This is a genomic window from Streptomyces sp. NPDC041814 (assembly GCF_055590565.1).
The window spans coordinates 1-57,671 of record NZ_JBVJAM010000003.1 but is presented as its reverse complement, the minus strand read 5'-3'; the positions used below and the strand labels follow the sequence as shown (position 1 = coordinate 57,671).

Here is a 57,671-nt window from a genome sequence, read left to right as displayed (position 1 = left end):
GGGAGCGGACCGGGAGGACACCGGGGGTGCGTACAAGAGTGCTTCCAGCAGTCGTCACGTCATCACCATCGCCAGGAGAAGGGCCACCAGCAGGGAGTCGATCCGGTCGAGCAGGCCGCCGAAGCCCGGCAGCCAGCTGCCCGCGTCCTTCACCCCGGACTCGCGCTTCACCATCGACTCGACCAGGTCGCCGAGCACGCACCCGCCCACCACGGCCGCCCACAGAGCCGGGCCGAACGCGCCGAGCACCAGCAGCAGCGCCCCGGTGGCGGCGGCCGCGCCCAGCACTCCGGCCCACGTCTTGTTCGGGGAGAGCGGCGACAGCGGCCGGGCGAGCGGACCCCGCCGCCCCAGTGCCGTACCGCCGCACCAGGCGCCGACGTCACCGAGCGCCACCGCCAGGCCCACCGCGACCGCCGTGTCCCCGAGCGTGACCAGGCCGGTCAGCGCGACCGGGAGCCACAGCAGCCCGAAGGCGGTCCGGGCGGTGCGGGTGAAGCCCGTGCGGTCGTCGCCGCCCAGCACGGAGGGGAGGGCCGCCGCGACCAGCAGCAGGGCCGCCGCGCGCAGGTCCAGCGTGTGCGGGGCGAGCCAGGCCAGTGCCGGGAGGGCCGCCGACGCCGCCGCGAGGACGGCCAGGTCGCCCCGGCGCAGGCCCGCCATCCGGGCGTACTCGCCGGCCGCGACCACGCCGAGACCGGCGGCCAGCGCGTACGTGCCGCCGCGGCCCAGGAAGAACGCCCCCAGGAAGACCGGCGCGACCACGGCCCAGGTCCGCCAGCGCCTGCGGAGCTCGGCGCGCATCCGGACCCTCGCGGGCAGCACCGCGACGGCGACGCCGCCCGCGCCCAGCACGCCCGCGACCAGCGGCACCGCGCGGACGGCGGCCTCCTCGGCGATCAGTACGGCGCTCATGCCAGTTCCCGCCAGAGGCCGGCCAGCCGCAGAGCGGCGGTGAGCAGGGAGCCGACGGCGATCACGGCCAGGACCGGGACGGCCCAGCCGCTCGCGGCGGCGATCACCACGAGCAGGCAGCGCTCGGTCTTGCCCACCGGGCCCCCGTTGCGTCGGGGCGCCCCTGCGGCGGCACCGGCCAGCGACACCCAGGAGGGCAGCGTGGCCGCGAGGCCGGTCAGCGCGACCAGCCAGAGCGGGGCGAGCGCCAGGAAGCCGGCGAGCACGACGAGGTCGGCGACCCGGTCGCCCAGCTCGTTGAGGACGGCGCCGCGCCGGGTGGTGCGGCCGGTGTCCCGGGCGAGCGCCCCGTCCAGGTTGGCGAAGGCGAGCCGCGCCGCGAGCAGCCCGGCGACCGGCAGGGCGGCGACCGGGGCGGGCAGCCAGGCGAGGGCGGCGGCGGCACCGGCCGCGGCGGCCACCCCGGCGGCGGTGAGGGTGTCGGGCGACACCTCACGGCGGACCAGCGAGGCGCGGAGGCCGGAGAGCCGGTCCGCGTACCAGGGCTTGAGAGCGTAGAGGCCGTTCATGGCTGCAACTCTCGTGCGACGCACGTTCTTTCGACACGGCCCGGGTACTCAAGTACGCCTGAGTACGTGGGCGGACGGCGGGCCCCGCGCGGGGGCTCCGTCTCAGATAGTAGGAAGTCCGAGTAATTGTGGAGACAGACCGGCCCGGCTGTTCTAGTTTTGTAGGAGCCGAACGTCTCGCTAGATCAAGCGACTGGCGGTCGAGAGCGCGTGCCCTGTGCAGGCAACCCCTGCGGCGCCCGTTCCCCGCCCCTTCCGGCGCCTCGAAATCAATGATCTCGACATCACCCCACGCTGTTCGATCTCGAAATCCTCGCGATCTCAAGGAGTCGATCCACCATGGCCGAGACCACCATCCGCCGCCGCGTCCGTCACGCCCACCGCCCGACCGAGTCGGAGCGGCAGGCTGCCGCCGCCGCCCTGCAGCGCGCCCTCGACCGCAGGGACAACGGCGGCTCCACCGGCCACTGACCGGTATACCTAGCCCCGGCTGATCTCGAAGTGGTCGATGCGCTCGCCCGACTCGGCGAGGGCGGTGACCTTCATCCGGGGGTGCCGTCCGGCCTCCACCTCGACCGCGAGGAACGAGAAGCCGGTGTACCGCACCCGCGACCACTCCACGGTCTCGGCGGCCTTCACGCGCCCCTTGGCCACGTGGTACGTGTCCACGCTCTCCAGGTCCGCGACGTGCCCCTCGTAGCTGTCGGGCACCGGGAAGTCGTACAGCGCCTTGCCCGCGCCGCCCGCCGTGACGTAGACGATGCCGTCCCGGCGGGGATCGGTGCGCTCGCCGATCGGCACCGGGCGCTTCACGGCGTTCCTGAGGATCGCGTCGGTGCGCTCGTAGACGTGGTTGTGGCCGTTGATGACCAGATCCACCTGGTGCTTCTCGAAGAGCGGCACCCAGGCGTCCCGTACGCCGCCGTCCGAGGCGTGCGCGTTGGTCGTGGAGAAGGCGCAGTGGTGGAAGAAGACCACCAGGAAGTCGATGTCCCGGCGGGCCCGCAGTTCGCCGAGGCGCCGGTCCAGCCAGCGGGTCTGGCGGCCGTCGCTGATGCCGAAGTTGGCGGGGATCTCGTAGCTGACGTCGTTGGCGTCGAGCGCGATCACACCCGTGTTGCCGTGGACGAAGGAGTAGGCGCCGGGCTGGCCGACGGGGTCCGGTCCGTTGTCCGGCAGGGTCCAGCGCGCGTTCTGGCCGCCGTAGCCGTCCGGCGAGTACCAGGCCTCCATGTCGTGGTTGCCGGTCGTCACCATCCACGGCACGGTCTTGGAGACCGTCTCCGTCTGCGCCAGGAACTGGTCCCAGGTGCGCGCGTCATAGGTGTCGGTGGTCTGCCCGGAGCCCGACGGGTCCGCGTAGCAGATGTCGCCGGCGTGCAGGTGGAAGGCCGGGTTCTGGCCGAGGATCAGCTGGTCGTTGCCGAGCGCGTGGTAGCTGACGCCCTGGTCGCCGAAGGCGGTGAAGGTGAAGTTCTCGGCCCGCGCCGGCGCGGTGGTGAACGTGCCGAGCGTGCCCAGGTTGCGCGCGTCCGCCGGGTCGAAGCCCTCGTGGCCGACGCCGTAGTAGTACGTGGTGCCGGGCTTCAGCCGCTCCAGGGACGCGTGGACGTAGAACTGCTCGGCCGCCGCGATCTTGCCGTCGTTCAGCCGGGGCGTCGTCAGGTGGCGCATCTCCGCGTCGATCCGCCGGCTCAGCGCCCACGGCTTGAGCCCGATCCGGATGTACGGGCGGCGCACCGCGAACGGCACCTGCCAGGAGACCGCCATCTGCGTCTTCGGGTCCGCCCCGTACGCCAGGTGCCGGCCGAAGGGGGCGACCAGCGCGCCGTCGACCCGGGTGGAGCTGTGCGAGGTGAGCACGGTGGGGGCCGCGTACGCGGGGGAGGAGGCGAGGCCGATCCCGGCACCGGCCACGGCGGCGGTCGCCACGCCGGTGCGCAGCGCACCGCGGCGGGTGAGCCGGGCGCGGAGGTAGTCGTGCTGCTCGGCCATGGTCATGCGGTCGGCGAGCTTCTCGGGGATGCCGAAGCGGGGGAGGTCCATGGGCGACAACCTCCACCGCCCGGCTGACACCCTCCCATCGAATAGATGAACGGTACACGTACAGATGATCATGTGTCCGTATGGTGGACGGCACGTGTCATGGGGTGGGACGAGCAGTAGGGTGCCACCATGTCTCGCAGCATCAATCTCGCAGTGATCCCCGGTGACGGTATCGGCCAGGAGGTCGTGGCCCAGGGCCTCAAGGTCCTCAACGCTGTTCTCCCGCAGGATGTGAAGCTGGAGACCAAGGAGTACGACCTTGGCGCCCGGCGCTGGCACCGTACCGGCGAAACCCTCCCCGACGCGGAGCTCGAAGCCCTCAAGGGCCACGACGCCATCCTGCTCGGCGCGATCGGCGACCCGTCCGTGCCCTCCGGCGTGCTGGAGCGCGGGCTGCTGCTGAAGCTGCGCTTCGCCTTCGACCACTTCATCAACCTGCGGCCGTCGAAGCTCTTCCCGAACACCGAGACCCCGCTCGCCGGCCGTCCGGACATCGACTTCGTCGTCGTCCGCGAGGGCACCGAGGGCCCGTACACCGGCAACGGCGGCTCGCTGCGCACCGGTACGGAGCACGAGGTCGCCACCGAGGTCAGCCTCAACACCGCCTTCGGTGTCGAGCGGGTCGTCCGGGACGCGTTCGAGCGCGCCGCCGCCCGCCCCCGCAAGAAGCTGACGCTGGTCCACAAGAACAACGTCCTGGTCTACGCGGGCCACCTGTGGAAGAACACCTTCGACAAGGTCGCCGCGGAGTACCCGCAGGTCGCCACCGACTACCTGCACGTCGACGCCGCGACGATCTTCTTCGTCACGCAGCCGGAGCGCTTCGACGTCATCGTCACCGACAACCTCTTCGGCGACATCCTCACCGACCTCGCCGCGGCCGTCTCCGGCGGCATCGGCCTGGCCGCCTCCGGCAACATCAACCCGACGGGTGCCTTCCCGTCGATGTTCGAGCCGGTCCACGGCTCCGCCCCCGACATCGCGGGGCAGGGCAAGGCCGACCCGACCGCCACGATCCTCTCCGTCGCCCTCCTGCTGCGCCACCTCGGCTACGAGGCCGAGGCCGTGCGCATCGAGGACGCCGTCTCCGCCGACCTCGCGGAGCGCGACGGCAGCGCCCGTACGACCGACGAGATCGGCGACACGCTCGCGGTACGCGTAGCGGGCTGACCCGACGACTCCACCACGAAGCCGCCGGGTCGCAGACGCACCCGGCGGCTTCTCCTGTGCGGCCCCGGGTGTCACCATCGAACCCTGGACCGCATTCACGCCATTTCGTGCACGGCACCCTTCGAGCGATAATCGAACGGGGCCGTGGCTCGCAGCGAAGCTCGGACGTCCTAGCACTTGAAGGCGTGCACGCGGTCCTACACACACATCACGGTGAAGGACACGCACTCATGACGACCACGATCGAGCTCAAGCCCTCCTCGAACCCGCTGTCCGACGCGGAGCGCGAGGCGATCCTGGCCCAGCCCGGATTCGGCCGCTACTTCACCGACCACATGGTGACGATCAAGTGGACCGAAGGCCGCGGCTGGCACGACGCCCAGCTCGTGCCGTACGCGCCGCTGTCGATCGACCCGGCCAACATGACGCTCCACTACGGCCAGGAGATCTTCGAGGGCCTGAAGGCCTACCGCCAGCCCGACGGCTCCGTCGCCACCTTCCGCCCCGAGGCCAACGGCGAGCGCTTCCGCGCCTCCGCCCGCCGCCTCGCCATGCCCGAGCTGCCCGTCGAGACGTTCGTGGCGGCCTGTGACGCCCTGGTCCAGCAGGACGCGGCCTGGGTCCCGGCCCACGGCGGCGAGGAGTCCCTGTACCTGCGCCCGTTCATGATCGCGACCGAGGTCGGCCTCGGTGTGCGCCCGGCCAACGAGTACCTGTTCCTGGTCATCGCCTCGCCGGCCGGGGCCTACTTCCCGGGCGGTGTGAAGCCCGTCTCCATCTGGCTCTCCGAGGACCGCGTCCGCGCCGTCCCCGGCGGCATGGGCGACGCCAAGACCGGCGGCAACTACGCCGCTTCCCTCCTCGCCCAGGCCGAGGCCGCCGCCAAGGGCTGCGACCAGGTCGCCTACCTCGACGCCGTCGAGCACAAGTGGGTCGAGGAGCTGGGCGGCATGAACCTCTACTTCGTGTACGGGGACAGGATCGTCACCCCGTCCCTCACCGGCTCCCTGCTCGCCGGCATCACCCGGGACTCGCTCCTCAAGCTGGCCGGTGACCTCGGCTACACCTCCGAGGAGGCCCGCGTCTCGATCGACCAGTGGCGCGAGGACACCGCCGCCGGCACCCTCACCGAGGTCTTCGCCTGCGGCACCGCCGCCGTCATCACCCCCGTCGGCACGGTGAAGAGCGCGGGCGGCGAGTGGACCCAGGGCGACGGCACCCCCGGCCCGGTGACCCTCAAGCTGCGCGAGCGCCTGCTCGACATCCAGCGCGGCACCGCCGAGGACACCCACGGCTGGATGCACTCCCTGGCGTGAAACGGCCGTACGGAGGGCTCCCGGTGTCTCGCCGGGAGCCCTCCGTACGCCCGCATCCTGAGACGGGCGGTTCACGGCGGCGGTCCTGTGCCAGACTGCTTCCGTGTCCTCGTTCGTCATGATTATTGGCAGCAGGCGCGCCGGTCCGCAGTGACCGTCCCGTACCACCACGTACGGCACGGCCACCGTGCCCCAGACCCGCGCGCAGACCTCTCGCACCCGCGAGGGGTTTTTTGTTTTCCGCCTCCACCTCGGCCGGAGAACGCGGCGCACGGGATGATGGGGGCAAGTGGAGCCGGGCCGTGTCCGGCGGATCAGGGTCGGGTAGGGCGCGGCGTCTGGTGCGGGTGCATCGCAAGGCGCCGGAGCGTCCTCATCGCGGAGCGATCAGGGCGGTTCGGCAACGCGGCGAGGTGCCGTGCCAGGCGTCGCGACCCCGGCCATGATCCGCCGGACACGGCCCAGTCGTCCGGATCCACTCATCCGACAGGAGTCAGAGCAGCAATGACCACCAAGGCCAAGCCCACCGACGACAGCTTCCATGTCTTCGACACCACGCTGCGCGACGGTTCACAGCGTGAAGGCATCAACCTGACGGTCGCCGACAAACTGACCATCGCCCGGCACCTGGACGAGTTCGGCGTCGGCTTCATCGAGGGCGGCTGGCCCGGAGCCAACCCCCGCGACACCGAGTTCTTCGCGCGCGCCCGCCAGGAGATCGAGTTCAAGAACGCCGAGCTGGTCGCCTTCGGCGCGACCCGCAGGGCGGGCGGAACCGCCGCCGAGGACCCCCAGGTCAAGGCGCTGCTGGACTCCGGCGCACCGGTGATCACGCTGGTCGCCAAGTCACACGACCGCCACGTGGAGCTCGCGCTGCGCACCACGCTGGAGGAGAACCTGGAAATGGTGCGCGACACCGTCGCCCACCTCCGCGAGCAGGGCCGCCGGGTCTTCGTGGACTGCGAGCACTTCTTCGACGGATACCGCGCCAACCCCGAGTACGCCAAGGCCGTCGTCAAGGCCGCCGCCGAGGCCGGCGCCGATGTGGTCGTCCTCTGCGACACCAACGGCGGGATGCTCCCGGCCCAGATCCAGGCCGTCGTCTCCACGGTCCTCGCCGACACGGGCGCCCGGCTCGGCATCCACGCCCAGGACGACACGGGCTGCGCCGTCGCCAACACCCTCGCGGCCGTCGACGCGGGCGCCACGCACGTCCAGTGCACCGCGAACGGCTACGGCGAGCGCGTGGGCAACGCCAACCTCTTCCCGGTCGTCGCCGCGCTGGAGCTCAAGTACGGCAAGCGGGTCCTCCCCGACGGCGCCCTCGCCGACATGACCCGCGTCTCGCACGCCATCGCCGAGGTGGTCAACCTGACCCCCTCCACGCACCAGCCGTACGTGGGTGTCTCGGCCTTCGCCCACAAGGCCGGTCTGCACGCCTCCGCGATCAAGGTCGACCCGGACCTCTACCAGCACATCGACCCCGCCCTGGTCGGCAACACCATGCGGATGCTGGTCTCCGACATGGCCGGGCGGGCCTCCATCGAGATGAAGAGCGACGAGCTCGGCGTCGACCTCGGGGGCGACCGGGAGCTGGTGGCCCGGGTCGTCGCCCGGGTCAAGGAGCGCGAGCTCAAGGGCTACACGTACGAGGCGGCCGACGCCTCCTTCGAACTGCTGCTGCGCGCCGAGGTCGAGGGCCGGGTGCGGCGCTACTTCCGTACCGAGTCCTGGCGGGCCATCGTGGAGGACCGCCCCGACGGCACCCACGCCAACGAGGCGACCGTGAAGCTGTGGGCCAAGGGCGAGCGGATCGTCGCCACCGCCGAGGGCAACGGCCCGGTCAACGCCCTGGACCGGGCCCTGCGCGTGGCCCTGGAGCGGATCTACCCGCAGCTCGCCAAGCTGGAGCTGACGGACTACAAGGTCCGCATCCTGGAGGGCCGCACCGGCAGCGACTCCACCACCCGCGTCCTGATCACCACCGGCGACGGGACCGCCGAGTGGTCGACCGTCGGGGTCGCCGAGAACATCATCTCCGCGTCCTGGCAGGCGCTGGAGGACGCGTACACCTACGGGCTGCTGCGTGCGGGGCTCGAACCGACCGACTGAGAAAGCGCGGGACCGCCTCCCGCACACGCCCGCCCCCGTCCGCCCGCCTCAATCGGCAGGGCGGGCGGGGGCGTTCGCGTGTACGGCCCCGTACGGGGACTGAGTGAACGGGATTCACGTGCTCGCGTCAAGAGGTCTTTTTGTTCAGGAGTTGAACGCAAGCACCGTGTTCTTCTTGTTATCAGATGGGTACGGACCAATCTCGACGTGAAGTATTGACGGCGGTGTTTCTGCGGGGTTAACTCACGCCACCAACGCCGGTACCGGTTCCGGAACCGGTTGCGGTACCGGTTCCATCGCCGGCCGTTCCGGCCGTTCCCTCTGTCCCGTTGTGTCCTGGAGGCCCCCGATGCGCGTCACCATCGCTGATGTCGCCCGTGAGGCCGGCGTGAGCAAGACGACCGTCTCCCGGGTCATCAACACCAAGGGGGAGGTGGACGGTTCGACGGCCGCACGCGTTCGCGAAGTGATCGCGCAGCTCGGTTACGTGCCCAGCTCGGGCGCCGTCGGCCTGGCCCGCGGCAGCAGCCGTACGGTCGGCATGCTGGTGCCCTCGCTGACCTGGCCCTGGATGGGCGAACTGCTTCAGGGCGTGGTCGACACCGTCGAGGCCGCCGACTACGGGCTGCTGCTGTTCACCTGCAACCGCGGGGCCGAGTCCGTGGAGCGCTTCACCAGCCAGGTGTCGGCGCGGGCCTTCGACGGCCTGGTGGTGGTGGAACCGGAGAACACCCTCGACCACCTCACCGAACTGCACCGCGGCGGCCTGCCGATCGTGCTGATCGACGATCGCGGCCACCACCCCGAATTCCCCTCCGTCGTGACCACCAACCACGAAGGAGGCGCGTCGGCCGCCCGTCATCTGCGGGACGCCGGTCGCACCAGGCCCGTCGTGATCACCGGCCCCGCGCACTTCGGCTGCGTACGCGACCGGCTGGCCGGGTTCGTCTCGGTCCTCCCCACGGACCATGTCGTCCTGGGGGACTTCACCGAACGCTCCGGACGTCTCGCCATCGAGCAACTCCTCGCCTCCGGCACGGAGTTCGACTCGGTCTTCGCGCACAACGACATCACCGCGGCAGGCGTGGTGCGGGCGTTGCGCGCGGCGGGGAAGTCCGTGCCCGGTGACATCGCGGTCGTCGGCTTCGACGACATCCCGATGTCCGAGCACACCGAACCGCCCCTGACCACCGTGCGCCAGCCCACCCGGCAGATGGGTGAGACGGCCGCACGGATGCTCCTCTCCCACCTGGGCGGCACGCCCGCACCGGAGACCCCGGTCGTGCTCCCCACCGAATTGGTCGTGCGCCACTCGGCGCCCTAGCGGACAAGGGCACCCCCAGGCCCACGCACCGCACCCGCACCACCGCACGCGCAACGCCCGTACCAAGGCGCGCCCAGCGCTGCCCGTTTCCGGATCCCACAGACCCGCCAGTCCCTCCTGGAGTCGTTATGTCCGCACGCCGTCACACGCTGAGAGCCGCCGCGCTCGCCACCGCGGTGGTCGCACTCGCCGCCGGCTGCTCCTCGGCCAACTCGAACCACAACAAGAACGGCGGCAGTGCCGCTTCGGGCGTCCTGAACATCGGCAAGCCGGACGGGCCGCAGACGAACAACAGCAACCCGTTCCTCAACACCTCGGCCGGGGCCACCCTCGGCTACCGCTGGATGATCTACGAGCCGCTGGCGATGGTCAGCCAGATCCGGCCCGCCGACAAGCCCGACCCGTGGCTGGCGACCGACTGGAAGTGGGACCTGAACTTCCAGAAGGTCACCCTCACCATCGACGAGCGCGCCAAGTGGGCCGACGGCAAGCCGCTGACCGCCGACGACGTGGCCTACACCTTCAACCTCCTGAAGAAGCACCCGGCGCTCAACGCCGACGGCATCCAGTGGGGCGGCGTCGAGGTCAAGGACAAGAAGGTCGTCCTGACCTTCAACAGCTCGCAGTACGTCAACCAGAACAAGATCCTCCAGCAGTACATCGTCCCGAAGCACATCTGGGAGAAGGTCAAGAACCCGGAGACCTGGCCGAACCGGAACCCCGTCGGCTCCGGCCCGTACAAGCTGAAGACCTTCACGCCGCAGACCACCACGCTGACCGCGACGCCCACCTACTGGAAGGGCTCGACCAAGGTCAAGGAGCTGCGCTACAGCACGTACAACGACAACAACGCGGCGACCACCGCGCTGGCCAGCGGCAAGCTGGAGTGGTCGTTCGTCTTCATGCCGGACTTCAAGAAGCTGTTCATCGACAAGGACCCGAAGAACCACAAGCTGTGGTTCCCCTCGGGTCTCGGCATCCACGGCCTCTGGATCAACACCGCCCGCAAGCCGTTCGACAACCCGGCGCTCCGCAAGGCCATGGCGATGGTGGTCGACCGCAACGCCATCTACACGCAGGCCGAGGCGACCCTCTACCCGGAGATCACCAACCCCACCGGCATCCCGCTGCCGGCCGGCGAGTCCTTCATCTCCGACGCGTACAAGAAGGCCACCACCAAGCCGGACGTCGAGGGCGCCAAGCAGGTCCTGGAGAAGGCCGGCTTCACGCTCAGCGGCGGCGTCCTCAAGGACCCGGACGGCAAGCCGGTGAAGCTCACCCTCACCGACCCGGCCGGCTGGAACGACTACATCACGGGCCTGTCGATCATCAAGGACAACATCAAGAAGATCGGCATCGACGCCAAGGTCAAGACGCAGACCGCCGACTCCTGGAACGCGGACGTCGCCAACGGCAACTTCGACGCCACCCTGCACTGGACCAACAGCGGTGCCACGCCGTACGACATGTACCAGAACATCATGGACGGCGCCCTGCTCCAGCCCATCGGCAAGCCGTCGCAGTCCGGCAACTTCGGCCGCTTCAAGAGCACCGAGGCGACCGAGGCGCTGAAGGACTTCGCCCAGGCCACCACGGACACCGCCCGCAAGCAGGCGATGGACGCCCTTCAGAAGATCATGGTCGAGCAGGCGCCGATGATCCCGACCGCGGCGGCACCCGTCGGGGCGGAGTACTCCACGAAGAACTGGGTGGGCTGGCCCACCGAGGACAACCCGTACGCGGACCCGCAGCACACCCAGCGCACCTCGCTGGAAGTCGTGCTGAATCTCAAGCCCGCCAAGTAGTACAGCAGGGATCAGGTACCGGCCATGTCTGAACAGCCAGAGAACAACCACATCGTGCTCGAAGCACGCGGAGTCACCAAGCACTTCGCCGTGCGGCGCAACGCCCGCGACCTCCTCGGACGCACGCGCCGTACCGTCCACGCCGTGGACGACGCCTCGCTGCAACTGCGGCGCGGCACCGTCACGGCACTGGTGGGGGAGTCGGGCTCCGGGAAGTCCACCGTCGCCAGACTGCTCGCGCAGCTGTATCCGCTCACCTCGGGCGAGATCCACCTGAACGGGCAGCCGGTGAAGGCCGGACGTGGCCGGTCCTTCCGCAGTTACGTACGCCGGGTCCAGCTCATCTTCCAGGACCCGTTCGCCTCGCTGAACCCCGTGCACACCGTGCGCTACCACCTGACCCGGTCGCTGAAGATCCACGGCCGGGCGGGCAGCGGCGAGGCGGAACTGGAACAGAACCTGACCGCTCTGCTGAACCGCGTCCAGCTGACTCCTCCTCATCAGTACCTGGACAAGTTCCCGCACGAGCTGTCGGGCGGTCAGCGCCAGCGCGTGGCCATCGCCCGCGCGCTCGGCGCCGACCCCCAGGTCCTCCTGGCCGACGAGCCGGTCTCGATGCTGGACGTGTCCATCCGGCTCGGGGTGCTCAACCTGCTCAAGGACCTCAAGGACCGGCTCCACCTCGCGATCCTCTACATCACCCACGACATCGCGTCCGCCCGCTACTTCGCGGACACCACCCTGGTGATGTACGCCGGCCGCATCGTCGAGGGCGGCGACAGCGAGACCGTCACGCAGCGCCCCGCACACCCCTACACCCAGCTGCTCATCGCCTCCGCCCCGCACCCCGACCGGCAGGCCGCCGAGGACGAGCCGGAGGACCAGGGCACCGGTGAGCCGCCGTCGCTCATCGCCCCGCCCGCCGGCTGCCGCTTCCACCCCCGCTGTCCCAAGGCGATGGAGCGCTGCCGCACCGAGCTGCCGCCCCGGTTCGACCTGGCCGACGGCCAGTGGGCCGCCTGCTGGCTCTACGACGGCACCGGCACCGCCCGCACCGACGACCACGAGAAGGAGGCTGCGAAGTGAAGTTCCTGCTCCAACGGCTCGCCTTCTACCTGGTCACGGCCTGGGCCGCGATCACGATCAACTTCCTCATCCCGCGCCTGATGCCCGGCGACCCCGTCCAGGCGCTCATCGCCCGCTTCCAGGGCCAGCTGGACACCAGCGCCATCGCCTCGCTGAGGGCCCTCTTCGGGCTCGACAAGAAGCAGTCGCTCTGGGACCAGTACACCGACTACTGGGCGCACCTCTTCCACGGTGACCTGGGCCTGTCGTTCACCTTCTTCCCGACCCCGGTCAGCGAGGTCATCGCGCAGTCGCTGCCCTGGACGCTGGCGCTCGTCGGCATCACCACGCTGATCAGCTTCCTGCTCGGCACCGGCATCGGCGTCTTCACGGGCTGGCGGCGCGGCTCCTGGATGGACAACCTGCTGCCCGTCACCACCTTCATCTCGTCCATCCCGTACTTCTGGCTCGGGCTGATCGCGATCTCGCTGTTCGCCGTGAAGTGGCCGCTCTTCCCGGCCGACGGCGGCTACGACAACTCGCTGGTGCCCGCCTTCGACTGGCCGTTCATCTCCAGCGCGCTCTACCACGGGGTGCTGCCCGGCTTCACGATCGTCCTCAGCGCGGTCGCCGGCTGGATCCTCGGCATGCGGAACATGATGGTGACGGTGTCCAGCGAGGACTACGTCATGGTCGCCCAGGCCAAGGGCCTCTCCGAGCGCCGGGTGATGTTCGGTTACGCGGCACGCAACGCGATCCTGCCCAACATCTCCGGGTTCGCCCTCTCGCTCGGCTTCATCGTCGGCGGCACGCTCCTGGTGGAGATGGTGTTCTCCTACCCGGGCATCGGCTACCAGCTCTTCCAGGGCGTGGGCGCCAAGGACTACCCCCTCATGCAGGGCATCTTCCTCATCATCACGCTCTCCGTGCTGGCGGCGAACCTCCTCGCCGACGTCCTCTACATGCTCCTCGACCCCCGTACCCGAAGGGAGGCGTAGGGCTCATGGCCGTCACCGCCACCGAGGTCGCCGTACTCGACGCCGCCGAAACCCCGGCAGCGAGCAAGCGCAAGTTCCGGTTCCTGCGCGGCCGGAAGACCGTCATCGGCCTGGGCATCCTGCTCTTCTTCGTGCTGATCGCGATCATCGGCCCGTGGATCGCCCCGTACGACCCCAGCGCGATGAGCCAGGACCTGCTGGAGGCCCCCTCCGGCTCGCACTGGTTCGGCACCACGCAGACCGGTCAGGACGTGCTCTCCCAGATCCTGGTCGGCACCCGGGGCGTGCTCGTCGTCGGCTTCGTCGCGGGCATCCTCGCCACCGTCCTGTCCGTGCTGATCGGCGTCACCGCCGGCTTCCTCGGCGGGCTGGCCGACGAGGCGCTGTCGCTGCTGTCCAACGTCTTCCTGGTCATTCCCGGACTGCCGCTGATCATCATCATCGCCAGCTTCGTCACGGACGCCGGCGACCTGCTCATCGCCTTCGTCATCGCCCTCACCTCCTGGGCCTGGGGCGCCCGCGTCCTGCGCGCCCAGACCCTGTCGCTGCGCCGCCGCGACTACGTGGAGGCGGCCCGCGCCACCGGCGAGCCGACCTGGCGGATCATCCTCTTCGAGGTGATGCCGAACCTCACCGCCGTCATCGCGTCGGGCTTCGTCGGCACGGTCATCTTCGCGATCCTCTCCGAGATCACGCTCGCCTTCATCGGCGTCGCCGACATCTCGAACTGGAACTGGGGGACCGTCCTGTTCTGGGCGCAGTCCAGCCAGGCACTGGCCCAGGGCGCCTGGTGGTGGTTCGTCCCGGCCGGACTCTGCATCGCCCTGCTCGGCATGTCCCTCGCCCTGATCAACTTCGGCATCGACGAATTCGTCAACCCGCGCCTGCGCACCGAGACCGGCGGCTCCAAGAAGGTCAAGATGCGCGTCGGCTTCACCCCGGTGGCCCGCCCCGGCAGCACCACCCCGCGCCACAAGGAGACCCGCTCATGAGCGAGCCCGTCCTCACCATCAGCGGCCTCAACGTGGACTACGGGACCGGCACCGACGCCGTGCACGCCCTGCGCGACATCGACCTCACCCTGCACCGCGGCGAGGTCCTCGGCCTGGCCGGCGAGTCCGGCTCCGGCAAGTCCACCCTGGCCTACGCGGTCACCCGGCTCCTCTCCCCGCCCGGCGTCATCACCGGCGGCGACGTCCACTACCACGGGCGCGACGGCGAGGCGATGGACCTGCTCGCCATGTCGGCGGCCGAGCTGCGCGCCTTCCGCTGGCAGGAGCTGTCCATCGTGTTCCAGGGCGCGATGAACTCGCTGAACCCCGTCTACACGGTCCACGCCCAGCTCACCGACGTACTCCAGGCGCACCGCCCGGAGATGAAGAAGGCCGACCGCACCGCCCGGGCCCGCGAACTCCTCAGCCTCGTCGGGATCTCCCCCGACCGGCTCGGCGCCTACCCGCACCAGCTGTCCGGCGGCATGCGCCAGCGCGTGATGATCGCGATGGCGCTCGCCCTGGAACCCGAGATCGTCATCATGGACGAGCCGACGACCGCGCTCGACGTGGTCATGCAGCGGCAGATCCTGCGCCAGCTGGTCCGGCTCCGCGAGGAGCTCGGGTTCTCGGTCGTCTTCATCACCCACGACATCTCGCTGCTGATCGAGTTCTCCGACCGGATCGCGATCATGTACGGCGGCCGGATCGTGGAGCAGGCCGGCGCCACCGAGATCTACCGCGACCCCCACCACCCGTACAGCGCCGGGCTGCTGCACTCCTTCCCCGCGCTGCACGGACCCCGCCGCGAACTCAGCGGCATCCCCGGCTCGCCCCCGCACCTCTCGGCGATGCCCGCCGGCTGCGCCTTCCACCCCCGCTGCGCCAAGAAGACCGAGGGCTGCGACACCCATGTCCCGGTGCTCGCGGCGCCCGGCACGGACGGCTCCCGCTCGGTGGCCTGCTGGCTCCACCACGAGGCCCCGGCCGCCGCCCGCGCCTAGGCAGCCCCCGAGCTACGTACACCACAGGAGAAGCATGAACCTCGTCACCCCCCGGGCATACGCCCGCGAGATCGCCGCCCGGGCCGTACCCGGTCTGCCCGCAGGCTTCCGCTGGGGCGTCGCCACAGCCGCGTACCAGATCGAGGGCGCGGCCGCCGAGGACGGCAGGACGCCGTCCATCTGGGACACGTACTGCCGGGTGCCGGGCATGGTCGTCCGCGGTGAGAACGGTGACGTGGCGTGCGACCACTACCACCGCATGCCGGAGGACGTGCGGCTCATCGCGGACCTCGGCGTCGACACCTACCGCTTCTCGCTGGCCTGGCCGCGCGTCCAGCCGGGCGGCCGGGGCCCGGCCAATCCGAAGGGCCTCGACTTCTACAAGCGCCTGCTGGACGAGCTGGAGGCCAAGGGCGTCACCCCCTGGGTCACCCTCTACCACTGGGACCTGCCGCAGGAGCTGGAGGACGCGGGCGGCTGGCCGGCCCGCGACACCGCGTACCGCTTCGCCGAGTACGCCGCCCTCGCCTACGACGCGTTCGGCGACCGGGTCAAGCACTGGACCACGCTCAACGAGCCCTGGTGCTCCGCGATGCTCGGCTACGCCTACGGCGGCCAGGCCCCGGGCCGGCAGAACTTCGGCGAGGCCATCCACGCCGTGCACCACCTGCTCCTCGGCCACGGACTCGCCTCGCGGTACCTGCGCGAGCAGGCCGCCGCCCGGGGCAACGACCTCGAACTCGGCATCACCCTCAACCTGGGCACCGCCACCCCGGAGACCGACAGCCACGAGGACGCCGAGGCGTGCCGCCGCGCCGACGGCCTGGGCGCCCGGCTCTACCTGGACCCGCTGGTCAAGGGCGCCTACCCCGAGGACATCGTCGCCGACCTCGCCGCCCAGGGCATCGAACTGCCCGTCCAGGACGGCGACCTGGCCACGATCTCGACGCCGCTGGACGTGCTCGGGGTCAACTTCTACCGCGGTGCGCTGTTCTCCGGCGTCACGGAGGACGGCGCGACCACGGACGCGGAGGGGCTGCCCGTCACCCGTCAGGTGGAGCGCGACCTGCCGCGTACCGCCATGGACTGGGAGATCACCCCCACCGCCCTCACCGACCTGCTCGTCCGCCTGGAGAACGACTACGGTCTCCCGACGGTCATCACGGAGAACGGCGCCGCCTTCGACGACACCGTCTCCGAGGACGGCTCGGTCCACGACGCCGACCGCACCACCTATCTCGCCGACCACATCGCCGCCGTCGCCGCCGCCCGTGCCCAAGGCGCGGACGTGCGGGGCTACTTCGCCTGGTCGCTGATGGACAACTTCGAGTGGTCCTACGGCTACGACAAGCGGTTCGGCATCGTCCGCGTCGACTACGACACGCAGGTGCGGACGCTCAAGGACAGCGCCAAGTGGTACCGCGACACCATCCGGCTCACCCGCGACGCGTCGTAGCCGCGACTGCGAGTGGCCGCTCACCCTCACCGATACGAACGGGACACCCCACCATGCCCTCTCGTACGACCCTGGCAGCCACCACCGCCGCTCTGATCGCCCTCGCCGCCCCCATGGCCTTCGCCGCCCCGGCCCCCAAGCCGGCGGCGGCGCAGGCCGCGGCCTGGGACACCGACCGGGCCGCCGCCGCCCACGCCGCCGACCCGGGCTCCGTCACCGCGTCCGGGAGCGAGAACGCCGCCTCCGGACCGGGGGCGGCGGCCGACGGCGACGGCACCACCCGCTGGTCCAGCGATTTCGCCGACGACGCCTGGATCCGGGTCGACCTCGGCTCCGTCATCCGCGTCAGCAGCGTCACCCTGGACTGGGAGGCCGCCTACGGCAAGAAGTACGTCCTGGAGGTGTCGAAGAACGGCACGGACTGGACCACCTTCTACACCGAGGACGACGGCACCGGCGGCAGCGTCACCGCGCACACCTACCCGCAGGAGGTCACCGGCCGCTATGTCCGGATGCGCGGCATCCAGCGCGCCACCCCCTGGGGCTACTCGCTGTACTCCTTCAAGGTGTACGGAGGAGAGCCCGCCCCGGCCTCCACGACCCGCAGCAACCTGGCCCTCAACCACCCCGCGTACGGCGACTTCTACCAGCACGCCGGCAACTCCCCGGCCTTCGTCACCGACGGCGGCTGGCCCGCCGGCCTGAAGGCCGACCAGTCCCGCTGGTCCAGCGACTGGAACGCCAACCGCTGGGTGGGCGTCGACCTCGGGGCCACCTCGCGGATCGAGACCGTGGACCTGTACTGGGAGGCGGCCTACGCCGTCGACTACCGCATCCAGGTCTCCGACGACAACCGCACCTGGCGCACCGTCTACCAGCCGTCCGCCGCCGAGGTCGCCGCCCGCCGCGCCGACGTCAAGTCGCCCGGCGACGCCGTGGGACGGCACGACACCGTCCAGCTGCCCACCCCGGCGACCGGCCGCTACGTCCGGATGCTGGGCGTCGAGCGCCGCTCGTTCTACAACCCGGCGCCCGCGACCGCACAGTTCGGCTACTCGCTCTACGAGTTCCAGGTGTGGGGCACCGGCGGCAGCGCGAGCGCCGCCTACCCGGCCCTCCCCAAGGACCCGGGCGGCGCCTACACCACGACCTTCTTCGACGACTTCACCGGCTCAGGACTCGACCGCGACAAGTGGCGGGTCGTGCGCACCGGCACGGAGATGAACCCGGTCAACGGCGAATCCCAGGCATACGTCGACTCGGCGGACAACATCCGTACCGAGAACGGCTCCCTGGTCCTCCAGTCGAAGTACTGCAAGGGCTGCACCCGAACGCCCGCCGGCACCTTCGACTTCACCTCCGGCCGCATCGACACCAACACCAAGTTCGACTTCACCTACGGCAAGGTCAGCGCCCGCATGAAGCTGCCCGTCGGTGACGGCTTCTGGCCGGCCTTCTGGATGCTCGGCAGCGACGTCGACGACCCGGACGTCTCCTGGCCCGGCTCGGGCGAGACCGACATCATGGAGAACATCGGCTACGGGGACTGGACCAGCTCCGCCCTGCACGGCCCCGGCTACTCGGCCGACGGCAACATCGGCAAGCAGCAGACGTACCCCAACGGCGGACGCGCCGACGAATGGCACACCTACGGCGTCGAGTGGACGCCCGAGGGCATGACGTTCACCGTGGACGACCGCGTCGTGCAGACGACCTCCCGCTCCAAGCTGGAGTCCACGCGCGGCAAGTGGGTCTTCGACCACCATCAGTACGTGATCCTCAACCTGGCGCTCGGCGGCGCCTATCCCGCCGGGTGGAACAAGGTCACCAGCCCTTACTGGGGTCTTCCGCAGTCCAGCGTCGACCGGGTCGCGCAGGGCGGCGTCAAGGCGGAGATCGACTGGGTGCGGGTGGAGCAGAAGAAGTAGCGCCCCCGGACCCCCGAGCCACCCCCCACGCACCACCACCCCCCACAGGCACGTCCCCTTCCGGTACCACCCCGCGTCCCGTGCGCGGCCCAGCACCCCCGCTGCGCCGCGCACGGGCACCGTACGAAGGAGCCGCACAGATGCCACCCCGCACCCGACGCCGGGCCAGACCCGCGACCGCCGTGCTGGCCGCCGCCACCGTGGTGGCCGGTCTGCTCGCCGGCGCGGTCCCGTCCACGGCGGCACCGGCCGCCGACGAACCGGCACCGGTCGCCATCGACCGCTTCGAGGGGGAGGTGCCCTTCGCCGGTCAGCCGGCCGAGGGCATCTTCACCTGGGGCGGCGACGCCGACGACCCGCCCACCCTGGCACTGAAGGACCGGGCCGACGCCCCCGAGGGCGACAAGGTCCTCGAAGGCAGCTACGACATCAGCGGCTACGGCGGCCTCAGCCACGACTACGCCGCCGACGCGCAGCCGCACGACTGGTCCGCCCACAAGGGCATCCGCTTCTGGTGGTACGGCCAGAACACCGCGCCCCTGCCGCCCGGTTCGGGCAAGCGGATCAACTTCGAGATCAAGGACGGCGGCGCCAACGGCGAGGCGTCCGAGCTCTGGACCACCTCGTTCACCGACGACTGGGAGGGCTGGCACCTGGTCGAGATCCCGTTCGCCGACTTCACCTACCGGGGCGACTACCAGCCCGTCGGCGGCATCGACCAGGTGCTCGGCCTCAACGAGATGTGGGGCTGGGCCCTCACCCTGCCGACCGGCGCCCCCGGCACGTTCGCCATGGACGGCATGGAGCTGTACGGCAAGGCCGACGCGGCCCTGAAGGCGAGCGTCGTCACCGAGGCGGCCGTGGTCCCGGTGAAGCAGGGCGCGTCCGCGTCCCTCGGCTTCACGCTCACCACGACCGGGTCCGTCCCGCTGGAGGAGCCCGTCACCGTCGCGTACGAGACGAAGGGCGGCACGGCGAAGCCCGGCACCGACTTCACGCCGGTCAGCGGCACGTACACCTTCCCGGCGGGCACCGCGTCCGGCACCACCCACCAGGTGGCGATCGCGACGAAGAAGGTCTCCGGTGCCGCCACCGCGAAGACCGTCCCGCTGGAGCTGACCGTCACCGGCGCCCGGCCGCCGAAGGAGAACCCGCAGGCCGTCATCGACGCCCACGGGCTGCCCTACCAGAACGCGAAGCTGCCCGTGAAGCAGCGCGTCGCGGACCTGCTGTCCCGGATGTCGCCCGCCGAGAAGGCCGGCCAGATGACCCAGGCAGAGCGCAACGCGCTCTCCTCGCAGGGCGACATCGCCACGTACGACCTCGGCTCGCTGCTCTCCGGCGGCGGTTCGGTCCCCTCGCCCAACACCCCCGAGGCGTGGGCGAAGATGATCGACGGCTACCAGCTGCGCGCCCAGGCCACCCGGTTCCAGATCCCGCTGATCTACGGCGTGGACGCGGTGCACGGCCACAACAACCTGGTCGGCTCGACGGTCATGCCGCACAACGTCGGCCTCGGCGCCACCCGCGACCCGAAGCTGGCCGCGAAGACCGGTGCCGTCACCGCGAGCGAGGTCCGCGCGACCGGCGTGCCGTGGGACTTCGCGCCCTGCCTCTGCGTCTCGCGCGACGAACGCTGGGGCCGCTCGTACGAGTCGTACGGTGAGGACCCGGCCCTCGTGAAGTCCCTGGAGACCGTGATCCAGGGCATGCAGGGCGCCGCGTCCGGCAAGGACCTGGACCGCAACGACAAGGTGCTGGCCACCGCCAAGCACTACGTCGGCGACGGCGGCACGGAGTACGGCTCGTCCACCACCGGTTCGTACACGACCGACCAGGGCGTCACCAAGGTCACCCGGCAGGAGCTGGAGGCCGTCCACCTCGCGCCCTTCGAGGACGCGGTCGAGCGCGGGGTCGGCACGGTCATGCCGTCCTACTCCTCGCTCGACATCATCGGGGACGACCGGGGCCCGGTGAAGATGCACGGCGACGCCGAGATGATCAACGGCGTCCTCAAGGACCGCATGGGCTTCGAGGGCTTCGTCATCAGCGACTACAAGGCGATCGACCAGCTGCCCGGCGACTACGCGAGCGACGTGCGCACGTCCATCAACGCCGGGCTCGACATGATCATGGTCCCGACCGAGTACAAGGACTTCACGAAGACGCTCCAGGACGAGGTCACCGCGGGCCGCATCCCGCAGTCCCGGATCGATGACGCGGTCTCCCGCATCCTGACCCAGAAGTTCAGGCTGGGCCTCTTCGAGAAGCCGTACGCGGACACCGCCAACCTGGAGAAGATCGGCTCCGCCGAGCACCGGGCCGTGGCCCGCGAGGCCGCCGCCAAGTCGCAGGTGCTGCTGAAGAACGACGGCGATGTGCTGCCGCTGAAGTCCTCGCAGAAGGTGTACGTCGCCGGCTCCAACGCCGACGACATCGGCAACCAGGCGGGCGGCTGGACCATCAGCTGGCAGGGCTCCTCCGGTGCCATCACCCCGGGCACCACGATCCTGTCCGCCATGAAGAAGGACGCCGCGTCCGTCACGTACTCCAAGGACGCGTCCGCCGACACGGCCGGGTACGACGTGGGCGTGGTCGTCGTCGGTGAGACCCCGTACGCGGAGGGCGTCGGCGACGTCGGCAACGGGCACGACCTGAAGCTGTCCGACGCCGACCGGGCCGCGATCGACAAGGTCTGCGCCGCGATGAAGTGCGCCGTCCTGATCGTCTCGGGCCGCCCCCAGCTCATCGGGGACCAGCTCGACGGCATCGACGCGCTGGTGGCCTCGTGGCTGCCGGGCTCCGAGGGCGACGGCGTCGCCGACGTCCTCTTCGGCAAGCGGGCCTTCACCGGGCAGCTCCCGGTGACCTGGCCCAAGTCCGAGGCGCAGCTCCCGATCAACGTGGGCGACGCGTCGTACGACCCGCAGTTCCCGTACGGCTGGGGCCTCACCACGCTGAAGAAGCCCCCGGCCGGTGGCGAGGTCACGCTCGCCCTTCTCGGTGCGGCCGCCCGGGTCGCCGAGAAGAGCGGTCTCGGCCGGACCGAGGTGGGCCGGGAGATCGTCGCCCAGGCCCGGCTGCTGGTCCAGCAGAAGACCGGCGGCAAGCTGACCGAGAAGGTGTCCAAGCCGTTCGCGGACGCCGACCACCTGCTGCTCACCGGTGATCTGACCGGTGCGGTGGCGAAGCTCAGGACGGCCTACCGGGCCGCCTGAGGACGCGGAACGGGCGGGTGGCACCAGGAGGCCACCCGCCCGTTTCGTACGCCTGTGCGTTAGCTTGGGAGTATGCGGAACAGGCCGTTCTTCGTCTCGACGGCCCCGGCGGCGCTCCTGGCGGGGCTCTTGGCCGTGCTGTCCGCCCTCGCCCTCTTCCTGGCTCCGGCGGCGGCCCCGGCCGCACCGGCCGCGACCGGCGCCTCCACCGTGAACGACGTCGCCCAGGCCCTGCGCAAGGGGCCCGTCTACGTCGACCCGGCCGCGTCCGACCAGCTCTCCCGCAGCCAGGCCGCGGCCCTGAGCAAGAAGATCGAGGACGCGGACAAACCGGTCTTCGTGGCGGTGCTGCCGAACACCGCCGCCTTCCCCGAGGACACCGTGCTGCGCACCCTGCGCGCCGAGACCGGCATCACCGGCGTCTACGCGATCCGCCTCGGCGACGGCTTCAGCGCGGGCGCCGACCCCCGGGTCATGTCCCGGAACGCCGTCATCAACCTCACCGCGGCCGTGAAGACCCCCGGCGCGGACACCGACGCTGCGACCCAGCTGGGCGCCTTCGTGGACCGCGCCGTCGAACAGGCCCGGGGCAGCGCCCCCGCCTCCTGGAGCGGCGGCGAGCACTCCGCGTCGAACGGCGGCTCGGCCGCCGTCGGCCTGGCCGTGACCGGGGCCGTGGTCGTCCTCGGCGGGGCCGCCGCGTACACGGTCGTACGCCGCAACCGCAGGCGCAAGGAGGAAGAGGAGCGGGTCGCGCTCGACAAGCTGCGGGTGGTCGTGGACGAGGACATCACGGCGTACGGGGAGACCCTGGAACGGCTCGACTTCCACCCGGCGGAGCCCGGCGCCGACGACGCGATGCGCGACGACTACGCACGCGCCCTCGACTCCTACGAGAGCGCCAAGTCCCGCATGGCCGGGGCGAAACACCCCTCGGACGTGCGCGGGGTGACCCAGGCGCTGGAGGACGGGCGCTACTCCCTCGCGGTGCTCGACGCCCGCCGCTCCGGCCGCGCGCTCCCGGCCCGCCGTCCGCCCTGCTTCTTCGACCCGCGCCACGGTCCCTCGGTCGCGGACGTCCGCTGGTCCCCGGCGGGCGGCAGCGCCCGGGAGGTCCCGGTGTGCGCGGCGGACCGGGTCCGGCTGAGCGAGGGCGAGGACCCGATGAGCCGCACCGTCGAGGTGGGCGACGGAACCCGCCGCCCGTACTGGGAGGCGGGCCCGGCCTACGGCCCCTGGGCGGGCGGCTACTTCGGCGGCGGGCTGCTGCCGGGCCTCCTGATGGGCACGATGCTCGGCTCGATGCTGGCCACCCCGGCGTACGCGGCGGACTACGGGGGCGGCGACTACGGCGGCGGTGACACGGGCGGCGACTTCTCCGGCGGCGACTTCTCCGGTACGGACTTCGACTCGTCCGGCTTCGGCGGCGGCGGTTTCGGTGACGGGGGAGGCTTCGGGGACGGCGGCGGTTTCGGCGGCGGCGGGGACTTCGGGGGCGGGTTCTGAGCACGGGGAGCCCGGACCCCCCGTGACAGAATCGAGGGCGTGAACGATTCGACCGCGACGCCCATAGCCCGGCTGGTGAACCGCCGTTGGCGCGACCGGGAGGCGCCCGACGGTGACGTCATCGTCTTCGCGGACGGCTCCCTCCGCGTGATGGACCTCCTGCGGACGCGGCCGCCCGGACAGCCCGGTGATCCGCAGGCCGAGAGCTGGCACTGGCTGGAGATCCTGTGTGCCACCGAGTGGAGCACGGACGCCTGGGTGGAGGTCGAGTCCACCCGCGTGACCCACGTCCACGGGGGAAGCCGCGCCTCGGCCGGCGAGTCCGCCCAGCACGGCTCCCTCGGCTGGGTCGCGCTGACCCGGGACGACGAGGAGAGCACCCTCGAATGGCTCGCCGTCTCCCGCTGGTCCGACCCGTTCCACGAAGTCACCCTGGACGACACCGCGGTGACCGCGGTCAGCACCGCCGGCCGCATCTGGACCTTCCCCCGCGACGCGCCCCAGAACGTGCGGATCACCGTCGCCCCGGGCGTGCCCCGCTGAGGCAGGAGCCGGACACGCGACCGGGCCGCGGGGGGACGGCCCCGCGGCCCGGACGTGGTGGAACGGCTGCCCCGCAGGATCAGCCGCGACCCCCGTGGGCCCGCTCGAACGTGGCGAACGCCACCTCCTGGCGCCACTCGGTCGCCGCCTTCGGGCTGCCCGCGAGGTACCGCGCACAGCGCGCGCTCGGGCGGCCGTCACCGGGGCGGTCGGCCCGGCAGGCCGCCACCACGCGGTAGCCGGAGGGCGCGGTGCCGGTGGCCCACAGGCTGCGGCCGTCGCGGAAGGCGTACTCCAGCGAGGCGCGGGCCAGGTCCTTCAGCTCGGTGTACGAGAGGCGGTAGGTCTTCGCCGCGTACTGGTACTCGTGGCTGATGTCGATCCGGGAGACGCCCGGGTCGTCCGTGGAGAGCACGATCGGCACGCCGTTGCGGCGGTAGGCGTTGAACGGGTGCTCGTCGCCCGCGATGCCGAGGATCTGCTTGTTGCTGGAGAACGGCACCTCGACGGCCACGTGACGCCGGGCCATCGTCCGGGCCAGCGCCCGCCAGTCGTCCTCGTGGACCAGGTCGACGCCGTGGCCGATGCGCTCGGCCCCGGCGACCCGCACCGCCTCGTTGATGTGGAAGGTCAGGTCCTCCGGCTTGACCAGGCCCGGGGCCAGCTCACCGGCGTGCAGGGTGAGGTGGGCACCCGGGTACTGCCCGCGCAGGTACTTCAGCATCCGCATCTGGAGGCTGTAGTTCTCCAGCGAGCTGTCCCAGTCCTCCGGCTGCACCAGGTTGACCGCGACGAACCTCGGGTCGCGCTCGGCCAGCCGCATGCCCACCACCATCTGCGTGAACACGCGGGCCGGGGAGCTGCCCCGGGACACCTGCGAGATCCACCGGACGGGCAGCTTGCAGGCGGGGGCGGGGCGCGGGGCGTCGCAGTGGGCGGCCTCGCGGAACTGGATGTCGGTGTCGTCGGCTTCCTGGACCGCCTCGTCGATGACCTTGTCGAGCTTGCCGCCCGCGGCCAGCTTGCGGTGGAAGGCGGCGAGGTCGGCGTCGTAACCCACCTCGTCGGCCAGCTTCTTGGCGCTCTCGGACGCCGGGCTGACCATCGTCTCCAGGTAGAACTGGTTCTGCTTGACGACGGTGTCGGCGACGTTGGCGAGCATCTTGCCCCGGGCGTACCAGGTGGCCATGCCGAACTTGCCGAAGGTGTCGAAGAAGTGGTCGTGCCCCGACTCGTCGGCCGGGAAGTCCTGCATCGACCAGGCCCGGATGATCTGCTGCTTGAACGCGGGGTCGGTGCGCGCGTCGGAGGCCGGGCGGGCGCCCGGGGCGCACGGGGACGCCACCGCGGTCATCGTCGCGTCGATGCAGAGCCCCTGCTCGATCGCGAGCTGGAGCAGGTATTCGGTGGTCACCGCGCCGGACAGGTGGTTGTGCAGGTCACCGCCCTTGGGCAGTTCCTTGAAGAAGGCCCGCAGCTGCGCGGGCCGCCCCCGCAACGAGTCCAGGTAGTCGGCGGTACGTCGTTCGGCGGGCGTCACCGGCCGGGGCGCGGCGTACGCGGTGGTGCGTACGGCGCTGTCGCGCGCCGGAGCGGCGGCGGTCGCGGGGATCGCCGGGACCAGGCTCAGCAGCGCGAGAACGCCGCCGAACCCGGCCAGCACAGGGGACTTGGGACGGCGGACCGTCCGGTTGGTAGAGATCACCGAGGCATGATCGCGCTCGCCGACGTCATTTGCCCGCGAATCATGCCTTTGGGAGGGAACGTCCACCCGATCGAGTGGGGAGGCGCCTGGCGGACCGGCCCGGCCGTCCGGAAAGTTCTGGCGTGTGGGGGGCGTTCGCGCAGTTCACGGCGGCGGGTACCGGTCTAGACCACTAACGAAGCACGAAAACTGTTTACCGGAGGGTCGCTTCTGTGGCTGACTATGTCGTGTTCGCGACAAGTAGACGCGCGTAGACCCATGCGTGAAGCGTGCTGCCCGAGCGGCCGGTCGTGGCCGCTCCCCCCACCAGCAGGAGGCTCCTCATGATCACTCGCAAGAGACTCACCGCGGCCGGCGTCCTCGGTACGAGCGCGGCGCTGCTGCTCGGCCTGATGTCCGGCACCGCCTCGTCGGCGCCCCGCCACGACAACCCCGTCCCGCTCGGCAAGGGCTACATGGGCGTCGGCTACGTCCAGGACAGCAAGGACTTCAAGCCGGACACCCGGCAGCTGCACCTCGGCGCACAGCCGGACGCCGACCTCATGGCGACCCCCGAGGGCATCGACGTCTCCAGCTGGCAGGGTGGCATCAACTGGAGCTCCGTGCGCGGCGCGGGCATCGAGTTCGCCTGGATGAAGGCCACCGAGGGGCTGACGTACAAGGACCCGACGTTCAGCGCCAACTACCTGAACGCCTACAACGCGGGCGTCATCCGGGGCGCCTACCACTACGCCCGCCCGGACGTCTCCGGCGGCGCGGCCCAGGCCGACTTCTTCGCGAGCAACGGCGGCGCCTGGTCCCGCGACAACCTCACGCTCCCGGGCGTGCTGGACATCGAGGGCACCTGCTACGGCTACTCGCAGGCGTCCATGCAGCAGTGGATCCTCGACTTCTACAACCGGTACAAGGCCCGCACCGGCCGCGACGTCGTGATCTACACCAGCCCGAGCTGGTGGAACACCTGCACCGGCGGCTGGAGCGGCATGTCCGCCCGCAGCCCGCTGTGGGTCGCGCACTGGACCACCGGCACTCCCAGCATTCCGTCGGGCTTCCCCTACTACACCGTCTGGCAGTACAGCTCCACCGGCTCGGTGAGCGGCGTCTCCGGCAACGTGGACCGGGACCGCTTCGGCGGCGACCGCTCCCGCCTCCTCGCCCTGGCGAACAACACGCCGTGAACGTAAACGTATAGGTGTACGCGCCGGAGCGGCCGGGTCAGGCCGCTCCGGCCCCCGCCCGCCCCCACGACCGTTCACGAAGGAGCACCTCATGACCCCACCCCTGAGCAGGCGCGGCGCCCTGATCGCCGGGGCCGCGGCCCTCGCCGGCGGTCTGGGCCCGGCGGCCGGAGCGGCGGAGGCGGCCCTCCGGCTGCCGGAGAGCACGCGCCCCCGCTTCTCCGCCCTGTCACCCCTCCAGCGCGCCGGGCAGCGCGTCATCCACTCCTACCCGGGCCTCACGCCCCCCGCCTCCCTGATGACGGCCATCGAGCAGGGCCACACGGCGGGTGTCATCTTCTTCGGCGAGAACGTCCAGAGCCTGACGCAGATCGAGGGCGTCATCCGCTCGATGAACGCGGCCCGCGCCTCGTCACCCATCCAGGCGCCGCTGCTCCTGATGACCGACCAGGAGGGCGGCATGGTCCGCCGACTGCCGGGGGAGCCCGTCAAGTCCGCCAAGGACGTCGGCGCCTCCGCCGATCCGCACTACTGGGCCGACTTCACCGGCAGCGGCGCGGGCCTCAACCTCGCGGGCGTCGGCATGAACGTCAACCTGGCCCCGGTCCTGGACGTCTACCGCAAGGACGGCGACTTCACCGACCAGTACGAGCGCTCGTACAGCAAGTCGGCCGCCGCGGTCGCCAGTTGCGGAGCGGATTTCATCACCGCCCAGCAGCGTGAGGGCGTCGCCGCCACCGCCAAGCACTTCCCCGGCCTGGGCCCGGCGACGGCGAGCCAGAACACCGACCTGCGGTCCGTCACGATCTCCACCTCCGCCACCACTCTCCGCAGCGTGGACGAGGCCCCGTACCGGGACGCCATCGCGGCGGGCGTCAAGCTCGTCATGCTCTCCTGGGCGATCTACACGGGCCTGGACTCCGCCCGCCCGGCCGGTCTCTCCCCGACCGTCGTCGGCGAGCTCCGCAACCGCCTCGGGTTCAAGGGCGTCACCGTCACCGACGCGCTGGAGGCCGGTGCGCTCTCGTCCTACGGCAGTACGTCGCAGCGCGCCGTGAAGGCCGCCGCCGCCGGGATGGACCTGCTGCTCTGCTCGGCCCGCAGCGTCTCCCAGGGCGACGAGGCGGTGGCCGCCCTGGCCGACGCCCTGGGCGACTCCCTGGACCCGACCGCCTTCGACGCGGCGGCGGCCCGCGTGAACGCCCTGCGCGCCGGTCTGTGAGGCCCTAGATTACGCAGATGACCGACGCGCCCATATCGCCGTCCGCTCCCGGCAGTTCCGCCGACGTCGTCCGCACGTGGGACGCGCGCGCGGAGCACTACCTCCAGCTCTTCCGGTACGAGCTGGAGGCGAAGCCGTACGACCTGGAGGTCCTGCGCGCGTTCGCGGAGCGGGTCGGCGCGGGCGGCCGGGTGTACGACGCGGGCTGCGGACCCTGCGGCCACGTCACGGCCCTGCTCGCGGCCCACGGCCTCGACATGCTGGGCATCGACATCTCGCCCCGCTGCGTCGCGCTCGCGCGCCGGGAGCAGCCCGGCTGCCGGTTCGCCGTCATGGACCAGCGCGCCGTCACGGGCGGCCCGCTCGACGGACTCGTCGCGTACTACTCCCTGCACGACCAGCCCAAGCGCCTGCTGCCCGACACGATGGCGTCCTGGGCCGCCGCGATACGCCCCGGCGGCCGGCTGCTCGTCGTCGCGAAGGAGGGCGAGGGGGACGGCGTCATCGATGACCCCTTGGGCAGTGCACTCCAGGTCTACTGGGCGGAGTTCACCGCGTACGAGCTCCGCAGGGCGGCCCACGAGGCGGGCTTCGGCACCGACGACTGCACGGTCCGCGAGGCGTACGAGGAAGAGATCCCGGCCCGCCGCGTGTACCTCGCGGCGACGAGGCGCTGATCTCCGGGCCGCCGGAGCCCTGACACGGCGATTTTTGCCGCACCGGCAAGGATGTTTGCCGTAGTGGCGGACGGGGCCCACCATCTCCCGTAGATGGAGGAGGTTCGCATGAGCGACAACACGCAGATGTACGACGTCGTGGTGATCGGTGGCGGGGCCGCCGGGCTGAGTGGGGCGCTGGCCCTCGGGCGGGCGCGGCGGTCCGTGCTCGTGATCGACGCGGGGGACCCGCGCAACGCGCCCGCCGCGCACGTCCACAACTACCTGGGGCGCGAGGGCACCCCGCCCGGGGAGCTCCTGGCGGTCGGCCGGGACGAGGTCGCCGGGTACGGGGTCGAGGTCGTGACCGGCGAGGTCACCGTGGCCGAGCGGTTGCCGGAGGACGCCGGGTTCCGGGTCGTACGCGCGGACGGGACCGCCGTCACGGCGCGGCGGCTGCTGGTCACGACCGGGCTGACCGACGAGCTGCCGCCCGTCCCGGGCCTGGCCGAGCGGTGGGGCCACGAGGTGCTGCACTGCCCGTACTGCCACGGCTGGGAGGTGCGCGACGCGGCGATCGGCGTCATCGCGGTCAGCCCCATGGCCGTGCACCAGGCGCTGCTGTGGCGGCAGTGGAGCGAGGACGTCACGCTCTTCCTGCACGAGGGGCCCGAGCCCTCCGACGAAGAGTACGAGCAGCTCGCGGCGCGCGGCATCGCGGTCGTGGACGGCGAGGTGGCAGGCCTGGAGGTGACCGGCGACCGGCTGACCGGCGTCCGGCTCGCGGGCGGCCGGGTGGTCGAGCGGGCGGCCGTGGTCGTCCAGCCGAGGTTCACGGCGCGCTCCGGCGTACTGGAGAGTCTGGGGCTGCGCCCCGCACCGCTGGAGATGGGCGGACACCTCATCGGCTCGTACATCGAGGCGGACGCGACCGGCGCGACGGCGGCGGCCGGGGTCTGGGTCGCCGGGAACGTCACCGGTCTCATGGACCAGGTCATCGGCGCCGCCGCGGCCGGGCTCAAGGCGGGCGCGGCCATCAACGGGGACCTCGTCACCGACGACACCCGGCGCGCCGTGGAAGCCCGCAACGCCCCGTCCGACGCGGAGCTGTGGGACAACCGGTACCGCGAGAGCCGCCGCATCTGGAGCGGGAAGCCCAATACCGTGCTCGTCCGCGAGGTCGAGGACCTGGCGCCGGGCCGGGCGTTGGACCTGGGCTGCGGGGAGGGCGCGGACGCGGTCTGGCTGGCGGGCCGGGGCTGGCACGTCACCGCGACGGACATCTCGCGCGTGGCGCTCGAACGGGCCGCCGAGCACGCGGCGGAGGCCGGGGTCGCCGACCGGGTGGACTGGCAGTTCCACGACCTGGGCGCCACCTTCCCCGAAGGGACCTACGACCTGGTCTCGGCGCAGTTCCTGCACTCCATGGGCGACCTGCCCCGCGAACGCATCCTGCGCCGGGCGGCCCGCGCGGTCGCCCCGGGGGGCGTGCTGCTGATCGTGGGGCACGCGGGCTTCCCGGCCTGGGACCACCACCACGCGGACATGGAGCTGCCGACCCCGGACGAGGTGCTGGCCCAGCTGGAACTGCCGGAGGGGGAGTGGGAGGTGCTGCTCAGCGAGGAGCACGAGCGCGTCCAGAACGACCCGGACGGCAACCCCACCACCCGTACGGACAACGCCCTGAAGGTCAGGCGGCGTTGACCGCGCGTACAGGACCGGATCTGACCTAATGCGCTCGTACTGTCGGTCCTGACGGCGGAACAGGAACGACGGAAGGCAGAACCATGAACGCCAGCGAGACGCCCACCGCGAACACCGGCTCGGACGAGCGGGCGGACCTCCTGGAGGCGCTGGGCAAGCAGCGGCACTTCCTGCGGTTCACCACGCGCGACCTCACCGACGAGCAGGCGGGGGAGCGGACCACGAAGAGCGAGCTGTGTCTCGGCGGCCTGATCAAGCACGTGACCTCGGTCGAGCGGGGCTGGGCCGCGTTCATCGTGGAGGGGGCCGCCGCGATGCCGGACTTCACCGCGATGACCGAGGCCGACTTCGCCAAGCGGGCCGACGACTTCAGGATGCTGCCGGGGGAGACGCTGGCGGGCGTGCTCGACGCCTACGAGAAGGTGGCGGCGGCGACCGACGAGCTGGTCGCCTCGCTGCCGGACCTGGGCGCCGCGCACGCGCTGCCGAAGGCCCCCTGGTTCGACGGGGACGCGAAGTGGTCCGCCCGCAGGACGCTGATGCACATCATCGCGGAGACCGCGCAGCACGCGGGCCACGCGGACATCATCCGGGAATCCCTGGACGGCTCGAAGTCCATGGGCTGAGCGGGCCGGGGCGGCGGCACAATGGCGCGCATGGATGCCGAAGTCGCCGCGCTGATAGGGGCCGCCGTCGGCTCGCTCACCACCCTGGGGGCGGCCCTCGTCACCGGGCGGACGGCGGCCCGCTCCCAGTACGACCAGTGGCGCAGACAGCACCGCAGGGACGCCTATGTGGCGTACCTCGGGGCCCTGCACGACCGGGACATCGCCCTGGACGCCGTCTTCGAGGCGCTGCGGCCGGAGCGGCCTGACCTGGAGGCGGTGGACGAGCGGGTCGGCGTGTTCGTCGGCCTCGCCCGTGAGGTGCACCGGGCCGCCGAGGTCGTCCTTGTGGAGGGGCCCGACGCCATGGTCGCGGCGGTCGGCGGGGTGGGCCGGGCGTCCGGCGAGCGCGCCGAGCTCATGCGGCGGATGGTCGCGGACGCCCGCGCCGGAGACACCACGCGCAAGGCCGCGCACACCGCGCTGGCCGCCCGGCGCGACGAGGCCCTCCACCAGTCGGTGAAGGGCCTTCGCGCTGCCGCCGCGCGGGTGCTGGACGCGCCGCGCTGAGCGGATTACGCCTGCGGCGCGGCCTTGATCGCGGAGATGTCGAAGTTCAGCTTCACCTTGTCGCTGACCATGACGCCGCCGGTCTCCAGCGCCGCGTTCCAGGTCAGGCCCCAGTCGGAGCGCAGGATCTCGGCGCCGCCCTCGAAGCCGACGCGCTCGTTGCCGTAGACGTCCTTGGCGGAGCCGTTGAACTCCAGGTCGATGGCGAGCGGGCGGGTCACGTCCTTGATGGTCAGGTCGCCGGTGACGCGGTACTTGTCACCGCCCAGCTGCTCGGCGGAGGTCGAGCGGAACGTCATCAGGGGGAACTTCTCGGCGTCGAAGAAGTCGCCGCTCACCAGGTGGCCGTCGCGGTCCTTGATGCCGGTGTCCACGCTGGCGATCTTCACGTCGATCGAGGCGGTGGAGTTGGCCGGGTCGCCGCCGTCGAGCTTCAGGGAGCCCTCGTGCTCGGCGAAGGAGCCGCGCACGTTGGTGACCATGGCGTGGCGCACGGTGAAGCCGATGCTGCTGTGCGCCGGGTCGATCGTGTAGTCACCCGTCAGCGCGGCCAGTGCGGGGTCGACGTCGGCCGTGGTCGTGGCGGCGGCAGCGGCGTCGGCGGACTTGCGGTTGAACAGAGCCATGGCTCCTCCTCGAAGACCTGGCCGAGTGGGCTCGACCTGTTGTTTAACCTTCAACGACATTCACTGTAGACCCATCTTGTTCAAAGTTCAACATCTGCTGCGCGGACTGTTGCGGTGCTCGCCATCCGTTCACGCGGCCGTTACGTGAGGCCCCCTGGCGACGCGCGTAGAACTGCGGCACTATTCCCCTGCCCCTTTGTCATGCACAGGAGGAGAGTCCCCCATGGTCTTCCACGCGCCCCGTGTCTCCCGGATGACGCTGCGCCCCGTCCTGACCGCGCTCGCCCTGGTGCTCGGTGTCCTCTTCGCGCCCGGCTTCGGCCTGGTGAGCGGCACGACCGACGCGTACGCCGTCACCAAGCTCACCCACAGCCAGGCGACCGCCCGCTTCAGCTCGTCCGGGATCACCTGGTCGTCCTCCGGCGGGTGCTCCGACCGCTACAACTCCACCTGCACGTCGTTCGACCAGCTGAACCTGCCGACCGCCCAGGGCGCCCAGACCCTCAAGAGCGCCACCGGTTGCGCGCTGAACATCACCGGCGGCACGGAGACCGGGCACGCCAGCGGCACGTACTCGCACTGGAACGGCTACAAGCTGGACTTCGGCAAGACGACCTGTCTCACCAACTACGTGAAGAGCGCGTTCAGTTACATCGGCCTGCGTGGTGACGGCGCCCCCCAGTACAAGTCCGCGTCCGGCAACGTCTACGCCGACGAGGGCAACCACTGGGACGTGACCTACTACAACTGCGGCGGCTGCTGACCCGCTCGCGCCCCGTACAGGACTGCGCCCCCACCGTTCCCGGGTGGGGGCGCAGTCCTGTACGGGGCGACGGTCAGGACAGGTCCTCCAGCGCCCGGCGCGCCCGCGCGACGACACCGGGGTCGGTGACGAAATGGGTGTCCTGCTCGGCCGACGTGCCGCCCGCGCCCATCGGAACCCAGCTGCCGCCGGGCCGGCGCGGCGCGCGGGCCTTGGCGGAGAGGTGGACCGAGCCGACGCCCGCGGAGACCAGGGCCGGGATGTCGCCGAGGCGCACACCGCCCCCGGCCATCACGTCGACGCCCGGGGCGGCGGCGGCCATCGCGGCGATCACCGCCAGCCCCTCGGCCGCGGCCGGCGCCCCGCCCGAGGTGAGGACCCGGGTCAGTCCGAGCGAGGGCAGCAGCGCGGCGGTCGCCACCGGGTCGGCGGACTGGTCGACGGCGCGGTGCAGGGTCACCTCCACCGGACGCCCCGCGGACCGGGCGGCGTCGGCCAGCCGGGCGACCGCCGGGACGTCGAGGGTGCCGTCGGCGTTGAGCGCGCCGACGACCACTCCGGCGGCGCCGGAAGCGATGACCGACCGCACCTCGGCGGCCATGAGGGCCAACTCCTCCGCGTCGTGGACGAAGTCGCCGGGCCGGCACCTGACGAGGACCTGCACGGGCAGCCCCTCCGCGGCGACCGCCTCCACCAGCGCGGCGGACGGGGTCACGCCGCCCAGTTCGAGCGCGGTGCACAGCTCGACCCGGTCGGCGCCGTTCTCCCGGGCGGCGCGGGCGCCCGCCGGTGAGGTGACGGCGATCTCCAGCGCGGGACGGGCGCTCACTCGTCGTCCCCGGTGAGCGGCTGGTCCGAGGCGGGAATGATCCGGGCCGACAGGTCAGGGTCGGCCATGTCGCGGTCGAAGGGGAACATCGGGCGGCGGATGCGGTGGTGGCCCAGGCGCACCAGGTCCTGGTCCACGCCACCGGGGGTGAGCGCCATCTTCCAGCCGACCGACATGTCGAAGAGCTCGGGCTCCAGGTATCCGATCTTCACGATCACGATGTCGGCACCCCGCGGGTCGAGGCCGAGATCGGTGAAGTCGTGCTCGTGGTGGTACGGCTTGCGGAGCTCGGTGAGAATCGCGTACACACTGCCCACCCGGATCACGACTTCGGTCCGCGCGTCCCGGTCGCCGTGCCGGACGGAGTGCACCGTGCCGGTCAGGGTGACCGGGCCCGCGTGCCGGTCGTCCACGTCCGCGCCCGCGGTGACCGTGACGGTGGCGCCGACCCCGGCGGCGACGGCGGTCGCGACGGCGTCCGGTCCGGGCACCGAGGCGTAGATGACCGTCGGGCCGTCGTCCTGCCGGAACTCGGGGCGGGCCAGCAGCCGGGTCAGCCCCCAGGTCACGTCACCGGCACCGCCCGCGGTCGGGTTGTCCCCGGTGTCGCTGATGAAGTAGGGGCGCTGGTCGGATGCCAGGGCCTCGTCCAGGATGCCGTCGAAGGTGCCCGTCGGGGCGACGAACTCGAAGTCGTGGCGCGCCTTCCAGAACCCTTGGGCCAGACGCTCCGCTCCCGCCGCCACGGCCTCCCGGCCGGGTCCGGTGACCACCACCGCGGCGCGGTTGCGCGGCTCGTCGGCCCACGCGTAGCCGACCCAGATGGCGGCGTCGGTCACGCCGTCCATGGCCTCGACGTCGTCCACCGCCGCGTACACGCTCTTCGCCGGTTCGATCCGGGTGGAGGTCTGCTCGCCGGCCAGCAGCACCGGCACGGGCACCCATGCCTTGACGGGACGGGGCGCGCCGGAGGCCAGCAGGCCGACCAGGTTGCGGACGGCCCGCTCCTTGGTCTCCATGTGGTCCTCGTGCGGGGCCATCCGGTAGCACGTGATCAGGTCACTGCCGTGGACCAGCTCGCGCGAGACGTTGCCGTGCAGGTCCATCGAGGTCGAGATGATCACGTCCGGGCCGACGGTGGCGCGGATGCGGTCCAGCAGGACCGCCTCCGCGTCGTCGACGCCCTCCACGGTCATCGCGCCGTGGATGTCGTACCAGAGGCCGTCCGGGCGGGGCAGCGCGGCGAGCCGTTCGATCAGCTCGTCGGTCAGCTCCTGCCAGGCGGCGGCGGTGACGGTGCCGCCCGGCAGCGACTTGCCGACCAGGGCGCCGTGCCAGTCGGCCGCCTCGCGCAGCTCCTCACCGGGGGCCAGGAACGGGTAGCGGTCCAGCACCTCCGTACCGCGCGAGGGGTGGAAGGCGGCGGCCCGGGTGCGGGCGGGGGAGAAGGTGGAGGACTCGATGCCGAGCCCTGCGATGGCGATGACCGGGCGGGATGCTGCGGTGCGGGATTGCGACATGGCTCCTCGTAAGGGGTGGGGCGTCAGAGAGGGCGGGGGGCGAGCGGGTCGAACCGGCCTGTTCCGCCCACCTCGTGCAAGGCGTGGGCCAGGGCGTGCTGCAGGGCGAACTGCCCGGCGCCGACCAGCCCGGCGTCGGCGCCGAGCCGCGTCCGCTCGATGGTGAGGTGCTCGGTGACGAGCGGGTGGCAGCTCTCGTAGAGCCGGCTGCGCACGGCGGCGACGAACTGTTCCAGGGTCGAGAGGATGCCGCCGAGATAGACGGCGCCCGGGTTGAAGAAGTTGACGTTGGCGGCCAGCACCTGCCCCAGGTAGTCGCCCGCCCTGCGGACCGTGCGCGTGGCCAGCGGATCACCGTCCAGGGCCAGCCGGGCCACGTCCTCGGGACTGTTCACGTCCGCGCCGCGCTCGCGCAGGATCCGGACCAGCGCGGCACCGGACGCCACGGTCTCCAGGCAGCCGGTGTTGCCGCAGGAGCACGGGATGCCGGCCCCGGCGTCGATCCGGATGTGCGTGATGTCCCCGGCGGCGCCGGTGGCACCGCGGTAGAGGCGGCCCTCGGCGATCACACCGGCTCCGATCGCGGAGCCGATCTTCACCATGATCGTCTGCGAGGGCCCGTCGAGCCGGACGGTGTGCTCGCCGACCGCCATGCAGTTGGCGTCGTTGTCCACGACCGCGGGGACGCCGAAGCGCTCGCCCAGCCAGGCGGCGACCGGGAACCGGTGCCAGCCGGGCATCCGGGACGGCCGGACGACCGACCCCGAGGCGATGTCCACCGGCCCGGGCAGGGAGAGGCCGACCCCGCGCAGGCGGCCGGCGTTCCGCTGTCCGGCCAGGGCTTCCAGCGCCTCCGCCAGCCGGGGCAGGGCGGCCTCCGGACCGTCGGCGATCAGGAACGGGACGGTCGAGACATCGGCCAGGCCGCCACCCGGGAGCACCACGCCGATCCTGGCGTGCCGGCCACCGAGGTCGGCGGCGAGGGCGAAGTCGTCCCGGCTGCCGATCCTCAGCACCTTGCGGGGGCGTCCGCCGGTGGAGGACTGGGTGCCCTCCTCGGCGACCAGGCCGCGTTCGACCAGATGCCCCACCGTCAGCGAGATGGTGGAGGCGGCGGCCCCGAGGCGCTCGGCCAGCTCGGCCCGGGAGGTCGCCTGGCCCGATGCGATGAGTTCCAGGACGCGCACGGCGAGGGACGGGGTCCCCTTCGTGGCCTTGCGGTCCCACGCACTTATTCCAGTCATGTACAAAGTTACTTCCGCAACGGGTGTGTGGCGGCGACGATACGCCCGCACTTCGCACAGGGGAACAGTGACGTGAAGGAAGTCCCTCGCACCTTGAAGTCCCGCTTAGCGGGTCAAAATGCCCCAAACAGGCGGAAGAAATGGGGCAAGACGACTTTCGTCGAAAGTGCAGTAACTTACTTGTTATTCATTCTTGTTTGTTTCTTCGACAGTGGCGGCGTTAGCTGTCGTGAACGCAGCGCCGACCCCCCGAGCGGCTGCGGGCCCTTTCGATCCGAGGAGTGTCATGATCCTTACCCGCACGGTGCGCAACCGTCGCTGGGCCCTCGCCGCAGGTGCTGCCACCACGGCCGCAGTTCTTCTGTCGGGCTGCTCCGGAGGGGGCGCGAGCGCCTCCGGCTCCGGATCGTCGGACAGCATCAACTACGCGCTGCCCGCGAACTTCACGCCGAACTGGATCCTTCCGGTCGGCACCGCCGCCCACCTGAACACCAACAACTCCTCCATATCCCAGTCCCTCTGGGAGCCCCTGGTCGCGTACGACGGCTCCACCGGCAAGGTCGGCTGGAACAAGGACAACTCCCTGGCCACCGCCGCCGACTTCGCCGAGGACGGCAAGAGCGTCACGATCACCCTCGGCAACCGGCACTGGAGCGACGGCAAGCAGATCACCTCGCGCGACGTGCAGTTCTGGTTCAACCTGGTCAAGGCCAACAAGGAGGACTGGGCCAGCTACAGCCCGGGCAAGGCGCCGGACAACTGGACCGCGCTGAAGATCGTCGACGACACGCACTTCACGCTCACGTTCGACAAGGCGTACAACACGCAGTGGATGCTCGCCAACGAGCTGAGCATGATCCGCCCGATGCCGCAGCACGTCTGGGACAAGACCGGCGACGACGGCAAGGTGTCGGACCTCGACCTCACCCCCGCGGGCGCCAAGAAGGTCTGGACGTACCTCAACACGGCCGCGAAGAAGATCTCCGGTTACGCCACCGATCCGCTCTGGAAGACGGTCAGCGGCCCGTACACCATCAAGTCGTTCTCGACCGCCGGCAAGGTGCAGCTGCTCGCCAACGCCAAGTACGACGGCGGCGGCAAGGCCAACATCAAGACGGTGAACCTCCTCCCGTTCACCACGGCGGACGCCGAGGAGAACGCGCTCCGGGCCGGCACGGTCGACTACGGCTACATCAACGCCACGAACCTCAGCCAGGAAGCCTCCTTCAAGGCCAAGGGCTACACCCTCAAGCCATGGGCGGGCTGGGCGATCACGTACATGCCCTACAACTTCAACAACCCCACCATGGGGCCCGTCTTCAAGCAGCTCTACGCCCGCCAGGCGATCCAGATGTCGGTGGACCAGAAGACGCTGTCCGAGGTCATCTTCAACGGCACCGCCGTCCCGACCTACGGGCCCGTCCCGCAGGGCCAGACCTCTTCCTTCATCTCCGCCGAGCAGAAGAAGAACCCGTACCCCTTCTCCACCGCCAAGGCGAAGAAGCTGCTCACCGACCACGGCTGGACCGAGCGCGGCGGTGTCATGGTCTGCACGGAGCCGGGCAGCGGCGCCGACCAGTGCGGTGCCGGGGTGGACAAGGGCACCAAGTTCCAGATGCAGGTGCTGTCGCAGTCCGGTTCGACCGTGACCGACAACATGATGAGCGCGCTCCAGTCGTCCTTCGCCAAGTCCGGCATCGGCTTCAGCATCAAGACCGCCCCGGTCAACTCGGTGCTCTCGCAGGCCGGTGAGTGCACCGCCGACCAGCCCGGCTGCAAGTGGCAGCTGTCCTTCTTCGGCAGCGCCGGCAGCTGGTACTTCCCCGCCTACCCGAGTGGTGACTCGCTCTTCGCCACCGGCGGCGGCTCCAACTTCGGCAGCTACTCCAACCCGGACGTCGACAAGGTGATCAGCGAGACCACCACCGACTCCTCCGACGCCGCCATGCAGAAGTACAGCGCCGCCCTGACCAAGGACCTCCCGGTCATCTGGCTCCCGGAGCCCGACTACCAGGTCTCCGTCGTCAAGACGGGCCTCGGCGGCTTCGCGCAGGACTCGCTCGCCAACTTCCACCCCGCCATGTGGAAGTGGACCAAGTGACCCCGGTCGCCGACCACGCGCATCACTGAGCCGAAGCGACCGGAAATCACATGAGCACCTCCTCGTACCTCATCAGGCGGATACTCCAGGCCGTCGTGGTGATCGTCATCGTGACGATCGTGGTCTTCGGTCTGCTGCACGCCCTGCCCGGGGGTCCCGCTCGCGGGATCCTCGGCCCGCAGGCCACCGCGCAGCAGATCGCGTCCTTCAACCACGAACAGGGCCTCGACAAGCCGCTTCCCGTGCAGTACTTCTACTACCTGAACCAGCTGTTGCACGGTGACCTCGGGACCTCGTACACGCTCAACGAGCCGGTGTCCCAGCTCATCACCGAACGGCTGCCGAAGACCCTGCTGCTCACCGTCCTGTCGGCGATCGTCGGCCTGCTGCTGGCGATCCCGATGGGGATGTGGCAGGCCGTGCGGCGCAACAAGCCCGCCGACTACATCATCACCACGCTGAGCTTCATCGCCTACTCCACGCCCGTGTACTTCCTCGGACTGGTCCTGGTGCTGCTGTTCAGCCAGACGCTGCCGTGGTTCCCCTCCCAGGCACCGCAGGGCGACACGCTCGCCCAGGTGATCTCCGAACCGCAGGCGCTGGTGCTGCCGGTGGTCGCGGGCGCGGCCTCCATGATCGCGGTCTTCAGCCGCTACATGCGGGCCGCCACCCTGGAGAACCTCTCCGAGGACTACGTCAGGACCGCGCGGGCCGGCGGTTCCCGCTCGCGCGCCATCCTGTGGCGCCATGTGTTCCGCAACTCGCTGACGCCCGTGGTCGCCATGCTCGGGTACTACGTGCCGGTGCTCTTCGGCGGTGCGCTGGTGGTCGAGCAGCTCTTCAACTACCCGGGCATGGGGCTGCTCTTCTGGACCGCCGCGCAGTCCTCCGACTACCCCGTGCTCCTCGGCTGCGTGCTCGTCATCGCGGTCGCCACGGTGACCGGGACGCTCCTCGCCGACATCGTCCAGCGCATCATCGACCCCCGAGTGAAGGCAGGCCGGGCATGAGTGCCGTCATCCAGCCGGGCCAGGTGCCCGGCACGGCCGCCGCCGTCACGGCGTCCGGGTCCCGCCTCGCCGTCCGGCGCTTCTGCCGCAACCGGCTCGCCGTGGTCGGCCTCGGCGTCGTGGTCGTCTTCGTCCTGTTCTGCTTCGCCGGTCCGCTGGTGTACTCCACCGACCAGACCCACACGATGCTCCAGCAGGTCAACCTCGCCCCCAGCGGCTCCCACTGGCTGGGCACCGACGCGGTCGGCCACGACGTACTGGGCCGGCTCATGTACGGCGGCAAGGTGTCGCTGATCGTCGGTCTCGCCGCGGGCGTCCTGGCCACCGTCATCGGCACCCTCTGGGGAGCCGTCGCCGGCTACGCGGGCGGCTGGGTGGACGCGGTCATGATGCGGATCGTGGACGCCGGGATCGCCATCCCCGCGCTCTTCATCCTGCTCGTGGTCTCCGCCATCACCACCCCCGACCTGACCGGTCTGATCGTCATTCTGGGCTTCGTGTCCTGGCTGGTGCCGTCCCGCCTGATCAGGGCCGAGACCCTGAGCCTGAAGAACCGCGACTACGTGCTGACGCTCCGCGCGATCGGCGGCACGCACGGCCGGGCGATCATCCGGCACATCCTGCCGAACTCGGTCTCGACCATCATCGTCGCGGCCACCTTCCAGATCGCCGACGCCATCCTGCTCGTCGCCTACGTCTCCTACCTGGGCCTGGGCGTCCAGCCGCCGTCCACCGACTGGGGCGGCATGCTCTCGGCCGGTCTCACCGCGGCCTACTCCGGCTACTGGTGGCTCATCATCCCGCCCGGCCTGGCCATCATCCTGGTGGTGTGGGCGTTCAACGCGATCGGGGACGGGCTCCGCGACGCATTCGACGTGAGGGGACGCGGATGACCGCCACCCAGCGCCCCGCCGCACCGCAGGCCGGGCCGATCCTCGAACTCGACGGCCTCGGCGTCGTCTTCACCACCGAGACCGGTGACGTGCCGGCCGTCCGGGGCGTGTCCCTGAGCGTCGCCCCCGGCGAGACGCTCGCCCTCGTCGGCGAGTCGGGCTCGGGCAAGTCGACCATCGCGCTGGCCGCGATGGGCCTGCTGTCCGGCAACGCCCGCGCCACCGGCAGCGCGGTCATCGCGGGCACCCAGGTCGTCGGCGCCCGGGAGAGCGAACTCGCCGCCCTGCGCGGCCGGACCGCCTCCATGGTCTTCCAGGAGCCGGCCACCGCACTCGACCCGCTCACCCGGGTCGGCGCCCAGATCGCCGAGGTGATCCGCAACCACCGCGAGGTCTCCGCCAAGGAGGCCGCGGAGGAGGCCGTCGTCCTCCTGCGCAAGGTCGGCATCCCCGAGCCGGAGAAGCGGGCCGCCGCCTACCCCTTCCAGCTCTCCGGCGGGCAGCGCCAGCGCGTGGTCATCGCGATGGCCATCGCCAACGACCCCGCCCTGCTGATCGCCGACGAACCCACCACCGCGCTGGACGTCACGGTGCAGGCCGAGATCCTCGACCTGCTGCGCCGCCTCGCCGCCGAGACGGGCACCGGCGTCCTGCTGGTCACCCACAACATGGGTGTCGTCGCCGACTTCGCCGACCGGGTCGCCGTGATGTACCACGGGGAGATCGTGGAGACCGGTCCGGTCGAGGACGTGCTCCTGCGGCCGTCCCACGACTACACCCGCCGCCTCCTGGCCGCCGTCCCCCGGCTGTCGGTGGCGGAGGCGGACAAGGCCGCCCCGGCCCCGGCCGCCGCCGAGGCCCCGGACACCGAGCCGGTCGCCGAGCTCCGCGACGTCTCCGTGGTCTTCGGCCGCGGCAGGAACGCGGTGCGGGCGCTCGACGGCGTCTCCCTCGCCGTGCACCCCGGCCAGACGCTGGGCCTGGTCGGTGAGTCGGGTTCCGGCAAGTCCACCGCCTCCCGGGTCGCGCTGGGCCTGATCGCCCCGACCTCCGGCACGGTCTCGCTGTTCGGCAACGACCTGGCGCGCACCCGGTCCCGGGCCCGCCGGGCCCTGCGTGCCGGCATCGGTGTGGTCCTGCAGGACCCGGTCGCGTCGCTGGACGCCCGGATGACGGTCGGGGAGTGCGTCGCCGAGCCGCTCAGGGTCCACCGCGGGAAGCTCTCCGCCAAGGACCGCAGGAGCAAGGTGGCCGCCGTCCTGGACCGTGTCCGGCTGCCGCGCGAGGTCGCGGACCGGGCGCCCCGGGAGCTGTCCGGCGGGCAGCGACAGCGCGTGAGCCTGGCCCGCGCGCTGGTGCTGGAGCCCCGGCTGCTGGTCGCCGACGAACCCACCAGCGCCCTGGACGTGAGCGTCCAGCAAGCGGTGCTCGAAGTGATCTCGGAGCTCCAGGACGAACTGGGCTTCGCCTGTCTCTTCGTCTCCCACGACCTGGCCGTCGTCCAGCACTTCGCCCAGCGCGTCGTGGTGCTGCGGGGCGGCCGCATCCAGGAGCAGGGCCCCACCGGGGAGACCCTCCTGCACCCGGAGACCGACTACACCCGCGGCCTGCTGGCCGCCGTACCGGTGCCGGACCCGGTGATCCAGCGCGGTCGCAGGGCCGAGCGCCTGGCCGCTCTCACGGCCGGCCGGACGGAGGCCCAGGCATGAACGCGAACGACCGCAGGCTCTTCGCCGGGGTGGACATCGGCGGCACCACCACGCAGGTGGTGCTGTGCGACGACGACCTGACCGTCCTGGACCGCGCCGAGACGGCCACCCCGGCGGCCCACGGAGGCGCTGCCATGATCGGCGCCGCCCTCGAGGCGCTGGCCCCGCTGCTCCGGCGCACCCCCGGCCGGCTCACCGGCTGCGGGGTCGGCGCCGCCGGAGTCGTGGACTCCGGCACCGGTCACATCCTCGTGGCCAGCGACTCCTTCACCGGCTGGGCCGGATTCGGGGTGACGGACGCCCTCCAGGACGCGCTGGGCGTGCCCGCCTTCCTGGACAACGACGTCAACGCCTTCCTGTACGGAGAGACGTCGGGCGGCGCCGTCCGGGGGGAGCCGAACGTCCTCGGCATCACCCTCGGCACCGGCGTCGGCGGTGCGCTGTGGAGCGACGGCGCGCTGTTCACCGGCCCGCACGGTGCGGCCGGGGAGATCGGGCACATCCCCGGCTTCGGCGATCTGCTCTGCTCGTGCGGTGGTCGCGGCCATCTGGAGACCCTGGCCTCCGGCCGGTCCATCGGCGCCCGCTACGCGGAGCGCACCGGCCGCGCGCTGACCGCCCGCGAGGTCGCCGAGGCGGCGCGGGCCGGTGACGCGGACGCCCTCGCGGTGTACGAGGCCGCCGGTGCCGGAATCGCGCGGGCGATCGTGATGACCGCCGGGGTCGTCGACATCACGACGGTGGTCGTGGGCGGCGGGGTCAGCCGCGCCTGGCCGCTGCTGAGCCCCCTCGTCCTCGCGTCGCTGACGGCCGAACCGCCGGTGAGCGGCCACCCGGTCCGACTGGTGCGGTCGGGCCTGGGCTCCGACGCCGTACCGGTCGGCGCCGCGGCGCGCGCCCGCCGGGAGCGCGCGGTAGGCGCCCCCGTCTGAAGCCGGTCCGCCGCCCGGGTGCGACCCGCGCGCCCGCACAGGAAGGACCCCCGTCCCGCCCGGACGGGGGTCCTCCCGGTCTGTGGGGGTGAGGTCAGGAACCGACGCTCACCGTGAACCGCCTCGGGTTGCCGTCGTTCGCGGCGCCCGAGACGTCCGGCTGGCCGTCCGGACGCACGTCGTCGTACGGGAAGGCGTAACCGATCGGGCTGTTGGCGTGGACGATCCGGGACCAGTGGTTGGTCACCGCGCCCTGGTAGTAGTCGGCCACCGAGGTGCCGTTGGGCTGGTCGGGGTGGCTGAGCATGATCGAGCGGTTGAAGCCCGCGGCGAGCCGGGCCAGCAGGGCCTTCTTGTCGTCGTTGTCCGCCGGGTTGTTGGTGAACGGCCCGTGGTTGCAGGTGAAGATGTCCTTCGAGACCGGCTTGCTGAAGGTGTGCCCGCCGTCGAACGTCAGCGTGTCGCCGCTGACCCGGCCCGTGCGCACGCCGCGCCCGCCCTGGAGGTCGATGCGCAGGTCCGTCGAGCGGTACTTCTCCCAGACCTGGTCGATCTGCGCCGTGAACAGGTCGCGGAACGGCATCTGGTCGGGCCGGTCGAAGTAGGGCGCCATCAGGTTCTGCGGGGAGATGACCCGCAGCACGCTGCCGTTCGCGCCGCGGGTCACCAGCTTGTCCCAGGGCTGGCCGTCGGCGGCCGCCTGGGCGATGAGGCCGTCGGCGATCCGCTGCACGGCGCCGTCGGGGAGCGGGGCGACGGTGTGCGTGGAGTCGCCCTCCAGGGTCAGGCCGATCGGGAGCGCGGTCACCAGGTCGACGTAGCTGATGTTGGCGTACAGCTGCTGCGGGTTGAACGTGAACTCGCAGAACGACCAGGTCCGCCCGTAGTTCGGGTCGGTGGAGGTGGCGAAGGCGGGCTCGACCAGGGCCGGGCCCGGGTTGAGGTAGAACGTCAGGGTGTCGTCCCGGACGAAGTAGACCCGGGCGCCGTACATCTGAGGCAGGGTCAGCACGACCGGAGCGCCGCCCGCCCCGTTCAGCGGGATCGCGCAGTCGACCGGCAGCGGGGTCTGCGGCGCCGAGGGGGAGTCGGGGTGGTAGACGCTGCCGTCGGCGCGCAGCAGGACCCAGCGGTCGGTGCCCTGCTCGTGGCCGGTGACATAGGCGTTGACGCGGCCGGGCAGGGATTTGTTGACCAGGGCCAGTTCGCAGGTGGCGGCGGAGGCCGACGCGCTCGGGCTCAGCGCGCTGCCCCAGAGGGGGTAGGTCAGTGCGGTGGCCGTGGCGGCGGCTCCGCCCGTCAGGAACTTCCGGCGCGAAATCATGAGGCGACTCCGGGGGGTGCGTGGGGGCGCGGACGGGTGGACCGTGCGGGGGTGTGGAGCGGGGGGCGTCCGCGATGCGCACCACTTTCTCGACGCGCGGCATGGGCGTCAAGACTTGTGACTGAGAGCGCTCTCAAAAAGAAGAACTCTTCACAACTCGACGCTGGTGGGCGGCACTTGCCTGGATGCCGCTCGATGCCCGCACACCGCGTGATCAGGAACTGAACACGGTGCCCCGGATGCCCCGGTCCGGCCCCCCGCGGTCCTACTTGGACTTACGGAAGGCGGTTGTTGGACTGGCGAAGCCGTCGGAGCCGTACGTCGTTGACGGTGCGCGGAGCGGACGACTACGCAGTGCACATGTCACCAAGCCGTATGCCGGTGGGCGTCGCAGCCGCCGCCTCAGCAGCCGTCCTGGCCCTGGTGGGGACCGCCCTCCCCGCCGTGGCCGCCGCCCCCTCACCCGCTGCCGCCGTGCCCGCGGGCAGCCCCGTCATCTCCTCCGCGCAGCTCGCGGTCGCCGTCGCCGCGGACTTCCCGCGCGTCCTCACGTACACCGACCGCGGATCCGGGAAGCAGCTCACCGGCTCCACCCGCCCGGTCACCGCCGTCACCCTGAACGGCACCGCGCACTCCGTGAAGCTCAAGGGCGCCCCGGAGGTCACCGGCTCGGCCGCCCGCTACACGCTGGCCTTCACCGACCTGCCCGGGGTGGAGATCGACGCGACGCTCTCCGTGTCCGGCCGCGCCACCACCTTCAAGGTCACCGCCGTCCGCGACACCGACGCGTTCCGGGTGGGCACCATCGACATACCCGGGCACGACCTGGTCTCCGTCGCCAGTACGGACAGCGGGGCGGCCACGGCCTTCACCAAGCTGGACACCGACTCCACGCGGACCGCCGACGTCTTCGGATCAGTCACCGCCGACACCCCGGCCGAGTCCGCGCCCACCGGTGCCACGTACGCCATCGTCAACACCAGCTCGCTTGCCGCCGCCGTGGAGTCCAACTCCTCGTACGACAAGCCCTCCGGCGCCACCGGCGGCGACGACGCCCGGTTCTGGCACCAGGCCCGCAAGGAGGACGACGGCTCGACGAGGGTCGCCGTCCGGTCCGGTCAGTGGACCTACCGGGGCGAGGGCGCGCCGAAGCCGGAGAGCGGGGACGCCCTGCCCTGGGCCAAGGTCGTCGTCACACCCGACGCCAACGGCGACCGGACGGTGGACTGGCAGGACGGGGCCGTCGCGTTCCGCTCGATCGGCGTGGTCGCGCGGGGCAGCGAGGACACCGCGGACCGGGTCATCACCCACATCCCGTTCAACTTCGCCAGCCAGGCCACGCACCCCTTCCTGCGCACCCTGGACGACGTCAAGCGGATCTCCTTGGCGACGGACGGCCTCGGCCAGCTCGCCCTGCTCAAGGGGTACGCCTCCGAGGGCCACGACTCCGCCCACCCCGACTACGGCGGCGACTACAACAAGCGCGCGGGCGGGCTGAAGGACCTCAACGCCCTGCTGAAGGACGGCAAGAAGTGGGGCGCCACCTTCGGCGTCCACGTCAACGCCACGGAGGCGTACCCGGAGGCGAAGGCGTTCGACGAGCAGCTGGTCGACAAGACCAAGCCGGGCTGGAACTGGCTGGGCCAGAGCTACTACATCGACCAGCGCCGCGACATCAACAGCGGCGACCTGGCGAAGCGCTTCCAGCAGTTGCGCGACGAGACCGACAACAACCTCTCGATGCTGTACATCGACGTGTACTACACCCACGGCTGGATCGCCGACAAGACCGTACAGGCCCTCCGGAAGCAGGGCTGGAACGTCTCCAGCGAGTGGGCCGACAAGTTCGAGCGGGCCTCGCTCTGGTCGCACTGGGCCAACGACCTGGACTACGGCGGCGCCACCAACAAGGGCATCAACTCGAAGATCATCCGGTTCATCCGCAACGGCGAGAAGGACGTCTGGAACAACGACCCGGTCCTCGGCCAGAGCGCCATCGCCGAATTCGAGGGCTGGACCGGCGAGACCGACTGGAACGCCTTCTACGACAACGTCTGGCAGCGCGACCTGCCCGCCAAGTACCTCCAGCAGCAGAAGATCACCCGCTGGGACGGCAACGACATCACCTTCACCGGCGGGATCTCCGGCACGGTCGAGGACGGCAGGCGGACCTACTACGACCACGGCCGCAAGGTCCTCAGCGGCACCGACTACCTGCTTCCGTGGGACGGCGGCAAGAAGCTGTACCACTACAGCCAGAAGGGCGGTACGAGCAGCTGGGCCGTGCCCTCCCCGGGCACGTACACCGTCTACGAGCTCACCGACAACGGCCGCGTGAAGACCGGGACCGTCCGGCCCGTCGACGGGAGGATCACGCTGAAGGCCGAGGCCGGACAGCCGTACGTCCTCTACCCGCACCAGGCCCCGGAGGCCGCCGACCCGAAGTGGGGCGAGGACACCCTCGTCGCCGACCCCGGCTTCAACGACGACCGGCTCGGCGACTGGACGAAGACCGGAACCGCCGTCCGCGATACCGACGCACAGGGGCGCAACAGCGCGAAGCTCTCCGGCAGCGGGACCGCCGCGCTCTCCCAGCGCATCGGCGGCCTGAAGCCCGGCGCCCGCTACACCGCGTCCGCGCTCATCGAGGTCGAGCCCGGAAGGACCCGGCACACCACGCTCTCGGCGGGCGGCGAGTCCGTCGCCGTGGACCGCTCCACCGCCAGGGACTACGTCGCCGCGTCCGACTGGCACGGCACGTACTTCCAGCGCGCCAAGGTCAACTTCACGGCCCCCGCGAACGGCCGCACCACCCTGCGCGTCGAGGCCGCGGACGGCAGCACGGCCACCGTCCGCGCCGACGACGTCCGCCTCGTGGTCAACGCCCCCGCCACGAAGAAGGGCACCGTCGTCCACGAGGACTTCGAGGACGTCGACCAGGGCTGGGGCCCCTTCCTCAAGGGCGACGCGGGCGGCTCCACCGACCCCCGCACCGTCATCTCGCAGCTCCACGCCCCGTACACCCAGGCGGGCTGGAACGGGAAGCTCATCGACGACGTGATCGGCGGCAAGGAGTCCCTGAAGGCCCACGAGGAGAACACCGGCCTCGTCTACCGCACGGCCCCCTGGACCGTCCCGATGACCGCGGGCCACCGCTACAAGGTCGAGTACGACTACCAGTCCAGCCACGCCGGGGCCTACGAGTGGGTCGACGGGTACGACCGGATCACCGCCGAGGGCAAGCCCGCCTCCGTCGAGACCCGGACCACCGCCATCGGCGCCCAGCACACCACCGGCCACTTCACGGAGACCGTCACGGCGGGCTGCGGCGACACCTGGACCGGGCTGCGCAAGCGCGGCGACGCCCCGGAGGGCGCCGACTTCGTGCTCGACGCCTTCACCGTGACCGACCTCGGCGAGGCGCCCGCCGGTGAGCAGGCCGCCTGCGGCACGCTGACCGTCGCGGCCGGTGCCGAGACGCTTGAGCCGGGCACCGCCAACCCCGTCGAGGCGAGCTTCACCAACTACGAGTCCACCGCCGCGACCGGCGTGAAGGTGGACCTCGCCCTCCCCGAGGGCTGGCGGGCCGAGCCCGCCGGAGCCGTCGCCTTCGACTCCGTCGCCCCCGGCGCGAAGGCCACCGCACACTGGCGGGTCACCCCGCCGGTGGACGCCCCCTACCGCACGTACACCCTGACCTCCCAGGCCACGTACACGACCGGCGACGGACAGCGGAAGCTCGGCGCGCAGACCTCCGTACGCACCCTGCCCCCGCCGCCCACCCGGGACAGCTGGGCCAGCGACCTCGACTGGACGGCCACCACCAACGGCTGGGGCCCGGTCGAGCGCGACCTGTCCAACGGCGAGACCGGCGCCGGGGACGGCACCGCGCTCACCATCGGCGGCACGGTCTACGAGAAGGGGCTCGGCAGCCACGCCCCGGCGGCCATCCGCTACTACCTGGGCGGGCAGTGCACCTCCTTCACCGCCGAGGTCGGCGTGGACGACGTCCAGAAGACCGCGGGCAGCGTCCAGTTCTCCGTGAAGGCCGACGGCACGGAGAAGGTGAAGTCCCCGGTGCTCCGGGCCTCCGACGCAGCCTGGTCGCTCACCGCGGACGTCACCGGCGCCAAGTACGTCGAGCTCATCGCCGGTGACGGCGGCGACGGCAACGGCAACGACCACGCGGACTGGGGCGGCGCCCGCTTCCACTGCGGCGGCTGAACGGACCGGGCCCCGCCTCCCTTTGTGTCCGCACTCTGGGAAGCGGGGCCCGTCCGCGCGTACGCTCGTGAACCATGGGGGAGTTGAGAGCGGACTGGCGACTTCGGTTACGCCGGGAGGGCCCGCGCGGCGAGGTGTGCGGGGCCGGGGTGCTGATCACCCAGGACCGGATGCTGACCTGCGCCCACGTCGTCGGGGAGCCCGGCGCCCGGATGTGGGTCGAATTCGCCGAGAACCCCGCCATCCCGCCCGTCGCCGCCCGGGTCGCCCCCGACGGCTGGCTCCCCGACCGTGAGGACGTGGCCGTCCTCGCCCTGGAAGGCCCCCGCCCCCAGGCCGAACCCGCGCCCCTGTCCCGACGCCTGGAACGCGGTGCCGAGGTGTGGCTCGGCGGCTACGCGGCGCCCTTCGACGCCGACGGCATGTGGCTCGCGGGACGGATCAGCGGCCTCCACGGCGACTGGGTCCAGCTCGACGCCCGCACCAACGCGGAGGTGGTGCGCCCCGGCTTCAGCGGCGCCGCCGTCCACACCGGCCGCGAGGGCGAGCGCCCCGAGAGCGTCGTCGGCCTCGTCGTCAGCTGGCGCGGCGATCTGGAGATGGAGCTGCCCACCGAGAACGACCTCGCCTTCTCGTACATGATCCCTGTCGACCGCATCGCTCAACTCGTACCCCTGGTGAATGTGTTGAGCGGCCCGGACGGCTGGGACCACGCCTTCGCCGCGCGGCTGCGGCGCTGGTTCGCGGGGGCCGACCAGCCCGCCGTGCGCTTCAGCGTCATCCCGGAGGGCGGCGGCCGCGACCGCACCCTGCGCCACCAGCTGCACCGCGCCCACCTCGTCCACCACGGCGGCCGCGGCAGCCCCGAAGAGCTCGTGGACACCCTGGTCGCCCAGCTGCGCCCCCCTCTCCACCAGCGCAACCGCTACCGCGACTGGCTCCTCGAAGGCGGCGACGAACCCGAACGCTCCCTCGCCGGACGCCCCGCCGCGGGCCCGGTCCTCGCGGTGGTCGGCCTGGACGAGGACCCGGACCCGGCGGGGCTCGTGCGCGTCCTCGCCCGGGTGCGCGCCCTCGGCTTCCGGCTGCTCGTCGTCGTACGCGGCACGGACGGCCCGGCCCCCGGCGCGGTCGAACGGGCCCTGCTCGTACCGGCGCTGGACGAACGCGCCGAGGAGCTGCTGAGGAGGGCGGAACAGATGGAGCGGACCTGGTCCCGCCTGGACGGCCTGACCGACTCCGCCTCGGCTCCCCCGCGCCCCGCCACCGACCCGGCGGCCCGTCGGCACCGGCTGGGGGAGCTGCGCGGACTGCGCGAGCCGCATGCCCGGCTGGTCGGGCTGAAGCAGCTGTTACGCGACTTACGCGCCGACGTCGCGGGGGCGCCGGGCCGCATGCCCGGGCAGCGCCCCGGACCCGTGGGCCGCCCATGAGGATCCCCTGCCCGCACCGCCGCTTCACCGGCGGCCCCTGCACCGGCGCCGTCCTGCCCACCGGCTACTGCGACACCTGCGGCCGCGACGAGTCCGCCCCCGGCCTGCCGCCGCTGCCCGGCGCGCCCGAGGACCACGGCCCCGCCGGGCTCCTCGAACTCCCGCTGCTCGACCCGGGCAGCCCGGCGGAACGGCTGGCCGCCGCCGAGCACCCCGTGCGCATCGTGATGACGTGCTCCGTCAAGTCCTGCGACACCGCGTTCGTCCCGCCGCACACCGCCGCGCCGCCCCCGGACGAGGGGTACTGCCCGGTGTGCGGGGCGCCCTACTCGTACCGCCCCGAGCTCACCAAGGACGGCCCGCCGCTCCAGGACCAGTACCGCATCCGGGGCCCCATCGCCCACGGCGGACAGGGCTGGGTCTATCTGGCCGAGGACACCCACCTGGAGGACTTCGTCGCCGTCAAGGGCCTCCTCAACCGCTACGCCGAGCGCGGCGCCGCCCAGGCCGGTGAGGAGCGCCGCAGCCTGGTCGCCATCCGGCACGAACGGATCGTCCAGATCCGCGACTTCGTCTCCACGACCAACGCCGACGGCACCGTCTCCGGCGGCTACATCGTCATGGAGGACGTCGGCGACCGCACCCTGTCCGCGCTGGTCGAGTCCGTCCGGCAGGGCGCCTTCGTCCTCGACATCGAACACGTCGTCACCTACGGCTGCCAGATCCTGGAGGCCCTGTCCCACCTGCACGGGATGGGCTTCCTCTACGGGGACATGAAACCGTCGAACGTGATCCACCACCTCGACGGCATCAAGGTCATCGACCTCGGCGGGGTCCGCAAGGCGGGCAGCGTCGACCCGCCGCCCGTGATCACGCCGTACTTCGCGGCCCCGGAGACGGACGGCACCAAGCCGCTCACCGTGGCCCACGACGTGCACACCGTCGGCGTCACGCTCGGAGAACTGGCCCGCTGGGCGGTCTGCGACGACGTCCCCGGGCTCGGCATCAGCTCCTTCCGGCTCGTCCTGGCCCGGGCCACCGCCGAGGACCCCGAGGAACGCTTCGGCACCGCCGAGGACATGGCCGGGCAGCTGCGCGGGGTGCTGCGCGAGATCCGGGCCCTGCGCGGCAAGCGCGACCAGCCCGAACCCTCCGCGCACTTCACGCCCTCCACCGAACTGCTCGGCGCCCGCCTGGGCTCGGTCCCGGAGTACGCGCACTGGCTGCGCCGCCCGCTGCACAGCCGCCGCGAAACGCCTCCGGCGCCCACGCTCGACCCGGGCACGCCGACCCCGACCGAGATCGCCCGCCGCCTGCCGGTGCCCCGGCCCTACCCCGGCGACCCGCAGGCCGCCCGCTTCGGCGTCAGCAGCTACGACCCGGGCCAGCCGCTCGCGCAGCCCGCCGAGGGGGAGCGGTCCGTCGAGATCTGCCTGCACAACGCCCGGCTGCTGCTCGGCCAGGAAGACCCGGAGGCGCTGGCGGCGGCCCACGAGCAGGTCGAGGCGGCGGCCGCGATCCCCGGGCCCGGCCCGGTGCGGCAGTGGCGCCTCAGCTGGCACCGCGGCCTGGTCGCCCTGCGCGGCGCGGACGTGCGCGAGGGGGAGCGGCAGGCGCTGCTGAGGGCCGCCCACGGCCACTTCTCGGCCGTGCACCGCGCCCTGCCCGGCGAATACGCGGCGAAGCTGGCCCTCGCCTACTGCGCGGAGCAGGCGGGGCCCGGGGCGGGCCCGTCCGCCTACGAACTGTTCCGCGCGGTCCACGCCCGCAACCCCTCGCATGTCGGCGCCGCCCTCGGCCTCGCCCGGCTCGCCCTGGCCCGGGGTGACCGGACCGCCGCCGTCCGGGTCCTGGACCTGGTCCCCGACGAGTCCCGCGACCACACCGTGGCCCGCGTCGCCGCCCTGCGCATCCGGGCCGCCCGGCTGGACGCGGGCGAGCACCCGCTGCCCGGTCTCGGGGAGATCGGAGCGGCGCTGGCCGCGCTGGCCGCCCCGGTCGTCGCGGGCGACGAGGCGGCGTGGCTGCTGCGCACGGAACTGTACGAGTGGAAACTCGACGCGGTCCGCGCCGCGGCCGGCCTCCCGCCCCCGCCCCGGGCCTGGCTCCGCAGGGGCCTCCCGCCCCCACCGGTCCCCGGCGAACGGGAGGTCCGCGCGGAACTGGAACAGTGCTACCGCTGGCTGGCCCGCCAACGCCAGAAACCGGCGGAGTACGAACGGCTGATCGACCTGTCCCATGCGGTGCGCCCGCAGACGCGGTTCTGAGGGGGCACGCGGTGCGCCCCGCCCGCCACGACCCGCTCCCCGCCGTATCCCCTGGAGATCCGTTCATGGCCGCTCCCGACCCGACGCCGACCGGGCTCCGGTTCGCCGTGTCCGTCGACGTCCGGCGCGATCAGCAGCCGCACCACGACACGCGGATCGACGCCCACGTGCGCGTCAAGGCCACCGGTGCCGGGCCCCGGGACCAGCGGCCCGCCACCGAGCTCGCCGTCCTCCTCGCGCTGGACGTCGGCCCCGCCCGCCGACAGGACGCGGCCGCCGCGCTCGCCGCGGCCCTGCGCGCGCTGCCCGACGGGGTGTCGTTCGCCGTGCTCGGCGGCGGCGGGGACCACGGGCCCGGGCGGTGCTACCCGCTGCGCGGGACGTGGGCGCTCGCGGACACCGACGAGAAGCGGCGCGCCGCGTTCAGCGTGGGCCGCGTCGCGCCGACCCCCGACGACCGGCCGCCGCCGGGGTACGGGGCCTGGCTCACCGCGGCCCGGACGCTCTTCGCGCAACGGCCCCTGCCCGTACGGCACCTGATCCTCGTCACCGACGGCGGCGGCCACGACCCGGCGGGCGAGGCGGCCCTCGGAGCCGGGATCGCCGCGTGCGAGGGGGCGTTCAGCGCGGACGTGCTCGCGCTCGGCGTGGACTGGGACCCGGCGCCGCTGCTCGCCCTCACCGAGGGCCTGCACGGCACGGCCGACACGGCGCCCGACCGCTTCGCCCCGGCCGTCACCGGGGCGCTCCGGCGGGTGCGCCGGGTCCGCAGCCCCGAACTGCCCGTCGCCGTCACCGGCCGCCCCGCGGTGACCGGGATCGCGCTCAGCGAGCGGCAGCCCCGGCAGCACGCCCTCGTCCCGCTGACCGCGCCGGAGCACCCGCACCGGTACGACTTCGCCACCCACCAGTGGGAGCCCGGCGCCCGGGACTACCTGCTGACCGTGCGGGCGGACGCGAGCGCCGACCCGCTCGGCGTGCTGCTCCAGCTCGCCACGGTGTCCGTCGGCGAGGCCACCGCCCCGCTGGTGGTCCGCTGGCTGCCGCCCGGCGTCGCCGTGGGCGCGGGCGGCGGCGGGGGCGGCACGCTCGACGCGATGAACGCCGCGACCCGGATGCGGACCGCGCTCGAACGGGGCTACGCGGCGCTGGACCCGATGAGCCGCGAGGAGGCCGAGCGGCAGTTCGGCCTCGCGGTCCGGCTCGCCCACGAGATCGGCGCCGACTGGGTCCTCACCAAGGTCCGCACCGTGGCCGACATCGTGGACGGGGTGCGGGGCCTGGTCCGCGTCGGCCCCACCGTCGACCGGGGGACCGTGCGCGAGGGGCGGCTGCACGTCGCCTCCGGCCCTCTGCTGGACCTGCCCGCGCACGCCGTGGGCCCGCCCGGCAAGTGCCCCGGCTGCCGCCACCCCGCCGGGCCGGGCGCCCGGTACTGCATCGCCTGCGGGAGGCGCCTGTGATGCCCCGGCCCGCCCACTGGACGCGCGCCTTCCGGGCCCGCCGGACGACCGGCTCCCGCACCAGACGGCTGCTCGAACTGCACCTCGGCGTCATCGTGCTGGCCGCGCTCGTCTCGATGACCGCCTTGCTCGTCTCGTACCGCGAGGTCCAGAACGCGGCGGGCGAGATGCGCACCCACGCCGCCCCCGCCGTCCAGGGGGTCTCCGCCACCCAGCTCGCCCTGCTCCGCGCCCACCAGGAGGCCGAGCTCTCCGTGTGCTTCGGGATCGACGAGGTCGTCGGGGCCGGAGCCCGCTACGAGGCCCAGCTCTCCGCCGCCGGGCAGGGCCTGTCCCGGCTCTCCGACGTCCAGATCGACGGCGAGCGCGGCCGGGGCGTCCTGGCGACCGTGACCGGGGTGCTCACCTCGTACAGCGGCTCCGTCACGCCCGGGACCGTGAGGTATGTGCACGACGACCTGATGCAGCGGCAGAAGATGAGCGACGCGGACCGCCAGCTGAACCGGCCGGGCACCGGGGTCGTGCCCCGCCTCGACGTCCTCCAGGCCCACCAGATGCGCCGGATGGAACGGATCAGCACCCTCGGCCCGCTCCAGGTCACCGGCTGGGCCGTCGCCGAACTGGGCCTGCTCGTCCTCGCCCTGACCACGCTCAGCGCGCTGCGGCTGCTGCGCCGCCGCTGCGGGCGCAGCCTGGACCCGTGGCTGCTGCCGACGCTCCTGGTGGCCGTCGCCCTCGCCGTCGTACCGCTGTGGGCGACCGCCGCCACCCAGGAACGGCTGGACGCTGCGCGCCACCAGCTCGTCCGGATCGAGGCCACCGCGAGCGACCCCCGTGTGCGGTCCGCGGACACCGCGGGGGACGGCTCCTGCGTCCGGTCCGGGGACGCCGCGAGCGACGCGGACCGCCTCGCCGACGCCCAGCAGTACGTCACCCGCGCCTCCACCGAGCTGCGCGGCGGCCTGGCCGCCCGGAGCTGGCAGAGCTGGACCTACTACGGGGCGCTCGGCGCGGGCGCGCTGGTCCTCCTGCTCCCGGCTGCCGGGCTCGCCCGGCGGCTCAACGCCGACTACTACTGGAGGGCCGGATGATCCGGAGGAAGGGCCCTCGGGCACTTCTGCTCGTCCTCGCCCTGCTCCTGACCGCCTCCTGCGGCCTCGCGGCCCCCGGCGGCAGCGACGCCGAACCGAGGGTGACCATCCTCGGCCCCTGGACCGACGAGCAGGAACGGCAGTTCAAGGACGTCCTGGACGGCTTCGGCATCCCGTACACCTACCAGGGCACCGCGGCCACCCGCGAGGTGCTGCTCGCCGAGGTCCAGGCGGGCAACCCGCCGGACATCGCGATCCTGCCGGGCGTCGGCGAACTGGTCGAGTACGCCGCCGACAACCGGCTCAAGCCGCTCACGGACCTCTACGAGCCCGAGGAGTACGGCAACCCGTGGCTGCCGGAGGCGGAAGGCATAAAGAAGGACCTGTGGGTGCCGCTCAAGGCCGACCTCAAGTCCATCGTCTGGTACCGCAGGGGCGAGACCCCGCGGCCCGCCCCGGCCCCGCTGGACTCCTGGTGCGTCGCCATGGGCGACGACGGCTCCTCCGGCTGGCCCGGCAGCGACTGGATCGAGGACCTGCTCCTCCAGCAGGCGGGCCCGGTCCTCTACGCGCGCTGGGCCACCGGGGAACTGCCCTGGACCGCCCCGCACGTCGTCACCGCCTGGACCACCTGGGCGGGGCTGCTCGCCCAGGGCTCGTCCGAGGAGCGCCAGGCGATCCTCACGAAGGACCACCGCGGCCCGGCCGGGGGAGACGGGCTGCTCTTCGAGGGCGGCTGCTCCCTGGAACACCAGGGCTCCTTCGCCCGCGCGTTCTACCGGGACCGCAGGGCCGGGGCGGCCTTCACGGACTCGGCCGCGCTGCTGCCCGGCGGCACGTATACCGTGAAGGCCCACGAGGTGTCGGCGGACTTCGCCGCGCTGTTCGGGGACGGCGAACGGGCCCGGACGGTGATCCGGCGCCTCACGTCCGAGAAGGCCCAGGAGGAGTGGGGCCGCGAGGGCGGGGTGTTCTCGGCCAACTCCGCGGTCCCGGCCCGCAAGGGCGCGGTCGAGCGGGAGGTCGGGCGCCGCCTCACGGACCAGCGGGTGCCGTTGTGCCTGGACGCGTCGGACGTCATGCCGGCGGCGGTGCGGGACGCCTTCTACGAGGCGGTGCTGCTGACCGTGGCGCACCCGGACGAGCCGGTGCTCCCGCGCCTGGAGGACATCCAGAAGGTGCAGGATGCACAGCTCGACCGCGTCCCCCGGCTCACCGGCGTGTGCGGAAGGCCACAGTAACTCTTTGTGGGACCTCCACAAGAAGAACCCGGTACCGGCTGGTACTTCGCCTGCATGGGACCAGGCTTCTGTCAGGCTCCACCAGTAATCCGGGCAGGAGACTGTACGGAGTCGACGGCACGATTTTCTTGGCGGGGTTCGTAGGGTCGTTACATGACCGTTGTGGACGAAACCCAGGGCGAGCCGAGCGACACCCGCGGCCGTGTGGCCGAACTGCTGGCACTGCGCGAGCAGGCCCGCCGCGGACCCAGTGACCGGGCGACCGAGGCGCAGCACGCCAAGGGCAAGCTGACCGCCCACGAGCGCATCGAGCTCCTCCTCGACCCGGGTTCCTTCCACGAGGTCGAGCAGTTGCGGCGGCACCGGGCGACGGGTTTCGGCCTGGAGGCGAAGAGGCCGTACACCGATGGTGTCGTCACGGGCTGGGGCACGGTCGAGGGCCGGACGGTCTTCGTGTACGCGCATGATTTCCGGATCTTCGGCGGGGCGCTGGGTGAGGCCCACGCGACGAAGATCCACAAGATCATGGACATGGCCATCTCGGCGGGTGCGCCGCTGGTGTCGCTGAACGACGGGGCGGGTGCCCGTATCCAGGAGGGTGTTTCGGCGCTCGCGGGGTACGGCGGGATCTTCCAGCGGAACACGCGCGCCTCCGGGGTCATCCCGCAGATCTCCGTGATGCTCGGTCCGTGCGCGGGTGGTGCGGCCTACAGCCCCGCTCTCACCGACTTCGTGTTCATGGTCCGTGAGACCTCGCAGATGTTCATCACCGGTCCGGACGTCGTGAAGGCGGTCACCGGCGAGGAGATCACGCAGAACGGTCTGGGCGGCGCGGACGTCCACGCCGAGACCTCGGGCGTCGCGCACTTTGCGTACGACGACGAGGAGACCTGCATCGCCGAGGTCCGCTACCTCATCGGGATGCTGCCCTCCAACAACCGGGAGAACCCGCCCACCGCGGCGAGCGACGACCCGGCGGACCGGCGCGGCGACGCCCTCCTGGACCTGGTCCCGGCCGACGGCAACCGCCCGTACGACATGCACAAGGTCATCGAGGAGCTCGTCGACGACGGCGACTACCTGGAGATCCACGAGCGCTGGGCCCGCAACATCATCTGCGCCCTGGCCCGGATGGACGGCCAGGTCGTCGGCATCGTCGCCAACCAGCCCCAGGCCCTGGCCGGCGTGCTGGACATCGAGGCGTCCGAGAAGGCCGCGCGATTCGTCCAGATGTGTGACGCCTTCAACATCCCCATCATCACTCTTCTGGACGTACCCGGCTTCCTGCCCGGCGTCGATCAGGAGCACGGTGGGATCATCCGGCACGGCGCGAAGCTGCTCTACGCGTACTGCAACGCGACGGTGCCGCGGATCTCCCTGATCCTGCGCAAGGC

The 57,671-nt window shown here is 71.8% G+C and carries 44 protein-coding genes (1 of these 44 running past the window's edge); 34 read left to right on the top strand and 10 right to left on the bottom strand.

The window, feature by feature from the left end; all coding sequences use genetic code 11:
• The 3 genes in view from ACZ6C6_RS09975 to ACZ6C6_RS09965 are tightly spaced (each overlapping or abutting the next) and all read right to left on the bottom strand, a layout consistent with a single transcriptional unit that may run on beyond the window.
• On the bottom strand, window positions 1–58 hold the 5' end (the start) of the coding sequence (locus ACZ6C6_RS09975; RefSeq protein WP_469201010.1) for a lysophospholipid acyltransferase family protein. Its footprint begins 1,154 nt before the window's first position; 58 of the gene's 1,212 nt are visible here — the first part of the coding sequence; it begins with the start codon at window positions 56–58; its stop codon lies off the left edge, out of view.
• Window positions 55–915, bottom strand: a complete 861-nt coding sequence (locus tag ACZ6C6_RS09970) for a phosphatidate cytidylyltransferase (protein WP_469201008.1) — start codon at window positions 913–915, stop codon at window positions 55–57. Before ACZ6C6_RS09970 ends, ACZ6C6_RS09975 begins: the two co-directional genes overlap by 4 nt.
• Window positions 912–1,484, bottom strand: a complete 573-nt coding sequence (locus ACZ6C6_RS09965) for a CDP-alcohol phosphatidyltransferase family protein (RefSeq protein WP_469201005.1) — start codon at window positions 1,482–1,484, stop codon at window positions 912–914. Before ACZ6C6_RS09965 ends, ACZ6C6_RS09970 begins: the two co-directional genes overlap by 4 nt.
• A gap of 339 nt (window positions 1,485–1,823) precedes the next feature.
• Here ACZ6C6_RS09965 and ACZ6C6_RS09960 point away from each other — a divergent pair, with 339 nt between their 5' ends.
• Entirely contained in the window at window positions 1,824–1,955 is a 132-nt protein-coding gene (locus tag ACZ6C6_RS09960; protein WP_361019951.1) for a hypothetical protein, read from the top strand.
• 9 nt (window positions 1,956–1,964) lie between these two features.
• Here the strand turns inward: ACZ6C6_RS09960 and ACZ6C6_RS09955 are convergent, their stop codons facing one another.
• A complete protein-coding gene (locus ACZ6C6_RS09955) occupies window positions 1,965–3,530 on the bottom strand; it encodes a purple acid phosphatase family protein (protein WP_469201001.1) in 1,566 nt (521 codons plus the stop codon).
• A gap of 129 nt (window positions 3,531–3,659) precedes the next feature.
• On the opposite strand from ACZ6C6_RS09955, the gene ACZ6C6_RS09950 reads away from it, so the two are divergent.
• From ACZ6C6_RS09950 to ACZ6C6_RS09885, 14 genes are all read left to right on the top strand, one after another.
• The gene (locus tag ACZ6C6_RS09950) at window positions 3,660–4,700 is read left to right on the top strand and encodes a 3-isopropylmalate dehydrogenase (protein WP_469200998.1); all 1,041 of its coding nucleotides are present in this window, start codon (window positions 3,660–3,662) and stop codon (window positions 4,698–4,700) included.
• 230 nt (window positions 4,701–4,930) lie between these two features.
• On the top strand, window positions 4,931–6,016 hold the full coding sequence (locus tag ACZ6C6_RS09945) for a branched-chain amino acid aminotransferase (protein ID WP_365686872.1): 1,086 nt from the start codon (window positions 4,931–4,933) through the stop codon (window positions 6,014–6,016).
• 504 nt (window positions 6,017–6,520) lie between these two features.
• On the top strand, window positions 6,521–8,128 hold the full coding sequence (cimA, locus tag ACZ6C6_RS09940; RefSeq protein ID WP_469200994.1) for a citramalate synthase: 1,608 nt from the start codon (window positions 6,521–6,523) through the stop codon (window positions 8,126–8,128).
• Between the two features lie 349 nt (window positions 8,129–8,477).
• Complete coding sequence (locus ACZ6C6_RS09935; protein WP_469200991.1) at window positions 8,478–9,452, top strand: LacI family DNA-binding transcriptional regulator; 975 nt, start codon at window positions 8,478–8,480, stop codon at window positions 9,450–9,452.
• 128 nt (window positions 9,453–9,580) lie between these two features.
• Entirely contained in the window at window positions 9,581–11,257 is a 1,677-nt protein-coding gene (locus tag ACZ6C6_RS09930; protein WP_469200988.1) for an ABC transporter substrate-binding protein, read from the top strand.
• Window positions 11,258–11,281: 24 nt separating this feature from the next.
• A complete protein-coding gene (locus ACZ6C6_RS09925) occupies window positions 11,282–12,343 on the top strand; it encodes an ABC transporter ATP-binding protein (RefSeq protein WP_469200986.1) in 1,062 nt (353 codons plus the stop codon).
• Complete coding sequence (locus tag ACZ6C6_RS09920; RefSeq protein ID WP_469200983.1) at window positions 12,340–13,320, top strand: ABC transporter permease; 981 nt, start codon at window positions 12,340–12,342, stop codon at window positions 13,318–13,320. The genes ACZ6C6_RS09925 and ACZ6C6_RS09920 overlap by 4 nt, the downstream gene beginning before the upstream one ends.
• A gap of 5 nt (window positions 13,321–13,325) precedes the next feature.
• Entirely contained in the window at window positions 13,326–14,312 is a 987-nt protein-coding gene (locus ACZ6C6_RS09915; protein WP_469200981.1) for an ABC transporter permease, read from the top strand.
• Window positions 14,309–15,316 carry an ABC transporter ATP-binding protein gene (locus tag ACZ6C6_RS09910; protein WP_469200979.1) on the top strand — a complete coding sequence of 336 codons (1,008 nt, stop codon included), beginning with the start codon at window positions 14,309–14,311 and terminating at the stop codon, window positions 15,314–15,316. Before ACZ6C6_RS09915 ends, ACZ6C6_RS09910 begins: the two co-directional genes overlap by 4 nt.
• Before the next feature lie 34 nt (window positions 15,317–15,350).
• Complete coding sequence (locus tag ACZ6C6_RS09905; protein WP_469200976.1) at window positions 15,351–16,772, top strand: GH1 family beta-glucosidase; 1,422 nt, start codon at window positions 15,351–15,353, stop codon at window positions 16,770–16,772.
• Between the two features lie 53 nt (window positions 16,773–16,825).
• Window positions 16,826–18,700, top strand: coding sequence for a discoidin domain-containing protein (locus ACZ6C6_RS09900; protein ID WP_469200974.1), 1,875 nt, complete (start codon window positions 16,826–16,828; stop codon window positions 18,698–18,700).
• 140 nt (window positions 18,701–18,840) lie between these two features.
• On the top strand, window positions 18,841–21,918 hold the full coding sequence (locus ACZ6C6_RS09895; RefSeq protein ID WP_469200971.1) for a glycoside hydrolase family 3 N-terminal domain-containing protein: 3,078 nt from the start codon (window positions 18,841–18,843) through the stop codon (window positions 21,916–21,918).
• Window positions 21,919–21,990: 72 nt separating this feature from the next.
• Window positions 21,991–23,424, top strand: a complete 1,434-nt coding sequence (locus ACZ6C6_RS09890) for a hypothetical protein (RefSeq protein WP_469200969.1) — start codon at window positions 21,991–21,993, stop codon at window positions 23,422–23,424.
• Window positions 23,425–23,463: 39 nt separating this feature from the next.
• Window positions 23,464–23,967 carry a hypothetical protein gene (locus ACZ6C6_RS09885; RefSeq protein ID WP_469200966.1) on the top strand — a complete coding sequence of 168 codons (504 nt, stop codon included), beginning with the start codon at window positions 23,464–23,466 and terminating at the stop codon, window positions 23,965–23,967.
• A gap of 79 nt (window positions 23,968–24,046) precedes the next feature.
• On the opposite strand, the gene ACZ6C6_RS09880 is transcribed toward ACZ6C6_RS09885, so the two are convergent.
• Window positions 24,047–25,672 carry an adenosine deaminase family protein gene (locus ACZ6C6_RS09880; RefSeq protein WP_469200963.1) on the bottom strand — a complete coding sequence of 542 codons (1,626 nt, stop codon included), beginning with the start codon at window positions 25,670–25,672 and terminating at the stop codon, window positions 24,047–24,049.
• Window positions 25,673–25,995: 323 nt separating this feature from the next.
• Between ACZ6C6_RS09880 and ACZ6C6_RS09875 the strand changes: the two genes are divergently transcribed.
• The 6 genes from ACZ6C6_RS09875 to ACZ6C6_RS09850 all read left to right on the top strand — a co-directional run bounded on the left by ACZ6C6_RS09875 (window position 25,996) and on the right by ACZ6C6_RS09850 (window position 31,607).
• The gene (locus ACZ6C6_RS09875; protein ID WP_469200959.1) at window positions 25,996–26,850 is read left to right on the top strand and encodes a GH25 family lysozyme; all 855 of its coding nucleotides are present in this window, start codon (window positions 25,996–25,998) and stop codon (window positions 26,848–26,850) included.
• A gap of 91 nt (window positions 26,851–26,941) precedes the next feature.
• Window positions 26,942–28,072 (top strand): glycoside hydrolase family 3 N-terminal domain-containing protein, encoded by a 1,131-nt coding sequence (locus ACZ6C6_RS09870; protein WP_469200954.1) that lies wholly within the window; start codon window positions 26,942–26,944, stop codon window positions 28,070–28,072.
• Window positions 28,073–28,089: 17 nt separating this feature from the next.
• A complete protein-coding gene (locus ACZ6C6_RS09865; protein WP_469200952.1) occupies window positions 28,090–28,749 on the top strand; it encodes a class I SAM-dependent methyltransferase in 660 nt (219 codons plus the stop codon).
• 108 nt (window positions 28,750–28,857) lie between these two features.
• Window positions 28,858–30,432 carry an FAD-dependent oxidoreductase gene (locus ACZ6C6_RS09860; RefSeq protein WP_469200950.1) on the top strand — a complete coding sequence of 525 codons (1,575 nt, stop codon included), beginning with the start codon at window positions 28,858–28,860 and terminating at the stop codon, window positions 30,430–30,432.
• An 83-nt stretch (window positions 30,433–30,515) separates the two neighbouring features.
• Window positions 30,516–31,058, top strand: a complete 543-nt coding sequence (locus ACZ6C6_RS09855) for a DinB family protein (RefSeq protein ID WP_469200948.1) — start codon at window positions 30,516–30,518, stop codon at window positions 31,056–31,058.
• 30 nt (window positions 31,059–31,088) lie between these two features.
• Complete coding sequence (locus ACZ6C6_RS09850; RefSeq protein ID WP_469200946.1) at window positions 31,089–31,607, top strand: proline dehydrogenase; 519 nt, start codon at window positions 31,089–31,091, stop codon at window positions 31,605–31,607.
• 5 nt (window positions 31,608–31,612) lie between these two features.
• Here the strand turns inward: ACZ6C6_RS09850 and ACZ6C6_RS09845 are convergent, their stop codons facing one another.
• Window positions 31,613–32,233 carry a YceI family protein gene (locus tag ACZ6C6_RS09845; RefSeq protein ID WP_469200944.1) on the bottom strand — a complete coding sequence of 207 codons (621 nt, stop codon included), beginning with the start codon at window positions 32,231–32,233 and terminating at the stop codon, window positions 31,613–31,615.
• A 223-nt stretch (window positions 32,234–32,456) separates the two neighbouring features.
• Here ACZ6C6_RS09845 and ACZ6C6_RS09840 point away from each other — a divergent pair, with 223 nt between their 5' ends.
• Window positions 32,457–32,996: a hypothetical protein gene (locus ACZ6C6_RS09840; RefSeq protein WP_469200942.1), complete on the top strand. Its 540-nt coding sequence runs from the start codon at window positions 32,457–32,459 to the stop codon at window positions 32,994–32,996.
• A gap of 73 nt (window positions 32,997–33,069) precedes the next feature.
• Here the strand turns inward: ACZ6C6_RS09840 and ACZ6C6_RS09835 are convergent, their stop codons facing one another.
• The 3 genes from ACZ6C6_RS09835 to ACZ6C6_RS09825 are packed head-to-tail and all read right to left on the bottom strand — an operon-like array spanning window position 33,070 to window position 36,589.
• On the bottom strand, window positions 33,070–33,825 hold the full coding sequence (locus ACZ6C6_RS09835) for a copper homeostasis protein CutC (protein WP_469200938.1): 756 nt from the start codon (window positions 33,823–33,825) through the stop codon (window positions 33,070–33,072).
• Complete coding sequence (locus ACZ6C6_RS09830; RefSeq protein ID WP_469200936.1) at window positions 33,822–35,345, bottom strand: M81 family metallopeptidase; 1,524 nt, start codon at window positions 35,343–35,345, stop codon at window positions 33,822–33,824. Before ACZ6C6_RS09830 ends, ACZ6C6_RS09835 begins: the two co-directional genes overlap by 4 nt.
• 23 nt (window positions 35,346–35,368) lie before the next feature.
• Complete coding sequence (locus ACZ6C6_RS09825) at window positions 35,369–36,589, bottom strand: ROK family protein (protein ID WP_469200934.1); 1,221 nt, start codon at window positions 36,587–36,589, stop codon at window positions 35,369–35,371.
• 286 nt (window positions 36,590–36,875) lie between these two features.
• Between ACZ6C6_RS09825 and ACZ6C6_RS09820 the strand changes: the two genes are divergently transcribed.
• The 5 genes from ACZ6C6_RS09820 to ACZ6C6_RS09800 are packed head-to-tail and all read left to right on the top strand — an operon-like array spanning window position 36,876 to window position 43,234.
• Complete coding sequence (locus tag ACZ6C6_RS09820) at window positions 36,876–38,690, top strand: peptide ABC transporter substrate-binding protein (RefSeq protein ID WP_469200933.1); 1,815 nt, start codon at window positions 36,876–36,878, stop codon at window positions 38,688–38,690.
• Between the two features lie 50 nt (window positions 38,691–38,740).
• Window positions 38,741–39,700 (top strand): ABC transporter permease, encoded by a 960-nt coding sequence (locus tag ACZ6C6_RS09815; protein ID WP_469200931.1) that lies wholly within the window; start codon window positions 38,741–38,743, stop codon window positions 39,698–39,700.
• Window positions 39,697–40,593 (top strand): ABC transporter permease, encoded by an 897-nt coding sequence (locus ACZ6C6_RS09810; protein ID WP_365686819.1) that lies wholly within the window; start codon window positions 39,697–39,699, stop codon window positions 40,591–40,593. The genes ACZ6C6_RS09815 and ACZ6C6_RS09810 overlap by 4 nt, the downstream gene beginning before the upstream one ends.
• A complete protein-coding gene (locus ACZ6C6_RS09805; RefSeq protein WP_469200929.1) occupies window positions 40,590–42,302 on the top strand; it encodes a dipeptide ABC transporter ATP-binding protein in 1,713 nt (570 codons plus the stop codon). Before ACZ6C6_RS09810 ends, ACZ6C6_RS09805 begins: the two co-directional genes overlap by 4 nt.
• The gene (locus ACZ6C6_RS09800; protein ID WP_469200926.1) at window positions 42,299–43,234 is read left to right on the top strand and encodes an ROK family protein; all 936 of its coding nucleotides are present in this window, start codon (window positions 42,299–42,301) and stop codon (window positions 43,232–43,234) included. Before ACZ6C6_RS09805 ends, ACZ6C6_RS09800 begins: the two co-directional genes overlap by 4 nt.
• Before the next feature lie 94 nt (window positions 43,235–43,328).
• On the opposite strand, the gene ACZ6C6_RS09795 is transcribed toward ACZ6C6_RS09800, so the two are convergent.
• Window positions 43,329–44,558, bottom strand: a complete 1,230-nt coding sequence (locus ACZ6C6_RS09795; protein WP_469200921.1) for a glycoside hydrolase family 64 protein — start codon at window positions 44,556–44,558, stop codon at window positions 43,329–43,331.
• 375 nt (window positions 44,559–44,933) lie between these two features.
• Here ACZ6C6_RS09795 and ACZ6C6_RS09790 point away from each other — a divergent pair, with 375 nt between their 5' ends.
• The 7 genes from ACZ6C6_RS09790 to ACZ6C6_RS09760 form a co-directional block, all read left to right on the top strand.
• Window positions 44,934–48,782: an endo-alpha-N-acetylgalactosaminidase family protein gene (locus ACZ6C6_RS09790; protein ID WP_469201823.1), complete on the top strand. Its 3,849-nt coding sequence runs from the start codon at window positions 44,934–44,936 to the stop codon at window positions 48,780–48,782.
• Window positions 48,783–48,856: 74 nt separating this feature from the next.
• Window positions 48,857–50,215: a S1 family peptidase gene (locus ACZ6C6_RS09785; RefSeq protein WP_469200918.1), complete on the top strand. Its 1,359-nt coding sequence runs from the start codon at window positions 48,857–48,859 to the stop codon at window positions 50,213–50,215.
• Window positions 50,212–52,482: a serine/threonine protein kinase gene (locus ACZ6C6_RS09780; protein WP_469200915.1), complete on the top strand. Its 2,271-nt coding sequence runs from the start codon at window positions 50,212–50,214 to the stop codon at window positions 52,480–52,482. Before ACZ6C6_RS09785 ends, ACZ6C6_RS09780 begins: the two co-directional genes overlap by 4 nt.
• Window positions 52,483–52,547: 65 nt before the next feature.
• Entirely contained in the window at window positions 52,548–53,945 is a 1,398-nt protein-coding gene (locus tag ACZ6C6_RS09775) for a hypothetical protein (RefSeq protein ID WP_469200913.1), read from the top strand.
• The gene (locus tag ACZ6C6_RS09770; RefSeq protein WP_469200911.1) at window positions 53,945–55,036 is read left to right on the top strand and encodes a hypothetical protein; all 1,092 of its coding nucleotides are present in this window, start codon (window positions 53,945–53,947) and stop codon (window positions 55,034–55,036) included. The genes ACZ6C6_RS09775 and ACZ6C6_RS09770 overlap by 1 nt, the downstream gene beginning before the upstream one ends.
• Window positions 55,033–56,277, top strand: coding sequence for a carbohydrate ABC transporter substrate-binding protein (locus ACZ6C6_RS09765; RefSeq protein ID WP_469200908.1), 1,245 nt, complete (start codon window positions 55,033–55,035; stop codon window positions 56,275–56,277). Before ACZ6C6_RS09770 ends, ACZ6C6_RS09765 begins: the two co-directional genes overlap by 4 nt.
• A 153-nt stretch (window positions 56,278–56,430) precedes the next feature.
• A partial coding sequence (locus ACZ6C6_RS09760) for an acyl-CoA carboxylase subunit beta (RefSeq protein ID WP_469200904.1) occupies window positions 56,431–57,671 on the top strand: 1,241 nt, incomplete at its 3' end.

Coding starts and splice junctions, on each gene's coding strand:
- ACZ6C6_RS09970 (WP_469201008.1), bottom strand. CDS start 915: ATGAGCGCCGTACTGATCGCCGAGGAGGCCGCCGTCCGCGCGGTGCCG.
- ACZ6C6_RS09965 (WP_469201005.1), bottom strand. CDS start 1,484: ATGAACGGCCTCTACGCTCTCAAGCCCTGGTACGCGGACCGGCTCTCC.
- ACZ6C6_RS09960 (WP_361019951.1), top strand. CDS start 1,824: ATGGCCGAGACCACCATCCGCCGCCGCGTCCGTCACGCCCACCGCCCG.
- ACZ6C6_RS09955 (WP_469201001.1), bottom strand. CDS start 3,530: ATGGACCTCCCCCGCTTCGGCATCCCCGAGAAGCTCGCCGACCGCATG.
- ACZ6C6_RS09950 (WP_469200998.1), top strand. CDS start 3,660: ATGTCTCGCAGCATCAATCTCGCAGTGATCCCCGGTGACGGTATCGGC.
- ACZ6C6_RS09945 (WP_365686872.1), top strand. CDS start 4,931: ATGACGACCACGATCGAGCTCAAGCCCTCCTCGAACCCGCTGTCCGAC.
- cimA (WP_469200994.1), top strand. CDS start 6,521: ATGACCACCAAGGCCAAGCCCACCGACGACAGCTTCCATGTCTTCGAC.
- ACZ6C6_RS09935 (WP_469200991.1), top strand. CDS start 8,478: ATGCGCGTCACCATCGCTGATGTCGCCCGTGAGGCCGGCGTGAGCAAG.
- ACZ6C6_RS09930 (WP_469200988.1), top strand. CDS start 9,581: ATGTCCGCACGCCGTCACACGCTGAGAGCCGCCGCGCTCGCCACCGCG.
- ACZ6C6_RS09925 (WP_469200986.1), top strand. CDS start 11,282: ATGTCTGAACAGCCAGAGAACAACCACATCGTGCTCGAAGCACGCGGA.
- ACZ6C6_RS09915 (WP_469200981.1), top strand. CDS start 13,326: ATGGCCGTCACCGCCACCGAGGTCGCCGTACTCGACGCCGCCGAAACC.
- ACZ6C6_RS09910 (WP_469200979.1), top strand. CDS start 14,309: ATGAGCGAGCCCGTCCTCACCATCAGCGGCCTCAACGTGGACTACGGG.
- ACZ6C6_RS09905 (WP_469200976.1), top strand. CDS start 15,351: ATGAACCTCGTCACCCCCCGGGCATACGCCCGCGAGATCGCCGCCCGG.
- ACZ6C6_RS09900 (WP_469200974.1), top strand. CDS start 16,826: ATGCCCTCTCGTACGACCCTGGCAGCCACCACCGCCGCTCTGATCGCC.
- ACZ6C6_RS09895 (WP_469200971.1), top strand. CDS start 18,841: ATGCCACCCCGCACCCGACGCCGGGCCAGACCCGCGACCGCCGTGCTG.
- ACZ6C6_RS09890 (WP_469200969.1), top strand. CDS start 21,991: ATGCGGAACAGGCCGTTCTTCGTCTCGACGGCCCCGGCGGCGCTCCTG.
- ACZ6C6_RS09875 (WP_469200959.1), top strand. CDS start 25,996: ATGATCACTCGCAAGAGACTCACCGCGGCCGGCGTCCTCGGTACGAGC.
- ACZ6C6_RS09870 (WP_469200954.1), top strand. CDS start 26,942: ATGACCCCACCCCTGAGCAGGCGCGGCGCCCTGATCGCCGGGGCCGCG.
- ACZ6C6_RS09865 (WP_469200952.1), top strand. CDS start 28,090: ATGACCGACGCGCCCATATCGCCGTCCGCTCCCGGCAGTTCCGCCGAC.
- ACZ6C6_RS09860 (WP_469200950.1), top strand. CDS start 28,858: ATGAGCGACAACACGCAGATGTACGACGTCGTGGTGATCGGTGGCGGG.
- ACZ6C6_RS09855 (WP_469200948.1), top strand. CDS start 30,516: ATGAACGCCAGCGAGACGCCCACCGCGAACACCGGCTCGGACGAGCGG.
- ACZ6C6_RS09850 (WP_469200946.1), top strand. CDS start 31,089: ATGGATGCCGAAGTCGCCGCGCTGATAGGGGCCGCCGTCGGCTCGCTC.
- ACZ6C6_RS09845 (WP_469200944.1), bottom strand. CDS start 32,233: ATGGCTCTGTTCAACCGCAAGTCCGCCGACGCCGCTGCCGCCGCCACG.
- ACZ6C6_RS09840 (WP_469200942.1), top strand. CDS start 32,457: ATGGTCTTCCACGCGCCCCGTGTCTCCCGGATGACGCTGCGCCCCGTC.
- ACZ6C6_RS09830 (WP_469200936.1), bottom strand. CDS start 35,345: ATGTCGCAATCCCGCACCGCAGCATCCCGCCCGGTCATCGCCATCGCA.
- ACZ6C6_RS09825 (WP_469200934.1), bottom strand. CDS start 36,589: ATGACTGGAATAAGTGCGTGGGACCGCAAGGCCACGAAGGGGACCCCG.
- ACZ6C6_RS09820 (WP_469200933.1), top strand. CDS start 36,876: ATGATCCTTACCCGCACGGTGCGCAACCGTCGCTGGGCCCTCGCCGCA.
- ACZ6C6_RS09815 (WP_469200931.1), top strand. CDS start 38,741: ATGAGCACCTCCTCGTACCTCATCAGGCGGATACTCCAGGCCGTCGTG.
- ACZ6C6_RS09810 (WP_365686819.1), top strand. CDS start 39,697: ATGAGTGCCGTCATCCAGCCGGGCCAGGTGCCCGGCACGGCCGCCGCC.
- ACZ6C6_RS09805 (WP_469200929.1), top strand. CDS start 40,590: ATGACCGCCACCCAGCGCCCCGCCGCACCGCAGGCCGGGCCGATCCTC.
- ACZ6C6_RS09800 (WP_469200926.1), top strand. CDS start 42,299: ATGAACGCGAACGACCGCAGGCTCTTCGCCGGGGTGGACATCGGCGGC.
- ACZ6C6_RS09795 (WP_469200921.1), bottom strand. CDS start 44,558: ATGATTTCGCGCCGGAAGTTCCTGACGGGCGGAGCCGCCGCCACGGCC.
- ACZ6C6_RS09790 (WP_469201823.1), top strand. CDS start 44,934: ATGCCGGTGGGCGTCGCAGCCGCCGCCTCAGCAGCCGTCCTGGCCCTG.
- ACZ6C6_RS09785 (WP_469200918.1), top strand. CDS start 48,857: ATGGGGGAGTTGAGAGCGGACTGGCGACTTCGGTTACGCCGGGAGGGC.
- ACZ6C6_RS09780 (WP_469200915.1), top strand. CDS start 50,212: ATGAGGATCCCCTGCCCGCACCGCCGCTTCACCGGCGGCCCCTGCACC.
- ACZ6C6_RS09775 (WP_469200913.1), top strand. CDS start 52,548: ATGGCCGCTCCCGACCCGACGCCGACCGGGCTCCGGTTCGCCGTGTCC.
- ACZ6C6_RS09770 (WP_469200911.1), top strand. CDS start 53,945: ATGCCCCGGCCCGCCCACTGGACGCGCGCCTTCCGGGCCCGCCGGACG.
- ACZ6C6_RS09765 (WP_469200908.1), top strand. CDS start 55,033: ATGATCCGGAGGAAGGGCCCTCGGGCACTTCTGCTCGTCCTCGCCCTG.